Origin of the sequence: Ornithinibacillus jepli (assembly GCF_047228935.1) — a bacterium.
Classification (GTDB): domain Bacteria; phylum Bacillota; class Bacilli; order Bacillales; family Amphibacillaceae; genus Ornithinibacillus.
Map to the genome: position 1 here is coordinate 461,374 of NZ_JBFEGG010000002.1, position 57,671 is coordinate 519,044.

At 36.9% G+C, this 57,671-nt stretch carries 54 protein-coding genes (2 of these 54 only partly in view); 16 read left to right on the top strand and 38 right to left on the bottom strand.

What is annotated here, in order from left to right; translation table 11 throughout:
* Positions 1-333 carry the final stretch of a MerR family transcriptional regulator gene (locus AB1K81_RS10355; protein ID WP_412976583.1) on the top strand. 423 nt of this gene lie to the left of the window's left edge, so the window shows 333 of its 756 coding nt (coding positions 424-756); its start codon lies beyond the left edge, outside the window; it ends in the stop codon at positions 331-333.
* Between the two features lie 40 nt (positions 334-373).
* On the opposite strand, the gene AB1K81_RS10360 is transcribed toward AB1K81_RS10355, so the two are convergent.
* The gene (locus tag AB1K81_RS10360; RefSeq protein WP_412976584.1) at positions 374-1,132 is read right to left on the bottom strand and encodes a MerR family transcriptional regulator; all 759 of its coding nucleotides are present in this window, start codon (positions 1,130-1,132) and stop codon (positions 374-376) included.
* A 213-nt stretch (positions 1,133-1,345) separates the two neighbouring features.
* Between AB1K81_RS10360 and uvrA the strand changes: the two genes are divergently transcribed.
* Positions 1,346-3,769 carry an excinuclease ABC subunit UvrA gene (gene uvrA / locus AB1K81_RS10365; RefSeq protein WP_412976585.1) on the top strand — a complete coding sequence of 808 codons (2,424 nt, stop codon included), beginning with the start codon at positions 1,346-1,348 and terminating at the stop codon, positions 3,767-3,769.
* 200 nt (positions 3,770-3,969) lie between these two features.
* Here uvrA and AB1K81_RS10370 read toward each other — a convergent pair whose 3' ends face one another.
* Entirely contained in the window at positions 3,970-4,941 is a 972-nt protein-coding gene (locus AB1K81_RS10370) for a helix-turn-helix transcriptional regulator (RefSeq protein ID WP_412976586.1), read from the bottom strand.
* 136 nt (positions 4,942-5,077) lie between these two features.
* Here AB1K81_RS10370 and AB1K81_RS10375 point away from each other — a divergent pair, with 136 nt between their 5' ends.
* Entirely contained in the window at positions 5,078-5,497 is a 420-nt protein-coding gene (locus tag AB1K81_RS10375) for a DoxX family protein (RefSeq protein ID WP_412976587.1), read from the top strand.
* Positions 5,498-5,589: 92 nt separating this feature from the next.
* Here the strand turns inward: AB1K81_RS10375 and AB1K81_RS10380 are convergent, their stop codons facing one another.
* The 14 genes from AB1K81_RS10380 to AB1K81_RS10445 all read right to left on the bottom strand — a co-directional run bounded on the left by AB1K81_RS10380 (position 5,590) and on the right by AB1K81_RS10445 (position 17,780).
* Positions 5,590-6,207 carry a DUF1062 domain-containing protein gene (locus AB1K81_RS10380; protein WP_412976588.1) on the bottom strand — a complete coding sequence of 206 codons (618 nt, stop codon included), beginning with the start codon at positions 6,205-6,207 and terminating at the stop codon, positions 5,590-5,592.
* Between the two features lie 313 nt (positions 6,208-6,520).
* Positions 6,521-6,652, bottom strand: coding sequence for a hypothetical protein (locus AB1K81_RS10385; protein ID WP_412976589.1), 132 nt, complete (start codon positions 6,650-6,652; stop codon positions 6,521-6,523).
* Between the two features lie 121 nt (positions 6,653-6,773).
* On the bottom strand, positions 6,774-7,724 hold the full coding sequence (locus AB1K81_RS10390; RefSeq protein ID WP_412976854.1) for a Gfo/Idh/MocA family protein: 951 nt from the start codon (positions 7,722-7,724) through the stop codon (positions 6,774-6,776).
* 36 nt (positions 7,725-7,760) lie between these two features.
* Positions 7,761-9,197, bottom strand: a complete 1,437-nt coding sequence (locus AB1K81_RS10395; RefSeq protein WP_412976590.1) for a glycoside hydrolase family 1 protein — start codon at positions 9,195-9,197, stop codon at positions 7,761-7,763.
* Positions 9,198-9,283: 86 nt separating this feature from the next.
* Positions 9,284-10,195, bottom strand: coding sequence for an ROK family protein (locus AB1K81_RS10400; protein WP_412976591.1), 912 nt, complete (start codon positions 10,193-10,195; stop codon positions 9,284-9,286).
* Positions 10,196-10,272: 77 nt separating this feature from the next.
* Entirely contained in the window at positions 10,273-11,298 is a 1,026-nt protein-coding gene (locus AB1K81_RS10405; RefSeq protein WP_412976592.1) for a LacI family DNA-binding transcriptional regulator, read from the bottom strand.
* Between the two features lie 95 nt (positions 11,299-11,393).
* Positions 11,394-12,242 carry a carbohydrate ABC transporter permease gene (locus tag AB1K81_RS10410; RefSeq protein ID WP_412976593.1) on the bottom strand — a complete coding sequence of 283 codons (849 nt, stop codon included), beginning with the start codon at positions 12,240-12,242 and terminating at the stop codon, positions 11,394-11,396.
* Positions 12,239-13,183, bottom strand: coding sequence for a carbohydrate ABC transporter permease (locus tag AB1K81_RS10415; RefSeq protein WP_412976594.1), 945 nt, complete (start codon positions 13,181-13,183; stop codon positions 12,239-12,241). The genes AB1K81_RS10410 and AB1K81_RS10415 overlap by 4 nt, the downstream gene beginning before the upstream one ends.
* Positions 13,184-13,342: 159 nt before the next feature.
* On the bottom strand, positions 13,343-14,626 hold the full coding sequence (locus tag AB1K81_RS10420; protein ID WP_412976855.1) for an ABC transporter substrate-binding protein: 1,284 nt from the start codon (positions 14,624-14,626) through the stop codon (positions 13,343-13,345).
* A 527-nt stretch (positions 14,627-15,153) separates the two neighbouring features.
* The gene (locus tag AB1K81_RS10425; protein ID WP_412976595.1) at positions 15,154-15,381 is read right to left on the bottom strand and encodes a hypothetical protein; all 228 of its coding nucleotides are present in this window, start codon (positions 15,379-15,381) and stop codon (positions 15,154-15,156) included.
* 3 nt (positions 15,382-15,384) lie between these two features.
* Positions 15,385-15,642 (bottom strand): hypothetical protein, encoded by a 258-nt coding sequence (locus AB1K81_RS10430; RefSeq protein ID WP_412976596.1) that lies wholly within the window; start codon positions 15,640-15,642, stop codon positions 15,385-15,387.
* Between the two features lie 66 nt (positions 15,643-15,708).
* Positions 15,709-16,491 carry a hypothetical protein gene (locus tag AB1K81_RS10435; RefSeq protein ID WP_412976597.1) on the bottom strand — a complete coding sequence of 261 codons (783 nt, stop codon included), beginning with the start codon at positions 16,489-16,491 and terminating at the stop codon, positions 15,709-15,711.
* Positions 16,492-16,493: 2 nt separating this feature from the next.
* Positions 16,494-17,219 (bottom strand): hypothetical protein, encoded by a 726-nt coding sequence (locus AB1K81_RS10440; protein ID WP_412976598.1) that lies wholly within the window; start codon positions 17,217-17,219, stop codon positions 16,494-16,496.
* 57 nt (positions 17,220-17,276) lie between these two features.
* Complete coding sequence (locus tag AB1K81_RS10445; RefSeq protein ID WP_412976856.1) at positions 17,277-17,780, bottom strand: LURP-one-related/scramblase family protein; 504 nt, start codon at positions 17,778-17,780, stop codon at positions 17,277-17,279.
* A gap of 221 nt (positions 17,781-18,001) precedes the next feature.
* On the opposite strand from AB1K81_RS10445, the gene AB1K81_RS10450 reads away from it, so the two are divergent.
* Positions 18,002-18,745: a dihydropteridine reductase gene (locus AB1K81_RS10450; RefSeq protein ID WP_412976599.1), complete on the top strand. Its 744-nt coding sequence runs from the start codon at positions 18,002-18,004 to the stop codon at positions 18,743-18,745.
* A 187-nt stretch (positions 18,746-18,932) separates the two neighbouring features.
* On the opposite strand, the gene AB1K81_RS10455 is transcribed toward AB1K81_RS10450, so the two are convergent.
* Positions 18,933-20,867 (bottom strand): endonuclease MutS2, encoded by a 1,935-nt coding sequence (locus tag AB1K81_RS10455; RefSeq protein ID WP_412976600.1) that lies wholly within the window; start codon positions 20,865-20,867, stop codon positions 18,933-18,935.
* 604 nt (positions 20,868-21,471) lie between these two features.
* Between AB1K81_RS10455 and AB1K81_RS10460 the strand changes: the two genes are divergently transcribed.
* Positions 21,472-21,600, top strand: coding sequence for a hypothetical protein (locus tag AB1K81_RS10460; protein WP_412976601.1), 129 nt, complete (start codon positions 21,472-21,474; stop codon positions 21,598-21,600).
* A gap of 121 nt (positions 21,601-21,721) precedes the next feature.
* Positions 21,722-21,934 carry a hypothetical protein gene (locus AB1K81_RS10465; RefSeq protein WP_412976602.1) on the top strand — a complete coding sequence of 71 codons (213 nt, stop codon included), beginning with the start codon at positions 21,722-21,724 and terminating at the stop codon, positions 21,932-21,934.
* Between the two features lie 431 nt (positions 21,935-22,365).
* On the opposite strand, the gene AB1K81_RS10470 is transcribed toward AB1K81_RS10465, so the two are convergent.
* Positions 22,366-23,190, bottom strand: coding sequence for an SDR family oxidoreductase (locus AB1K81_RS10470; protein WP_412976603.1), 825 nt, complete (start codon positions 23,188-23,190; stop codon positions 22,366-22,368).
* A gap of 107 nt (positions 23,191-23,297) precedes the next feature.
* Between AB1K81_RS10470 and AB1K81_RS10475 the strand changes: the two genes are divergently transcribed.
* Positions 23,298-24,281 carry a DUF3231 family protein gene (locus AB1K81_RS10475; protein ID WP_412976604.1) on the top strand — a complete coding sequence of 328 codons (984 nt, stop codon included), beginning with the start codon at positions 23,298-23,300 and terminating at the stop codon, positions 24,279-24,281.
* A gap of 86 nt (positions 24,282-24,367) precedes the next feature.
* Here AB1K81_RS10475 and AB1K81_RS10480 read toward each other — a convergent pair whose 3' ends face one another.
* The 5 genes from AB1K81_RS10480 to AB1K81_RS10500 form a co-directional block, all read right to left on the bottom strand.
* Positions 24,368-24,670, bottom strand: coding sequence for a PTS sugar transporter subunit IIB (locus AB1K81_RS10480; protein WP_412976605.1), 303 nt, complete (start codon positions 24,668-24,670; stop codon positions 24,368-24,370).
* Positions 24,667-25,005 carry a PTS lactose/cellobiose transporter subunit IIA gene (locus AB1K81_RS10485; protein ID WP_412976606.1) on the bottom strand — a complete coding sequence of 113 codons (339 nt, stop codon included), beginning with the start codon at positions 25,003-25,005 and terminating at the stop codon, positions 24,667-24,669. The genes AB1K81_RS10480 and AB1K81_RS10485 overlap by 4 nt, the downstream gene beginning before the upstream one ends.
* A 93-nt stretch (positions 25,006-25,098) precedes the next feature.
* A complete protein-coding gene (chbG, locus tag AB1K81_RS10490; protein WP_412976607.1) occupies positions 25,099-25,848 on the bottom strand; it encodes a chitin disaccharide deacetylase in 750 nt (249 codons plus the stop codon).
* Between the two features lie 46 nt (positions 25,849-25,894).
* Entirely contained in the window at positions 25,895-27,196 is a 1,302-nt protein-coding gene (celB, locus tag AB1K81_RS10495) for a PTS cellobiose transporter subunit IIC (RefSeq protein ID WP_412976608.1), read from the bottom strand.
* 1 nt (position 27,197) lies between these two features.
* Positions 27,198-28,520 (bottom strand): 6-phospho-beta-glucosidase, encoded by a 1,323-nt coding sequence (locus AB1K81_RS10500; RefSeq protein ID WP_412976609.1) that lies wholly within the window; start codon positions 28,518-28,520, stop codon positions 27,198-27,200.
* Between the two features lie 256 nt (positions 28,521-28,776).
* On the opposite strand from AB1K81_RS10500, the gene AB1K81_RS10505 reads away from it, so the two are divergent.
* The gene (locus AB1K81_RS10505) at positions 28,777-29,505 is read left to right on the top strand and encodes a GntR family transcriptional regulator (protein ID WP_412976610.1); all 729 of its coding nucleotides are present in this window, start codon (positions 28,777-28,779) and stop codon (positions 29,503-29,505) included.
* Between the two features lie 158 nt (positions 29,506-29,663).
* The gene (locus AB1K81_RS10510; RefSeq protein WP_412976611.1) at positions 29,664-30,539 is read left to right on the top strand and encodes a hypothetical protein; all 876 of its coding nucleotides are present in this window, start codon (positions 29,664-29,666) and stop codon (positions 30,537-30,539) included.
* Positions 30,540-30,813: 274 nt separating this feature from the next.
* On the opposite strand, the gene AB1K81_RS10515 is transcribed toward AB1K81_RS10510, so the two are convergent.
* Positions 30,814-31,809 (bottom strand): DUF4179 domain-containing protein, encoded by a 996-nt coding sequence (locus tag AB1K81_RS10515; protein ID WP_412976612.1) that lies wholly within the window; start codon positions 31,807-31,809, stop codon positions 30,814-30,816.
* Positions 31,787-32,317, bottom strand: a complete 531-nt coding sequence (locus tag AB1K81_RS10520; protein WP_412976613.1) for a sigma-70 family RNA polymerase sigma factor — start codon at positions 32,315-32,317, stop codon at positions 31,787-31,789. The genes AB1K81_RS10515 and AB1K81_RS10520 overlap by 23 nt, the downstream gene beginning before the upstream one ends.
* 477 nt (positions 32,318-32,794) lie before the next feature.
* Between AB1K81_RS10520 and AB1K81_RS10525 the strand changes: the two genes are divergently transcribed.
* On the top strand, positions 32,795-34,060 hold the full coding sequence (locus tag AB1K81_RS10525; RefSeq protein ID WP_412976614.1) for a metal-dependent hydrolase family protein: 1,266 nt from the start codon (positions 32,795-32,797) through the stop codon (positions 34,058-34,060).
* A 126-nt stretch (positions 34,061-34,186) separates the two neighbouring features.
* Complete coding sequence (locus AB1K81_RS10530; protein WP_412976615.1) at positions 34,187-35,368, top strand: hypothetical protein; 1,182 nt, start codon at positions 34,187-34,189, stop codon at positions 35,366-35,368.
* A gap of 401 nt (positions 35,369-35,769) precedes the next feature.
* Here the strand turns inward: AB1K81_RS10530 and AB1K81_RS10535 are convergent, their stop codons facing one another.
* The 7 genes from AB1K81_RS10535 to AB1K81_RS10565 form a co-directional block, all read right to left on the bottom strand.
* Positions 35,770-36,426 (bottom strand): hypothetical protein, encoded by a 657-nt coding sequence (locus AB1K81_RS10535; RefSeq protein WP_412976616.1) that lies wholly within the window; start codon positions 36,424-36,426, stop codon positions 35,770-35,772.
* A 422-nt stretch (positions 36,427-36,848) separates the two neighbouring features.
* A complete protein-coding gene (locus tag AB1K81_RS10540) occupies positions 36,849-37,652 on the bottom strand; it encodes a hypothetical protein (RefSeq protein WP_412976617.1) in 804 nt (267 codons plus the stop codon).
* A 187-nt stretch (positions 37,653-37,839) separates the two neighbouring features.
* Positions 37,840-38,865, bottom strand: coding sequence for a restriction endonuclease (locus tag AB1K81_RS10545; protein WP_412976618.1), 1,026 nt, complete (start codon positions 38,863-38,865; stop codon positions 37,840-37,842).
* Positions 38,866-38,995: 130 nt separating this feature from the next.
* Entirely contained in the window at positions 38,996-40,072 is a 1,077-nt protein-coding gene (locus AB1K81_RS10550) for a DUF6236 family protein (RefSeq protein WP_412976619.1), read from the bottom strand.
* A gap of 408 nt (positions 40,073-40,480) precedes the next feature.
* Complete coding sequence (locus AB1K81_RS10555) at positions 40,481-40,918, bottom strand: restriction endonuclease (protein ID WP_412976620.1); 438 nt, start codon at positions 40,916-40,918, stop codon at positions 40,481-40,483.
* A gap of 113 nt (positions 40,919-41,031) precedes the next feature.
* The gene (locus AB1K81_RS10560) at positions 41,032-41,907 is read right to left on the bottom strand and encodes a DnaD domain-containing protein (protein WP_412976621.1); all 876 of its coding nucleotides are present in this window, start codon (positions 41,905-41,907) and stop codon (positions 41,032-41,034) included.
* A gap of 57 nt (positions 41,908-41,964) precedes the next feature.
* Positions 41,965-42,513, bottom strand: a complete 549-nt coding sequence (locus tag AB1K81_RS10565; protein WP_412976622.1) for an RNA polymerase sigma factor — start codon at positions 42,511-42,513, stop codon at positions 41,965-41,967.
* A 316-nt stretch (positions 42,514-42,829) separates the two neighbouring features.
* On the opposite strand from AB1K81_RS10565, the gene AB1K81_RS10570 reads away from it, so the two are divergent.
* The 4 genes from AB1K81_RS10570 (at position 42,830) to AB1K81_RS10585 (ending at position 47,177) form a co-directional block, all read left to right on the top strand.
* A complete protein-coding gene (locus AB1K81_RS10570; RefSeq protein ID WP_412976623.1) occupies positions 42,830-43,096 on the top strand; it encodes a helix-turn-helix domain-containing protein in 267 nt (88 codons plus the stop codon).
* Positions 43,097-43,126: 30 nt separating this feature from the next.
* Complete coding sequence (locus AB1K81_RS10575) at positions 43,127-43,594, top strand: competence protein ComK (RefSeq protein ID WP_412976624.1); 468 nt, start codon at positions 43,127-43,129, stop codon at positions 43,592-43,594.
* A 603-nt stretch (positions 43,595-44,197) separates the two neighbouring features.
* Entirely contained in the window at positions 44,198-45,592 is a 1,395-nt protein-coding gene (locus AB1K81_RS10580) for an SIR2 family protein (protein WP_412976625.1), read from the top strand.
* The gene (locus AB1K81_RS10585) at positions 45,585-47,177 is read left to right on the top strand and encodes an ATP-binding protein (protein ID WP_412976626.1); all 1,593 of its coding nucleotides are present in this window, start codon (positions 45,585-45,587) and stop codon (positions 47,175-47,177) included. Before AB1K81_RS10580 ends, AB1K81_RS10585 begins: the two co-directional genes overlap by 8 nt.
* Before the next feature lie 248 nt (positions 47,178-47,425).
* Here the strand turns inward: AB1K81_RS10585 and AB1K81_RS10590 are convergent, their stop codons facing one another.
* The 4 genes from AB1K81_RS10590 to AB1K81_RS10605 all read right to left on the bottom strand — a co-directional run bounded on the left by AB1K81_RS10590 (position 47,426) and on the right by AB1K81_RS10605 (position 54,718).
* Complete coding sequence (locus AB1K81_RS10590) at positions 47,426-47,845, bottom strand: hypothetical protein (RefSeq protein WP_412976627.1); 420 nt, start codon at positions 47,843-47,845, stop codon at positions 47,426-47,428.
* A gap of 365 nt (positions 47,846-48,210) precedes the next feature.
* On the bottom strand, positions 48,211-48,846 hold the full coding sequence (locus AB1K81_RS10595; protein ID WP_412976628.1) for a hypothetical protein: 636 nt from the start codon (positions 48,844-48,846) through the stop codon (positions 48,211-48,213).
* Positions 48,847-49,177: 331 nt separating this feature from the next.
* The gene (locus tag AB1K81_RS10600; protein WP_412976629.1) at positions 49,178-49,780 is read right to left on the bottom strand and encodes a helix-turn-helix domain-containing protein; all 603 of its coding nucleotides are present in this window, start codon (positions 49,778-49,780) and stop codon (positions 49,178-49,180) included.
* A gap of 216 nt (positions 49,781-49,996) precedes the next feature.
* Complete coding sequence (locus AB1K81_RS10605; protein WP_412976630.1) at positions 49,997-54,718, bottom strand: DEAD/DEAH box helicase; 4,722 nt, start codon at positions 54,716-54,718, stop codon at positions 49,997-49,999.
* A 562-nt stretch (positions 54,719-55,280) separates the two neighbouring features.
* On the opposite strand from AB1K81_RS10605, the gene AB1K81_RS10610 reads away from it, so the two are divergent.
* A complete protein-coding gene (locus AB1K81_RS10610; RefSeq protein ID WP_412976857.1) occupies positions 55,281-55,505 on the top strand; it encodes a restriction endonuclease in 225 nt (74 codons plus the stop codon).
* 103 nt (positions 55,506-55,608) lie between these two features.
* Here the strand turns inward: AB1K81_RS10610 and AB1K81_RS10615 are convergent, their stop codons facing one another.
* Both AB1K81_RS10615 and AB1K81_RS10620 read right to left on the bottom strand, forming a co-directional pair.
* Positions 55,609-57,048, bottom strand: coding sequence for an Eco57I restriction-modification methylase domain-containing protein (locus AB1K81_RS10615; RefSeq protein WP_412976631.1), 1,440 nt, complete (start codon positions 57,046-57,048; stop codon positions 55,609-55,611).
* A gap of 26 nt (positions 57,049-57,074) precedes the next feature.
* On the bottom strand, positions 57,075-57,671 hold the 3' portion of the coding sequence (locus tag AB1K81_RS10620; protein ID WP_412976632.1) for an HNH endonuclease. The gene runs 54 nt beyond the window's last position; the window shows 597 of its 651 coding nt (coding positions 55-651); its start codon lies off the right edge, out of view; it ends in the stop codon at positions 57,075-57,077.

Here is a 57,671-nt window from a genome sequence, read left to right on the forward strand (position 1 = left end):
AGTCAGGCAAAGGATCGGTTACATGGGCAAGTAGCTTCTGATCATGTATATGTAAAAACAGATGCCATCACGTCCACTAGCATTATCGGAGAAATTGGCTTCGAGGTTGACCGCAATGTTGCTTTGGAGGAAGACGATACGATCCGACTGGAACGCGTTCCTCCTACGTTATTTGCCGTATTAGAAAACTGCCTTGCGGATGATGCCTTTCTATGTTTCTCATATATTCAAGTCGTCATCCGCTACGGATTCGAACCAGCTGATTATAAGCTTGAACGATATGCCAATATCGACGAAGATCGGTATGATTTTTTAATACCGATTGTGAAATGAACGGTTCTCTTATCGGGGAGCCGTTGTTTTTCCGTAATACTTATTTCTTTTCATCACAATAATAAGCATACGACCCCGAAGGATTCTCCCTCCACACATCCTCCTCAGGCGATATAAGGTCTAATAGCGCATTTAATGCAGTGATAGCTTTCATCCGGGCAATCAATTTATGATCAATATATTCTAAGGACTGAATCGCAAGTTCCTTTGCCCGTTTAATATGTTGATGCTCTGTTTCCGATAACACCTCTCGTACGACATCTAATGACCAAGCTGCCCGAGACACGGTTCGGATAATAAGAATGCGCCTGACGTCTTGAGGAGAATACATTCGATAGCCACTCTCCTGATTGCGCATCGGAGTAATAAGCTCTTCATTTTCCCAATGACGAATGGCAGAGGTCGCCACACCTGCAATTTCTGCTACTTCTCCAATTGTATAATATTCTTTCTTCTTACGACTTCTCTCAAACCATTCCACTTCCTCCACATCTAACATCGCGACAACCTGCTCTGCTTGATGTCTTTCTTTCTGTAACTCTGTTTGCGCTTGATTTATTTTCCACAAAACGGGCATGAATTCCCCTTCTTGGATGAGTGGCATGATTTCACGAACGAACTGCATCCCAAAACCGATGTTCATCTTCACAATACATTGGAAATAGGCCGCATGTACCTTAGAGTATTCCCGGTAGCCATTTTTAGCTCGAGGAACTTCTGGAACAAGTCCCCACTCTTCATAATGCTTTAACGTACTAGTAGACACATGACAAAGCCTCGCTACTTCGATTCCCTTCATTCTTAACAACCTCCCTATCTCGTTATTATCCCTTAACTATCCTTCAAGTACAACATTCAAGTACATGATAACCTTTTTGACTCTCCCTCCCTTTAGAAACAATTCCTATTTCTATCAAGTAGGGGTATTGCATCAATGTTGTACGATGAAGGTGTGAGTGACAACAGGTAAATACCTTATATTTAAGATTAAAAAATAAAGGAGGCTATCCATATGCTAAACACCATACGTATTGAAGGCGCACAAGAAAACAACTTAAAAAACATCACCCTAGACATCCCACGAAATCAATTCGTAGTCATTACTGGACCATCTGGTTCTGGAAAATCGACGCTTGCGTTTGACATATTGGAACGAGAATGTAATCGACAATTTTTAGAATCCAGTGGTCTATCTACCGATGTATTTGAACGACCGAAAGTAGAGCGAATTAGCGGTCTTTCCCCATCTATTGCTATTAACCAACATGTAACGAACCGCAACCCGAGATCAACCGTTGGAACGGTAACCGATCTTTACACGTACTTACGAAAACTCTTTGAACAAAAAGGAAATCGTCCATGCTCCAATTGTGGGGAAACACTTCCTTTACTACCAGCTGGATCTGACGCAGAAGAAATCGTCTGTGAAAACTGTCAGACTACGCACGTTCGATTTACCCGCGCTGATTTTTCTTTCAACAAACCTTCTGGTGCCTGCCCTACTTGTTCCGGGTTAGGAGTTGCCAAGGAAATTAATATGGAACGACTCTTTAATCGTGAGAAATCCTTGAATAATGAGGGAGTAAGTATTTGGTCTGGTGGCTGGGGAGAATACAATATGAATGTCGTTCTTGCCGGAAGTGAACATTATGGCTTATCGATTACAGCGGACAAGCCGATCAAAGACTATACTGAAGCTGAGTTAGATTTCCTTTATTACGGAGCAGAAGATGAACGCTTCACGCGTCACTTCCCGGACGTAAAGCCTCCTAAAACCGTTGCAAAAGGAAAGTTTGCTGGCGTATTAGGTGCAATGTGGCGTTCCTATAAAGAAAGCGGGGAAAATGCACAGGTTGCTGATTTCTTTGAATCTAGAATTTGTCCAGAATGCCATGGCGAACGACTTCGAGAAGAAATTCGTTCCGTTCATGTAAATGAAAAACGCCTGCCAGAGCTATCCCATCTTCCTTTGAATGAACTGTTGAACTGGGTTACCAATACGATGGAGCTGTTCGCTCATGAGGAAGATGACATTTTAGCCACTGTTCTAAATGATTTACATGAACGACTCAATCGTATTTTACAAGTTGGCTTAGGTTATTTAACACTAGACCGTCAAGCCATCACCTTATCAGGAGGAGAGGCACAACGATTACGCCTTGCTTCTATCTTAGGATCTGGGCTCACTGGTGTACTATATATTTTAGATGAGCCGACCGCCGGGTTACATCCTCGTGATACAGATGGACTGATTGCCGTAATGAAAAGTTTACGAGACCTCGGAAATACGGTTCTCGTTATCGAGCACGATGAATCAGTCATGGTAGCAGCGGATCACTTAATCGATATCGGTCCAGGTGCTGGACGACTTGGTGGAGAGATTATCGGTGTTGGAACAGCTTCAGACCTGATTAACAACCCAGGCTCCATCACTGGCCGCACACTTGGAAAAGACATTACGTTAGCTTCCAAAGGACGGAAAGGAAATGGAAAAACTATCGCCATCCAACATGCCACAAAACATAATTTAAAGAACGTTTCTGTTGACCTGCCTCTTGAAACACTTACCGCAATAACCGGTGTTTCTGGATCAGGAAAGTCTACATTAATCTTTGATGTTTTAGCTAATCAAGATGGGTGTGAAGCTATTTCTGGCATGGAAGAAATCGACTCGATTATTAATATTGGACAAAGCCCACTTGCTCGTATGGCAAGGTCCAATGTGGCTACTTATATTGATATTTATACTGATTTACGTAAAGTCTTTGCTGATCAGGAGCATGCTAAAGTACTTGGTCTTACAGCCAAACATTTCTCATTCAATACACCAGGAGGTCGTTGTGATCGCTGTGAAGGAATGGGGAAAGTGGATGTCGATCTCCATTTCCTATCGAATACCCAAGTAACTTGTCCAGAATGTAAAGGCAAACGTTTTAAAGAGGAAGTGCTGGAGGTATCGGTAGAAGGGAATTCCATTTCGGACTTTTTAGAGATGAACGTAGAAGATGCACAAAGGCTACTAACTGGGAAGAAAGTACAAACGAGATTAAATCTTCTTGTTGATGTTGGACTAGGATACCTTACGTTAGGGCAGCAGCTTACTACCTTATCTGGTGGAGAAGGACAACGATTGAAACTAGCAAAAGAATTAAGTGGGTCTCAAAAAGGGCATACACTCTATTTACTCGATGAACCAACAAGTGGACTTCACACTTCGGATATTACGCACTTGCATGAATTGCTGAATCGCTTAGTAGACGCTGGAAATACCGTCATCATGGTCGAACACAACATTCCGATGATTTCCTCAAGCGACTATATCATTGATATGGGACCGAATGGTGGAGCAGAAGGTGGCGAAGTGATTGCTACAGGAACGCCTGTAGAATTGAAGAAGAATCCAGTATCGGTTACTGGGAAGTATATTGTGATTTAAAGATATGATAAAGCCTTCGAATGAAACGAAGGCTTTTTCTTTTATTACTGATTGTAAAAATCCCTTAGAACCGGAGCTAGTACATATGGAGATACGTATAGCGATCCGAATGTGGCAACTCCTTGGCAAGTGCATCTGCTACCCTATGCATGAACATCGGACTGTCGCCGCCATCAAGTAGAATTTCTATAAATTCAAAATTATTCTTTAGGTGGCCAATATATCGATAACCTTTCTTGTAAAACTCCTAAAACTTCCTCTGGCACTTCCCTGACCTTGATATCTCCACCTAAGAATAGGACCCAATTTGTCATTTCGGTTAATTCTTCTTCATTATTTATAGCGATAAAGGTTTTTAGAATAGCTGTTGTTTGGTAAGGATTCGTATAGGAAAGCGATACTTTTATAGGATGGTATTTTTTGTACTGCGCAATCGCCTTTGGACCAAGCTCCACAACAAGGTTGGCCACTTCCTCCTGTTTACTCAGTTTTTCTAAAATCTTTTTCCTACTAACTCTTTTTTTCGTAGGATATGGTTTTACATCAGTGAGATTGTCTACTGGAATTATCCTACGCTGTTCTTCATCTAGGTCAAAGCCTTCAATAAGCCAGACGCTTTTTTCACGATAAAGGTGCACCAGATAAATTGGATAAGTCTTCATGACATTCTCTTCTTTAATCGTAACCCATAAATAGCTATCCATCAGAAGGTTTTGAAAAAGTTTTTCTACCATAGGATGCGGAATATCGGACAGTTCGAGTAGATCGGGATTATTAGGATTGGTCCCTTCAAAAAGCAAAATCTGATTTAAAAAAACGAGGGTCTCCTGCTGGTTTTCTGAGATGAGACCAAGTAATTTTTCCGCTAACGACTGACGACTCTTTAAATAGGGAAGTTGTTGATTTCTTGTGGCCATAAAAGCAATAAAAAGAGCTTTGACCTCATTATCGGTAAAGCGAACCTCGGGCAGGACAGAGTTGTGCATGACAAAATAACCCCCATCCCTTCCTACCTCAGCGACAAGGGGCATTCCCATAGCTTCAATTTCTCTAATATCCCGAATAGCGGTCGATCGAGAGATGTTAAATTCTCGCATAATTTCCGAAATGGTAAATTGGGCTCGGTTGTTGATATACCGCATAATGACATTAATCCGCTCAACTTTCTTCATCGGGACCCCCTAAACAGTATCACTTTTTGACATGATTTAAGACTATTATATACGTATCAAATGAAAATACAAACCATTTGATAAATTCAAAAAACAGGGAGCTTCTTTCCGAAAAACTATCAGTAGGAGTGATAAAATGAGTAAAGTTATTGGTGCGGAAACCGCAAGTGGAAAAATTGAGGTAAAAGGAAAATTAATTGCATATTGGACTGTTACATTACTACTAGCAGCATCTATTACATTGAGTGGAATCGGGCAACTAATGCGATTAGGAGGAAACATTGAGTTAGTGCTAGATGTTGGTTTCCCGTTGTATATTACGACTATTCTTGGGACTTGGAAAATACTTGGTGTCATCGCTATTCTCATGCCACGCTTTCCTCGACTGAAAGAATGGGCTCACGCTGGTCTCTTCTTTTTAATGACTGGTGCGGCATTGGCTCATGCGTTTGCTAGCGATTATGGTGATTACGGGTTTCATGTTATTCTTCCTCTTGCATATGCTGCACTAAATATCGCCTCATGGGCGCTGCGTCCTGAGAGCCGCAAGTTATAAGGGAGATACATTTAGATTTCTGAGGTGACCTAAGTAGCCAAAAAGAGGCATTGGAATTATATCCAATGCCTTCATCCTCTATCCCCGTTAAATTACATGCTCTCAACATAGTCTCTAAAAGTTGAGGCAACATCTTCACACACTTTGCCTTTGACCGTTATTAGTAAATTATCAACCACTTTATCTTTCAGCGTAAGATAAGGATTTAGTAAAAACATTTCTTCCTTTGCCATTGTCCTTACTTTTGATCTAGAAACATTTAATATTTCTGCAAGTAGCTTATCTATTCTAAGACCAACATCATATTTACAACAAATTTTAATGCATACGTCTCCGCTAACCGAAACAGACATTTCCTTTCTTAACTCATACGTTATATCTTTATTCACATCATCACATAATTTACGTAATTTGCCTGTTTGAAAAGCATGATACCAAATAGTTTCTTGATCATTATTCATATACTTTTGATGTAGTATGGGATCAATTCGGTTAACATGTACTCTTGATAGAATAGGGTAATTCCAAATATTTTCACAATGGACGCATTTGTAAATGAGCCAGATATCTACGATTTTCTGATTGGCATTGACCCTGAATTTATCACTACAAAAATACTCTGTGCTCTTCTTACAGTTTTTACAATTTCGTATGACATTAGGTGTTTCCTTCGCAATAACCTCATATGTTACAACTTGATTTATACTCATAATCCGCTCCTCTTTTTTCCAGAGGAACGCTAATAATAGCTGAAGGGAGAAAATTTCCCATATAAAAAAGCAGAACACCATAAAGGTATCCCGCTCGGAATTTAAAACATCAGATTATCCCGCGTTCCTCGTAATGGCTAAAAATAGGCACACTTCTCCCGTCGTTAAACAATACTGTTTAAAAAGAAATGCACTATTTAATTGCTTAACCATTACAAGTAAGCTGGCAAATCGAATTCCACCTTCCACATTTCTCCTATTTAGAATTATACGATAATTCTATTCTTTGTCAATACCACCAAGCTTTATCCGTTTACTTTTTCTTTTTTAACTGTCTCAAATACCCCATTGACGAGGCAAAGGCGGCAGCTCTTTCTGGGATCCCTTTTCTTACTAGTGCTTCTGCAGTTTCTTCAATTTTGTTTCCAGCACCTTTTAACTCCATGTTAGAACCTCCCTTCTAGCCCATATTATTTGCCTGGTGAATAAATATATTTATAAGGGCTTCTGGTCGTGTATAACAAGAGCTATGTTTTTCAGCTGATATTTTTGTACTAACTGGCTAATTATTCGAAACGCTGGGACAAGGAACCTGTCCCCCTGTCCCACGCTAACAATTGTTCCACTAGCTGTTGGGATTTTAGTGCTTCTTCTCCATCTACTTGTGGCTGGGTATCATGTGTAATGCAATCGACGAAATGGTCCACTGCATCAACAAATCCTTTTTGTTTCAAAATGGTGTCCCACGATGGGGGGGTTTGGATGGTTAGTTTACCGTCTTGTTCTGTTTCCATCACATTCAAGTTCTCCACCCGAATGAGTGCCCCGTCTGTTAGGAGCTTTAATTCCTCTAAGTTGGTTCCTGCTTTCCGGTGCATGGAAAGGGTAAATGGATTACCTTGTTCCCCTTCCAAAACATGCTGGGCAAACGTAAGCTGCTTATCTGAGTTGATTTCCATCTTTTGATACACCAACTTACTTTCTCCTCCTTGGAACCATCGCATCAAGTCAACAAGATGAATATAATCATCAAGCATCGTAAACCGATAGTCACGAGGGCCAATGTCATCTGCACGATGTTTCTCTAAATATAAAGCGATAAGGTTCTGAGCCCGTTCTTTTGCAGCGACATACATCGGGGCAAAACGGCGATTAAACCCGACCATTAGCTTTCTACCATGCTTTTCACTTAACGCTACTAGCTCCGCCGCTTGTTCCACGGTCGCAGCTAGTGGCTTATCCACGTAGACGTCCTTTCCCTTTCGCAGAAGCTCGGATACGACTTCAAAATGGGATTCTGTTGAGCTATGGACAAATACCGCATCACTCGCTTCTATTAATGCGGGTATGCTAGAAAAGTCTTGGATACGGTATTGCCTGCATATCCGCTGTCTTTTCTCCGCATTCGGCGAAAAAGCGCCAACAAACTGCCAATTTGTTTCCTTCGTTAAAATAGGGAGATACGCTTTTTGTGCAATGGATCCAAGTCCAATCATCGCGATTCTTGGCTGGTTGATAACAAACACCTCACTTCATAAAGGCTTTTCTTTTCTTTATAAATTGTTTCCATTAGCCTCAATAACATCTTTATACCAATAAAAACTCTTCTTCTTAATACGGCGAAGGTCATGTTCCCCTTCTTCGTGTTGATTCACATAAACAAAGCCGTACCGTTTTTGGAAGCCATTTAACCAGCTTAGTAGGTCTGTGAATGACCAAGTACAATAACCTACAACATTTACCCCATCACTAATGGCCTCTTGTACCGCCTTCAAATGAACTTTAAGATAATCAATACGATAATCATCATTCACGACATCGCCTTCCTCAAGCTTATCGTATTCTCCTAAGCCATTTTCACTGATGAGAACTGGTAATTTGTATCGATTCGTCATGCGGCGAAGGGCAATACGAAGTCCGGTTGGGTCGATGTTCCAATCCCAATTTGTCCGCTCTAGGTTTTCATTTTTCACCGTTTTAAAAAGCCCAGGTACTCCACTATCCTCTGTAGAGCCTTTCTTTCCGGATGTATTCATTTTCCCTTCAGACACTCCGTCTAACGGATTCTTCTCAAAGGTAGTCGTTTGGTAATAATTTAATCCCATAAAATCTGGTTTACCTTCTTTTAGCAGTTCAAGGTCACCTTCTTCAATGGTTGGCGTCAAGCCTTTCGCTTCTAAATAATCCCAAGCGACTTGAGGGTACGATCCCCACGCATAGACATCCATCCACCAATGCGCATTTAACTCTTCCGCATTTTCTGCGGCAAGGATATCCTCTGGCTTAGCAGATGCTGCATACGAAGGAGAGTAGGCGAAGCTTGGACCAATCTTTCCGTCTGGTACATACTTACGGAATTCCTTAATGGCACTTGCATTTGCAAGATTAGCATGATGATTAACTTGATGGAAAAGCTTCTCGTCCTTTACACCAGGAGGATGAAGGGCGTTTCTGTATCCAAAGCCAACAAAGATATTTTGCTCATTCAAGCTCACCCAATGTTTCACCCGGTCACCAAAATGCTTATACAACGTAACCGCATAGTTGGTAAAATCCCGAATAATCTCCCGAGACTCCCAACCACCATATTCATCTTGGAGTGCTTGTGGTAAATCCCAATGATATATCGTTAAAATCGGTTCGATATTATGTTTCATTAATTCATCGATGACATTACTATAAAATTCGATACCTTTTGCATTTACTTCCCCTTTCCCTTTAGGAAAGATACGGGTCCATGCGACAGAGAAACGATATGCTTTTAAGCCCATCTCTGCCATCAATTGAATATCCTCTTTATAACGATGGTAATGATCAACCGCCGTATCACCAGTCGTACCTTTGAAGGTTTTACCAGGAATTCGGACAAATTGGTCCCAGTTAGAAGGCCCTTTTCCATCCTCATCCCACGCCCCTTCTATTTGGTAAGCTGCAGAAGCAGATCCCCACAAGAAATTACTAGGAAATGGTTTTAAATCTTTATGTATCATCTTATTCCCTCCTATGTATTTGTTTTGCATAAAAAACATGGAGGCCGGGACAACTTATAATACGAATAATGTCCCTGCCCCTAATATCAATGAATAGAAAGCTTGGATGCTCTTTGTAAGAAATGATACAGCGCTCCGATTAAATTCGAATCATTTCCAAATTGGCATGGATGCACCCGAATATCTAAACATTCCTCATTCGGTTTCATCACCTTAAGCTTCTCGTTAATTCTATCAATTAACCCATCACGTTTACTGATTGCTCCACCAATCAATATTTTCTCCGGGTCAATCACATATTGTAAATTATAAATCCCTACTGCCAACCGCTTAATAAATTTTTCAATCTCATCCTGTACTTCTAGGTCACCTTCATCCGCCATTTGAAACACTTTTAGTCCATCTAGTGTATTCGGGTCCATGTCTTTGCGCTTGGCAACTTGCATGACTAAGCCCCAAGTGGCCGCAAGCGAACTCCACGTTTCCCCGATTGGCTGATCCAGATAATCCTCGAGAATCATATAACCATATTCCCCACCAAATAGATTACTACCATGGCGAACCTCTTTATTTAAAACTAACGCGCCACCGATTCCAGTTCCAATCACAATACAAATATAATCATCAATCCCCTTAGCTGCCCCGATCCATCCTTCCGCTAAACCAGCACAATTCGCATCGTTTTCCAGTTCCACATCCAGCTTTGTTCGTTCTTGAATTAGTTTCTTTATATTAGGACCGTGAATATAAGGAAGAGCCGTTATTCCTTTAATATATCCAGTGTCCACATCTACCGCCCCTGGCATACTTAAGGCAATGCCACTTAGGACGTGCCTTTTTTGAAATTCCTTCACCACGGAATCAATCGCATTTATAAAGGCATCGATACTGTCTTTCGGTGTCGGTATAGAAGATTTTTCTAAAAAAGACCCGGCTTCATCCATAACGGAATATTTGATCGCGGAACCTCCAACATCAAAAACTGCATAATAGTTCACCAAAAAACCTCCTAACACCCCATACAAAATTCTAGTTGTTATATTTTCTTTTAAAAATCAGGGATAAACCGAGTGTATTACCAGAAGGTTTTGTCCGCTCCACAAGACTCCCTGACAATTAGTTCAGAGTCCGTAAACACTGGCTTTATTTTCGATTGCCCCTCAATTAAATCATTTAACATATAAGCTGATAATTTACCGATTTTTTCTTTATCCTGTTTTACGGTTGTCAGTCTAGGGTTACTATAACGGCAGGCTGGAATATCGTCACACCCAACTACACGAATATCAGATGGAACTTGTAATCCTGCTTCTCTAATCGCCCTTAACGCACCCAGTGCCATTAAGTCAGAAGCAGCGAAAACCGCTTCCGGTATATCGTTCAATTCCAGCATTCGCTTCATCGCAAGATACCCACTATCTTCCTGGAAATCACCGTATTGAATCCACTCATCCCTTAGTTCCAGGTCAAACTGATTCATCGCATCCTTGAATCCTTTTAACCGTAAATTAGAAATGACCGATTCCCGCATCCCTCCGATAAAGCCGATTTTTCGATGGGAATTCAAATAAAAATGCTCAACTACCTTTCGTGATAAGCTCACATTATCAGTCATGACATAGCTTGCATTCGGCCCTGTTAATTCGATATCAATCCCAATACAAGGGAAGCCACTTTCTGCGAGCTCTAAAGTTGCATCCTCTACTTTCTCCCCAGCAATAATTAAACAGCCATCAACATTAAAATGCTTGCATCTTGCTAAATAGCTTCCCTCATCTTGTAAGAAATGCTCATTAGAAAACATTAAGATATCATATCCTAAAAGCCCGATATTCTTCTTAAACGTTGAAATAACTTCATTGAAATATGGATGCGTCATATCCACATTGATCCGACCGGCATAGATGAGACCGATGAGATTCGATTTTTTCGTTGCTAGGGACCGAGCTGAAAAATTCGGTGCATAACCCTTTTCATTAATAACGGTCATGACTTTATTCTTCGTTTCCTCACTGATTCCCTTATAATTATTGATTACTTTTGAAACCGTAGCCTGTGATACCCCTGCCATTTGTGCAATGTCTTTTATCGTTAACCCCATCGTATAATCTCCTCTAATTCCTAAAAAATATATTTCCCTAATGCTAGATTACTAAGAGACATAGCATGACACAATAGCAAGACAGGAAAATTTGATTATTTTACCGATCCTTCTGTAATACTGGAAATAAATAATCGGTTAAATAGTAAGAAAATGACTAATAACGGAACCGTCGCCCAGAATACGCCAGACATAATCATTCCGAAATCAATATTATTCGTGTTACTTAATTGTGCTAATGCCACTTGGATTGTATACATGTCTGGGTCTCGTAAAATGGTAAACTGCCATAAAAATTCTCCCCATACCGCAGTAAAGACAATAATTCCCAGTGTTGCAAAGGCTGGTAAAATTATCGGCAGGACGATTCTCCAGTAAATTCGGAAGTTCGAACATCCATCTAATTTCGCCGCTTCGATTAACTCATCCGGTACTGCTCCTGAAATATATTGCCGCATCAGGAAGATCCCTAACGGATTTAAAAAGAACAAAATCATGACACCCTGTAATGTATCCAGAAGTCCCGCTTTCGAAATTAAAAAATATTGCGGAATTAACCCTAACTGCGGCGGGATAATCATCGTCACTAAAATCGCGACAAACAAGATGTTTTTCCCCGGAAATTTAAACTTCGCAAAAGCAAATCCTGCTAATGAACTGATGAATAGTACGACAAGTGTAACAACCGCACACAGGATAAAGGAATTCCACATCCCACCAAAGAAATCAATTTGACTTAGTACCTTTTTAAAGTTTTCAACTAGCATATCTCCAGGCGTAAGTGTTGGTGGAATCGAGTTGTAGGCAGCACTTGGTCGTGTCGCCATGACAAACATCCAGTAAAAAGGAAAAAGCGAAAGGATGGAAGCAATGAATAAAAATGAGTAAATCAATATCTTACCTAACGATAGTTTTTTGCGTGTTTTTTGTACATGACTACTCATTTGGATACACCTCTTTTCTTCCTTCCAAATCCTTGCGTTAATCGTAAATTAATGACAGCAAATATCGTAATAATTACGAGTAGTATAATCGCTGTTGCCGAAGCCGTTCCAAAGGATTGTAACCTGAAGGCATCTCGATATAAGTACATTACAATCGTCATTGCTTCATCTCTTGTGAATGCATCGGCCCCTAAGAATACAGTTGGTTCCGAGAATAACTGCATGGCACCAACGGTTGATGTAAATACTGTCAAGATGATAAAAGGCTTCATCATTGGGACCGTAATATACCATAGCTGTTGAAACTTATTCGCACCATCGACGGTCGCTGCTTCATACAACTCATTCGGTATACTTTGAATCCCTGCTAAATAAATAATGGTGTTATATCCTACCCATCGCCAAAACACCATAAGGGATATGGCAATCTTAGTTCCCCATTCCGAGGCAGCCCAAGCGATTGGGTCTAGTCCAAAGAGATGTGTTAACACATAATTGGCAAGGGATGATTCATGATTACTGAATAACACACTAAAGATAAGTGCTACCGCTACCATCGAAGTTAAATATGGCATAAATATGGTTACTCGGAAGAAGCCTTTAAACTTTAAAAATGCCAAATTTAATAAATAGGCTAGAATCAGTCCGACCACTAATTGTGGAGCAGTTCCCATTAGCCCCATTATAATCGTGTTGTAAACCGATTTCCAAAACAATGGATCGGTTAATACCAGCTCAAAATTAGCTAGCCCATTAAAGGTCATCGGGCTTAATCCATTCCATTTTTGGAAAGCTAAGTAAATACTAAAGAGCGCCGGATATAGGCCAATCAGTGCAAAAATAATGAAGAAGGGCGCAATATATAAATAACCCGAAATCATATCCTTCTTTTCTTCCGACCTATATTTTTTCCTTTTAAAAAGTTTACTGGCAGAATTCATGTTCACGCCTCTTTTCCATTTCAAAATAGTACAGTGCCTTTAGGCGTTATAACGATAGTCTTTATATGAAAGTTGGCCGGCTTATCCCCTCATCCTTTGTTAAACTAAAGGCTTGTCATGATAAACCGACCATTGTGTTTATGTTAAGAGTTTACTAGATTAGCGTTTCATTAAGTCCTCAGCACGTTTAACAGCTGCTTCCCATTCTTTTTCAGGGTCTGCTCCTTCGTTTTGAACATTTTTAAGCGCATTTAAGATTTCGTTATGGACAGGGAAATATTTTTCACCTTTGTATCCAATACCAGCGATATCTTGTGCAGCTTCTGCAAATACTGGAGCTGTTGCTTGATTACCGAAGAATTCATCTTCATTCGTCTTGAACTCATCCATATCATATACCGCATGAGCAGAAGGGAATAATCCATGGCTTTGGAACGATTTCAATTGATTTTCTGGTGATACTAGCCATTCAATAAAGTCATAAGCTGCTTGAGCATGTTCAGTTTCACTTGGGATTGCGATGTAGGAGCCACCCCAGTTAGCTGCAAACTCTGTCGGTAATGTCGCGACTCTCCATTTCCCAACAGCATCTGGTGCATTACCTTCCATCCAGCCTTTTAACCAGCCAGCACCTAATTCTGCAGCAAATTCACCCTTGTTTACTGCGTTAGCCCATTCCGGACTCCACATTTCATACTTACCAACAATACCTAAGTCATTTAGATGAACTGCATAGTCATATGCTTTTTTCACTTCAGAGTCATCTCCAAGATTCAACTCATTGTCAGGCGTTAGATAAGCAGTTTCTGCTGCATCTAAATATGCTCTAAACGCCATTTCGATACTATCCACAAACGGCATGCCAGTTGCTTCTTTTACTTTCAATCCAGCCTCTTCAAATGCTTTCGGTGAGTTAATTAGTGATGCTACCTCTTCTGGATCAGTTGGTAATCCAGCTTGCTCAAATAAATCGGTACGGTAGTATAATGCTTTCGGACCGATATCTGTCGGAAGACCAAATAAGAAGTCGCCATCTACATTTTCTCCACTTTTCCATTTCCAATCTAAGTACTGATCCTTCACATCATTCGCACCAAGGTCATATAAATTTTCGAAACGATCCTGTGCTACTTTAAAACGGTCGAACTGATCAATTTCAAGCATTGCGATATCAGGCGCACCACTTCCAGCTGATAAAGATGTAAAGAGTGCATCATGATGGTCCGCTGTTTCTGATGATTTTACTTTAATTTTTACATTTGGGTTTTGATTCTCGTATTCTTTCGCTAACTCTTCATAGCCAGTTGCACCAAATGTCCAGAAGTCTAGTGTAATTTCTTCGTCTGAATTACCACCAGCGTTTTCCTCGTCACCATCTCCACTACAAGCCACTAATGCAAGTGCCAGTAGACCTAAAAGTCCAAGAACCATAATACTTTTCATGCTTTTCAATGATATTACCCCCTAATAATTAGTTTAATAGTTTGTTAAACCCTCTTGGTTCATTCTAGAAATGAACATCTCCTAAAAATGATAGCTATCAATTCAAGGAAACCGGTTTCTTTAAATTTCAAAAAAATAAGTAAGTAACCGCTTACAAAGAATTATAGTGGTTATTATTTTAAAAATCAATATGTTTTTTTGGGTTTTTTAGAAAAAATAGTAAATTTTAGATGATTGCAAACTGAAAATCTAATCAATATAACGAAACCGATTTCGCAAAAGCTAATATTAATAGGCGTGAGGGAGTTGGTGAAAAAAGGGCGTGACCAGAGGTGTTCATATTAAATGGTTAGAAGAATATTCCGCGTAATTTATTGAACCAATATCGGTTTTATTAATTTTTCTCTAAAATTAATAACCAATTTTTCGAAAAGACAATATGAAAAACTAGGACACAAATGTCGGTGTCCTAGTTTTTCGGTTGATGCATTTTTACAGCTTCTATTAAGCCAATAGACTATTTTATATCAAAAGGAATAGATAAAGTCACCTAGATTATCGGGGCGATGTTCGTTAATTCTTACTTCGATAATTGGCCCAGTTGCAATAGTAACAACTTTATCTTCCATTTCAAAAACGATAGTCGTTAGAATTTCATCTGGTTCATCTTTATACCCATAGCCACTTACTCTCTTAATCGTTTTTTTCCCTAATGAGTATTGAGAACTGACAATTGAATGCTGATAAGGAGACATATCTCACTCTGATCGATACTTTAGTGGTTCAGGTGTATCCTGTTCAAGTATTATTAAATGATCATTGCTTTGTTCATCCTCAAACCAACTTATTCGCCAATACCAGAAATTTAATGTGGATGGGTCTATTATCTTAAGAACTAGATCAGTGGGATGAAGAACCATCTCCTTGCTTTCTTGAGATACATGGAGCTGATTGGCGTATATATCCCCTAATATACATCCTTGCACCTGTTTGAAATTAACCCATTTATTTTTCACCGTATTCCCACCTTTATTCCAAAGTAACTTGTGGTATAACAAATCTTACCCTTCCACAGATCACGACTATTCTCTATTACTAACAGGTACCTCCAAGTCGGTTTCGTCTAAGAATCTGATAAATCCGAGGTCGATTTCGACATCCGTATAATACCCATGACCATTAAACGACCTGTCTAGAGTGGGCTCTACACCATCTTGATAAGAAGGTAGCCAGCCAAATTGCATATACTGTTCCGGAAAGAAAGAGTTAAGGAACTTATCCGATTGGGAGGATTTATCCATTTGATTAAATGCATTCATTACCGAAACCCATTCATCTGGTAGCTTCATAGCCCCATAGGACTCGTCCAGTGATATACTTGTTCCCAATTGGAGTTCAGGATAATACGTATCTCTCTGGTCGTCTCCTCCATAATTCGTTATATGATAGTTTCGATCACGTAGAAGGTAATAGTCCATTCTAGTCATCTTATCCTCCGGGTGAATATTCCACACAACGTAATACGTCGAAGGATCACCCGGATCAATTTTCCAGACCCTCGGTTTACCCCGCGAAGAAATCATAGCAACTCGCCATTTATGTTTATCCCAAACCCAATAGCTTAACCCATAATCACCCTTATCGGAGGATATAAATGGCACCAATACATGTCTTTCATCCAACACAAGTGTATCTTGAATCTCACGTGCTGAGCTTTGATAATCAACTCTATTAAGCTCACTTATTAACTCCTCATTCGTCGGAAAGGAAGTAGGACTTGCTAGATAAAACCAATAAATTAATCCAATGACCAGCACGAAAGCTATACCGACACTAATTCTGACCCGTAATTTTTTCTTATTCATCTTCAATCCACCCCCTCGATGATGGATGCATGGAAGCGAAAATAAAGCTGATTTTCGGCTGTGGTAATTAATATACCTTTTCCATCATTTTCAACAAATATTACGGGATGAATAGCACTGCCCCACGCTGCAGAAGTTCCAACTAACTGATATGGAAAACGCTCATCGCTTTCATTGATCTCACTACTATTCAAATAGGTATCCTGGTACCATTTTTCACTGTCTATTCTTTCCTGTGTCATCGTTTGTAGTTGCTTCTCTAAATTCTCTTTATCCAATACTCCGTCCTCTACAGCTGACGGGTGAATCGGAACAAGGGATGAATTTTCTATTCTAGACATATACGTTACGGCCTCATCTTTCGGATACACGGCATGATGAATAGGTATAGCAAGAAGTGTTGACACGAGAAAGATAAAATTCGCCCAAAATCCTAACCATGCAAAACGGCGATAGGCTTGCCAGTTTCGATTCGTCCATTTAAAGAAAATATATAATGCCCAGACACCCAAAGGTAAGATAGATATTTTCACTAGCACAGTAGCTATTTGCCAGTTAATAGAAAACGAGAAAAGACCAATTATAATGATGACAGCTATCTTCCATATCTTTGGTTTGTCTGTTTGTTTCTGGTATATTCGGTATGCTAAATATGCAATAACACACCAAACTAAACAACTAGATAATATAATGATGATATTATCTGGTAAGTTAAACGCTATCTCCATCTCAATCCCCCTAAATCATATCCCCTTCCATAAAGGGAACTTACAATACCGTATAAATTAAGGCGTCGTTATCGATGATGCAGCTGCACTACTTTCATCATCCTTCACACAATCAATAGCAACGACAATCGCAATCATAATCGTCTCCATTGTTTCATCTAGCACCTGGACCTTGTAGCTATCGCCCCATGTGAACCATTCCTTTTTCACTTGCCCTACGACCTCACCATGCCGCACTACTTGAAAATCCATATCCCACCAATTTCCTCGAATTTCAATACCTGCTGCATCAATCGTATAGCGAGCTTTGAAGAAGGACAGCTCCTTCTTAATCGTTAACACTTCTTGCCCATCCACCTCAACAAAAAACTTCGGTAAAAAGCTAAACACCTTCTTCGTAACACGTCCAACTTCTTCACTTGCAGTATTCCTTATAGAGAACGTCTTAGGAACCTTCATGAAGCTGCCCTCCACGAAATATGCGTCGTTCTCCGCCTGATCCTTCACCGTAAATTTCTCACCTATACTGAATACTTTTTGCTTAATATAAAATTGTTTCATCATTGTAAACCTCCTGTATTTAACTTCCAGAAAATGTTTCTTCTTACATGGTAACATAATATTCTAATACTATTATTTACAAGTGGACATACGTTGATGGAGTTTCTAAGAAAATGATAATTTAAAAATTCTAACATAATGATTCAGTTTAATTGAGAATTATTATCAATTATAGTATAGTAGATAATAACGATCCATATAATGGAGTGAGGAGAATAATCATGCAAATATATTGGACAAAAATAAATAAGATAATCGATGAAACGCCTGAGGTTAAAACGTTCCTAATAGACCGTCCGGAAGACTTTACATGGGTAGAGGGCTCCCACACCCACTTCGCACTGGAAGGCTTCAATGCCGGAGATAAACCAAACCGTAGTCTGATTCGCCATATGTCCATCTCTACCTTACCGCATGAAAATACAATCGGCATCACTACACGAATCAAAGAACAATGCTCAGAGTTTAAGACGATTTTAAAAAATATTGAAATTGGAACTAAAGTAGCCATCTTTAAAACACATTCGAATGTACCACTTCGAAGAGAAGATAAAAATATTTACCTGCTATCCTCAGGTGTTGGACTGGCAACGTTCAGACCACTTGTACTGGATTATTTAGAACGAACTGACCATGTCAATCAAATCCATTCCTTGAACATTGATTCATCAAAGGATTACTTATTCCCTACGATTTTCCAATCAGCACCGGATAAGAACTTCACATCAATGTTCACAGATAACCGTAATGACTATTATGAAGAAGTGCAAAATCTTGCTGCAGACAAGGATGGACTATTCTATATTGTTGGTAGCGACGAATTTCTAGTGGATAACATGGAAGTATTGCGTGAGCAGGGGATTAAACCTGAACAAATTATGCTCGACAAACGTGAAAAAGGACGGCATGAGCTATTAGCCTCCGTTTATCCGGGACAAGATACTATTTTGATAGATACGAAATAACGGGTGAGTGCCAGCCACCTCCCTTATTTGTTTAATAAGTAAAAAGAGCCAACTCCACATACAGGATAGGAGTTGGCTCTTCTTTTGTGTTCGTTTTGTTTTAAGAAATTAGAATCCGCGTATGCTGGATCTGGATATTTGTAGAAACCTTCTCCACGTAGCAATACCCATTTTTAAGTTCCCTTCTTTACTCATCCTCTTTTTCCACATCAATCATCAATCCTTCTACATACTTCCGACTCATTAACCGACTTTTCTTTCGATACTCTTTAGACTTAAAGATTTGATCAAAATCGTAGCCCGCTGGATAAAGTGCACTAGCTTTTATATGAAGCTTCAGCAATTTATGATTGATTGTTTTTTTCTCACCTTTGATTTGCACCACGTAATTCCCCATCTTATCCGGTCCTTTATAGACGATTCCCATCTCCCCGTTAGGCGAAATCTTCACATTATCCCCTTGGTCAAACTGAGGTATCTCCGTTTGAATCTTTTCTTTCTTCACCGTTCTTACATAGCGGTTTACGACGATTTGCTTTTGATAGCTTTGCTTAAATTCCTCATTTTCTTCATAAGTGACGGATTTTTGCTGGTCTTTATACGTAAGATGAAAAGCCCGCTCCACCAGCTTTGGATGCATTCCAAGTTTTATAGCGATTGGGAATGCTTGGCTATTCCCAGCTTCCCCTACAATTAGTCTGTATGTTGGCTGAAGTGTATGCAAATCGAACTCCATCGAACCATTGATAAAGCCTTCCTTTTTCTGTGCTAAGCTTTTCAATTCACTGTAATGGGTAGTAGCAAGTAACGTTGCCCCCTTATCCACAAGCTGCTCCATGATGACTTGCGCTAGTGCCATCCCTTCATTCGGATCGGTACCTGAGCCAAGTTCATCCAATAGAACGAGCGTGTTATCATTGGTTTCCTCCAAGACATGGATAATATTCTTTAATCTTGAACTAAAAGTACTCAAGTTTTCATCGATACTTTGGCCGTCCCCCATATCTACAAAGATTTTTCCGAATAAATGAATCGAACTTCCTTCCTCTGCTGGAATCATTAGTCCAGTCTGAGCCATCATACATAACAGACCTACCGTTTTTAGCGTAACGGTCTTCCCTCCCGTATTCGGACCAGTAATGACAAGGGCTCGAGCCAATCGGTCTAGTTGAATAGACAGTGGCACCACATTTCCTTTTAACATGGGATGGCGAGCATTTTTTAAATGGATATCGTATGTTTCATTTAAGATGGGGAGGACACCATCAATCGATAGTCCGTGCTTCGCTTTAGCAAACAACACATCATAATGAAGCATCGTGTCCATGGCGATTTTGATTTCTTGTTCCTTTTCTAAAATCATATTGGTAAGGGTGTATAAAATTTGTTGTACTTCGTTTTCCTCTGTCATCCGAAGTAGTTCTACCTCCCCTTGTATTTCGGCAACTACTCTTGGCGCAATAAACACCGTCGCTCCAGATGAGGATACATCGACGACTTGACCGTCTATTTTATTTTTGAAGGCTGCTTTTACTTGAAGTACATAAGTCCCGTTCTTTTCCACGATATGCTTTTCCTGCAAGTAGTCTGTTATTCGTTTGGATTTTGCAGCTGCCTCCGCTTTTTCCTTTGCTTCTTTTTCCCGTTGGCTAATCAGTCTTCTAACCTTCGCAAGCTCTGGAGTTGCGTAATCATCAATCTGACCATATTTTAAACAACGGGTTAATTCATCCTCGATTTGTTGAAGATCTTCAATCGATCCTACGTAAGTGGAAATAGTTGGCGCAACATGTTCCTTATCCCGCATAAAACGCTTTAATTTTCTACAATGATCCAAAAAGGTTTGAATGTTTACTAACTGCTCTGCTCTTAAAGCAAGCCCCTTATGCCCTTGCTCCAAATAAATATCCACATCATCAAGGGAATGAATCGGCACACTGGCACTTATCTTCAAGACTTCGATTGCTTCTTTTATTTCCTCCTGCATTCTTTCCAATTGCTTTTTATGTTGAATCGGATGGCTTTCACTAATGTGTTGCTTCCCTTTTGTTGTTAACGCAAATCGTGAAACTTCTTCTAAAATCCGCTTATATTCAAGCTTTTCGATTGTATTATGATTCAATGCCTTTTCCTCTCTTTCAAATAAAAATAAAAAACCGCCTCAAGCCTATGCTTAAGACGGTTGCAAGAATCCCTTCACTAGTGTGATTTGTATAGATGTCCCAATAACGAAACATCTACATAAGAGAACCTTACCATCAACGGGTATTCCCCTGATGGTAAGCTGGACCAATTCTGGTGTTAGCGTCGTTTTCTTCCTGTTCTGAAGTGGTAAACGGACGGTTTCACCGCAATTAAAAAAGCTATGGCAAAAACAGCCATAGCTTAAAGTCCATACCTTTAACTTATCCGCTTAGTAGCCTGTTCTTAATTCACCTTGAAAAGGACAACACAAATAGACTAGCCAAATCGCTAGTTTTTTGAACCTTTTCAAGCTATCCAATTATGGATTAATTAAGAACCTGCACACTCATAAAACAATCTCCTTTTTTTAGTGAAGGGTTGTATTCTGTTACCTATTATACCACAGGTATAGGGGCGGTTCTAGTGGTCAGATTATAGAAATAGTAAAACTACTTTGGGATTGAAATTTTTTGAGCTTGTTGTTGGTATTGAACTGGTTTACGTCTGGAGGTTTGGCTGGGGGTTGCTGGGGTTGGGGCGATGTGACACGGGTTTGGGCTGATGTTGACTCGCGTTGGGCTAATGTCCCTCGGGTTCGGGCTGATGTTGACTCTGATTGGGGCGATGTGACCTCAGTTCGGGCTGATGTTACTCGGGTTGGGGCGATGTGACCTCGGTTCGGGCTGGTGTTAACTCGGGTTGGGACGATGTGACCTCAGTTTGGGCTGATGTTACTCGGGGTGGGGCGATGCGACCCCAGTTTGGGCTGATGTTAACTCGGGGTGGGGCGATGTGACCCCAGTTTGGGCTGATGTTAACTCAGGTTGGGGCGATGTGACCCCAGTTTGGGCTGATGTTAACTCGGGGTGGGGCGATGTGACCCGAGTTTGGGCTGATGTTAACTCAGGTTGGGGCGATGTGACCCCAGTTTGGGCTGATGTTAACTCGGGTTCGGGCGATGTAACCCAAGTTTGGGCTGATGTTACTCGGGTTCGGGCGATGTAACCCAAGTTTGGGCTGATGTTACTCGGGTTGGGACGATGTGACCTCAGTTTGGGCTGATGTTGACTCAGGTTGGGGCGATGTTACCTCAGTTTAGGCTGAGGTTGACTCTGATTGAGGCGATGTGAACCCAGTTCGGGCTAATGTCCCTCGTGTTCGGGCTGATGTTGCCTCGGTTTGGGACGATGTGACCCCAGTTCGGGCTGATGTCCCTCGGGTTCGGGCTGATGTTGCCTCGGTTTGGGCTGATGTCCTCCGAGTTCGGGCTGATGTTGCCACGTTTTGGGCTGATGTCCTCCGAGTTCGGGCTGATGTGACCCCAGTTTGGGCAGATGTCCTCCGAGTTCGCGCTGATGCCCCCCGGTTTAAGCCCGATGTCCCCCCACTCCGAACAAAAAAACAGCCCTACATCCCTGTAAGACTGCCTACTATTTTTAATTATCTTGTCCAGCTTGAATCTTCCTCATATTCGCAGTTGTTCCACCATCCACTAGGATATCGGTACCGGTAATATAAGAAGCTTGGTCACTTATGAGAAAATCAACAACGGTTGCAATTTCTTTTGGTTCCCCTTCACGTTGCAGTGGGGTGTTGTCTAATAGTACTTTCATTTCTTTTTGCTGAGAAGCTTCTTGTCTTCCCATCGGGGTGTTGATTGTGCCTGGAGATAGCGATACGATACGAGCACCTTTTTGTCCCCATGCCCATGCTTGATCTTCCACAATGAGAATAACGCCTAATTTCGATAGACTGTAAGCAGCTCCTGGATTGCCTTGCGCAAATTGTTCCATCGTCTCGATAACAACATTATCCGCTAATGGATTTTTTAAGACAGTTTTATATGGACCTTCTTTCGGTGCCATATGTCCACTCATCGAAGAAATACATACCGCAACGGTTCCAGCTTCGGCTAATGGAAGGAATTCATTTAACACAATCCCTGTACCGACTAGATTTACTTGAGTAATACGCTTAGAATCGGCCATTGTTGGGGATAATCCCGCTGTATGAACAAGGCCTTTTAATGTCCCTAGCGATTTTGCCTTCTCCGCTAACTTTCTCACATTTTCAGCATCTGTAATGTCTACCGTTTGATACTCTACGTCCGTAATTCCTTTTCCAGCAAGTTCTTCTTTTGTTTGTTCGAGACGTTCTTCATTCACATCTGCTAACAGCACTGTACCTTTTTTCCCTACTAGTTCAGCAATGGCTTTGCCCATTCCACCAGAACCGCCTGTAATGACATATACGTTTGACATCGTACTTACCTCCTATTAATCTAAAATCTAGTTCTATCGTATGGTATAATGTATACGATTACAAACGACATTTTACGTGTAAATGTCCACTTGGCGAGGGGTAGCTTATGCAGTTATTAGATAATCAGGAAGGTTCGGCTAGTAACTATATCGAAGTCGCACTACTGGAGCTTTTAAGATATATGTTATCTATCATCGAGGACGAAAAGATTAAAGCGCTTTTTGAAGAGGCAATACAAATATTTGGCAGCCAAAAACAGCAGATCGCAACCTTCATTGAAGGGGAAGGGTTCCCAGTTCCAATTGGATTTACGGAATCCGATCTTAATAAAGGTGCAAAAAGATTATTCTCGGACATTTTCTGTCTACACTATTTACACATTATGACATTACATGGTTTGTTAGCGCACACCACATCACTTAGTATTTCCGTAAGAAAGGATCTAAGGGATTTCTTTGATTCGTGTGACAATAGTGGCAAAAAAATGTACCATCAAACGTTAGAATTACTATTAGAAAAAGGTCATTTCCAAAGAGACCCATACTTTTATCCTGAAAAAAATCCTGAATTTATTTCAGGTCAGCAATTTTTAGATGGATTTTTTAGTGATCAACGCCCTTTGTCCGCCATGGAAATTATTAGCCTATCTTTTAACCTGAAGAAAAAGATAATGGAAAAAACGCTCTCCATTGCATTTAGCCAAGTCGCACAATCAAAAGAGGTACGAAAATTTTTACTGTCAGCTCAAAAAACATCCGATAATCAGATTCAATCATTTGGGAAGTTATTAAAACAAGATAATTTACCAGTTCCAATGTCTTGGGAATCAGAGGTAACAACATCTCAGGATTCACCCTTTTCAGATAAGCTAATGCTGTATCATATTGGATTCTTACTTCAAACAGGGCAAGCGTACCATGGAACTGGCCTTGCATCTGCAATGCGAACGGACCTTGTTGTAACGTATGAACAAACCATCTTGAAAAACCTAATGGTTACCAAAGAATGGTTTAATCTGATGACCAAAAACAGATGGTTAGAACAACCACCACTTGCTCCAGACAGAAAGAAAATAGCAAAAGATAAATAAAGACTACATAACAATGGATACATTGTCCTTCTTTTCTAAACAACTCCATCCAAAAAAGGAAGCCTCTCAGCTTCCTTTATGTTCACCTAGTTTTTCATAGCAATCGCTTGATCTAACACCTTATCTCCTTGAATCATACCGTAAGCCATTTGGTCGATAATATCTACCTTAATGCCCTTTGGCTCTACAAAACTTCTGATTTTCTTTTCAAGGTATCGAACTTGTGGACCGATTAATATCACATCGGTGTTTTCTAAATGATTCGTTAATTGGGACTCTCCAACTGCATCTATTTCTATCTCAAGATTTCGTTCTACTGCTGCGTCTCGCATCTTTTTAACGAGCATGGATGTAGACATCCCAGCGGAACAAACTAAGATGATTTTCATTGTTTTCCTCCCTCCAATAGTTGCATTCTTTCATACATGGTGATCATTTCATTTGCTAAATCTTTTACCGTTAACGCGGTCATTAAATGATCTTGGGCATGGACTAGGATGACCGTAACCTCATTTTTCTTTCCGTTCGCCTCGTTTTGCAATAGATCGGTTTGTACATGATGTGCTTCAATAAATGCTTGTTCTGCTTCTTCTATTTTCTTTCTTGCTTCTGAAAAGTTATAATCCTTCGCATAGGAAATCGCTTCCATTGCACTTGAACGAGCATTTCCTGCATGAAGAATGATAGTAAAGGATAATGTTTGGATATCTTCCATAGATTGCATGCTCATTCCCCCCAATCCTAACTAGCGTATATATTTTCAAATTAATAGAGTTATAGTCCGTTATAGAAATAGTCTAGCATGTTATTAGACAACTCATATCATTCTATAATTAATTAGCTGAATTCCTAATTCATGTAAGTAGTTTTTGATTCGATCCGATGTCAGGATTTCATACTCTTTCATTCGTATATCCACATAGGAACTTTTCGAAATCAGATCCGGATCAATATATGCTGGATGACAGTTAATCTCCACTTTCTCATTTTCACTTAACTCCGAGACGCTTCTTAATTGTCCCTCGAGCGTTTCGTAGCTTACCTGGTCCCCGTAAAACTCTCTCATCATGAAAGTAGTTCTTTTTACAGCGTTATATGTTATATCCGTTGTCGGTTCGTTGTTCGCCATTCTAAGTGGGACGCCATATTTATCCGCTAAAGAGATGGCAATCGGTAATGCTATATCATGCTCGTGAACATTATGGTGGCTATCCAGGTGAGTAGGACGCAAGCCAGTAGCTAAAAACCTTTCTATTTGGGCAGTCCATTCCCGTTCAATATCTTCCGGTTCTGCATGATCGAAAATAACATGTTGGCTGTAAAAGCTTCCGTTATTATCCGTTAAGGATGGAACGTTCCGGGATAGTGGTGTCCCACTTGTTAGCACTAGATGGACACCAACTCCTAGTTCCGGATTCTGCTTAGCTATTTCGACCGCATGATCCACGTGAGGTGAATTACACATCATCGTTGTGGAAGTAACGATTCCATTTTTAAATGCATCTACTATTCCATACGTAACAGCACGTGTATAGCCAAAGTCATCCGCATTTACAATTAACTTCATATGATTACCTCGATTCTGTATTGGTTGTCGAACGTAGCTCTTTAAATCACACTACCTCTTTTTTGCTTGTGCTAGCATTCTTGACATTGCTTAACATGGACCTGTCTAGTATCTTTAAGAATGGTAGATAAAGCAATGCACCTACAGCTAGGTTGAAAATTTGTAAAACTGACCCCGCAATGGATCCTCCTGTAGCTAAATATCCACCGATAATCGGCGGTGTTGTCCACGGCACCATCACGACTGTTTTCGGTACAAATCCAATCGATGTTGCGAAGTATGCTATCGTTACGTTAACAAGTGGTACCAAAATAAACGGAACAAATAAGATCGGGTTCAACACAATTGGCATCCCAAAAATGATAGGCTCGTTAATATTAAATAGTGCAGCTGGTGTACTCATCTTCCCTAAACTTCTTACTTGTTTCGCCTTAACCGTTATAAATAACGCAATAAGCAGTGAAATCCCTGTACCTGTACCACCCATCGCAACAAACACATCTAGGAATGGTTTCGTTATAATGTTTGGTACATCGTGTGCAGATACACCTTGTTCAAATAACTTTGTATTCTCTAATAGTCCCGGTAAATACACCGCTTCAATAACCGGTTCTAATATGTTCGAGCCATGTAACCCAAAGAACCATAAGAATGACTTCGTAAATTCAATACCTAACACAGCAGGTAATGTACCAGCAACATTTTGGAATGGTGCTTGAATCGCCTGATAAATTAAGTCTTGAAGACTTACACCAATCACGTCCATGAATAATACCTGTAATAAACCAAAGATAAAGAGTACAATCATAGCAGGAATAAGTGATGCAAATGATCTCGTAACAGCCTCCGGAACACCATCAGGCATTTTTATCGAGAGGTTCATCTGTGTTAATTTTCTGAAAATTTCTGTTGCTAAAATGGCTACTAAAAGAGAAACAAATAGACCTGATGCAGACATCCAATGAAGTGAAATACCACTGCCGTCTTCCGTCAATGGCGATAAAATAATCAAGGAAGCAACGGATACTAACGCCGCCGCTAACGCATCGACATTGTATGCTCTTGCTAGACTATAGCTGACCCCTATTGTTACTACTAATGATATGATAGCAAATGTACCATTCCATATATAACCCCCAAGATCCTTCCAACCTTCTCCAAATACGTTAACCATGAAGTTTTGAAACGGTTCAATTGGTAGATTATTAATCAGAACAGCTAATGACCCAATAATAATTAACGGTAATATAGCAGCAAACCCATCACGTATTGCCACTAAATGTCGCTGTGACCCTATTCTCCCTGCAACTGGAAGAAACTTATCCTCGAAAACTTGGAAAACTTTCATCTTACTTCCCCCTTATTTTGAATTGTGGTAAATACTGTTCATGTGCTTCTAATAACTCATCTAGAATTACTTTGCTACGCTTCTCATCTGTTATTAATGGATTCATGACCAATGCCAAGTATGCATCCTGATAATCTCCAGTCATTGCTGCACGAATGACAAGCTCTTCAAATGCCTTCATTTGCTGAATAATTCCCTTCACACTGAGTGGAAGAGATCCTATAGAAATTGGCTTCGGACCGTCTTTTGTGATCACACAGTTAATCTCGACAACGGCATCATCTGGCAAATCCGAAATCGCTCCATTATTAACTGTGTTTACAGTTTGAATATCTTGTTTATTATTATAGATCGAATCCATCAGGCTACATGCTACATCACTATAAAACGCACCCCCTCGTTTTTCTAACTCCTCTGGCTTATCCCGTAATTCAGGGTCTTTATACAGCTCAAAAAGTGATTCTTCAAGTTGTTGGACAACCTCAGCTCTTGTTCCATGTTCTTTATATGCTATAAGGTCCTTCTCGAGTACATCTTTCGTTTGAAAATAGTATTGATGATACGGGTTTGGTAGTAGTTTAGTAGATTCTATAAATGTTTTCGACCAGCCAAGGCTAACGATATTTGCTGGTGAATAATCGAGCCCATCACTACCAATTAACTTTTCCAACACTTCATCGGTTCGGTCGACTCCTTTAACGAATACTTTCTGACCAAATACAAAGTGATTCATTCCGACGAATTCAATGCTAACATCATCCGGTGCTACATTTAGTATTTCAGCAACAGAATGCCGCATATTATAAGGAATATTACATACACCGATAATTTTTTTATGAGGTGAATGTGTTAACAGTGCTTCTGTTACAATCCCAGCAGGATTTGTAAAGTTAATCATCCACGCATCTGGGCAAATGGTATGAATATCATTTGCAAGCTCCATCAGTACCGGTATCGTACGGAATGCTTTAAACACTCCACCAGCCCCATTCGTTTCCTGACCAATGAAACCATGACTTAGTGGAATTCTCTCATCCTTTGCACGAGCATCCAAACGACCTACACGAATTTGTGTCGATACAAAGTCGGCATTTTTAAGTGCTTCCTTACGATCCAATGTCCATGTTAAGTGAATTGGTTTCCTCGACTTTTCAATCATTCGTAATGCCAGATTCCCTATAATTTGTAACTTTTCCTCCCCCTCCTTAATATCAACAAGTACAATATCGGTTACTGGAAAGCTATCATACCGTTTAATAATCCCCTCGATGATTTCTGGTGTATAGCTGGATCCACCACCTATAATCACTAGTTTTAATGTCACGACAAGTTCACTCCTTAGGTCCTTGTTGAAAGCGCTTAAATTTTTTCGCATTTAGATTTAACAACGAAGTATATTTTCTTAATACAAAATGTATCATACATATATTTAATTGTCCATACAATTTTAGAACCAAATCTCAAATTGTACGTACCTTTGTAAAATAACATAAATTTGTAATACTATTTGTTGCGGATTGTTATTATTTGTATTATCTTGTACACTGAAACTATACAGTAAGGTTCAAGGAGTTACGACAATGGAAAAAAACCAATCATTACATGCTTATATAAAAGAGGAATTACTCAATCGAATTAAATCAAATGAGTATAAAAAGGGAGAGAAAATCCCTACGGAGCTTGAACTATGTAAGGATTTTAATGTAAGTAGGACTACAGTTCGAACTGCCCTAAATCAGCTTACACTAGAAGGATATTTGACTAGACAACAAGGGAAAGGCACTTTTGTAGCCGAGCAAAAATTAAAACAAACACTCTCTCATACTGTGAAGAGGTATAGTGATCAGGTGGCTGTCCAAGGCAAGCGGGCAGAAATAGAGCTTATCGCTATCAATGTCATTCCAGCTAATGAATTCCTAGTAAAATCATTAGATGTTACGTTACAGGATCCTATCCAACGGATTGAAAGGGTTCGGAAGGCTAATGGCGAACCAACACAATATGAAATAGCTTATATTCCATGGGATGTAGCACCTGGTATTACAAAAGAACACGCCGAGATATCTTTATATGGTTCCCTAAAGAATAGCTTTAACGTTCACATCGCGAAAACGACAGAGCATATCGAAATCGCATTTGCCGATGAACGTTCCAGTGCATACCTAAACTGCGACGAGGGCTTACCATGCTTCTATATCGAAACCACAGCCGAAAACGAATTAGGTCAGAAAATCGAATTTTCACGTTCTTATTTCCGCGGCGATAAAACGAATTTCATGATTGAGCGGAATTATCCGTTGGAGGGATAGATTTACATCTTGGCTGGATTTTAAAATAAAAGCCGTATCTATAACAGGTATAAGAACAGATTGTGAAGAAATATTCTTAACCTAACGGAGAAGTAATGTTTTATAAGAAGTTGGATTTTCCATGGTGTAAGATATCGTGAATTTGTATTAGTAGGGTGGTGATTAAAATAGAAAAATTAGTACTACAAAAATGTTTTGATTACTCCTCAAGTTTGAATTTTATAGGTGGTCAAATAGCAAAAGATGGAACACTCATATTAATTGAGAGTGATTTACAGGAATTAGATTTTTTCCAACGTCCTGTACAAAAAAATAATTGGACCATCCGAATTTTTAAAGACGATAGTATAGAAACCGTTGAATTAAAGAATGTTCCCCTTATACCGACGGAAGTGGACTTATTTTCGGATGGTACTTTGCTTATTGTACAAGGTCGTTGTTTAAAAGATGGTAATTATATAGAACGGAATGCTAGAAGGTATAACCCGAATGGGCAGTTAATTGAAGCCTTTACACTTGGAGATGGCATTGAACATGTACAAATTGATGAAACAGATACCATTTGGGTGAGTTATTTTGACGAGGGGATATTTGGTAATTTTGGATGGGAAAAGCCTATGGGTAGTGAAGGGCTAATTGCTTATAGGAAAAATGGTAGTAAGTTATGGGGTGCCGGTAGTTATGGAATTATTGATTGTTACGCCTTGAATGTTGTGAGTTCAAAGGAAGTATATTTTTATTACTATGATGACTTTTTTCTTGTTCGACTTAATGAAATGGAAGAGACTATTCGTTATCGAATAGAAGGCGACGATACAATAACTCAATTTATGTTTGACCATAAAGGTTTAATTGGTCAAGTAGATTTAAGTACAATAATGCGTTTTCGAATAAGAAATAGGACCATTACCCCAAAGGAAAAAATACAAATAATAGATGAAAGCGGTAAGCCTATAATTGGTCCTATGTTTATGCGAGGGAAGTTTCTATTTGCACATGGGAAAGACGGAATTTATAAAAAAGTGTTTGAATAAATGTACTTAAAGTAAAGGGTGCTATATTGAAAGAAGGTGATCATTCAGTTCGCCTTTTAGAATCTCACTGATGAGTTCGTTGTCGTTCATTCCTCTCCCTCCTGTTCCTCTCTTCTAATATAGACGTTGGTATAGATAAAAAAGATTCCCTTTTAATCAAAGTCATTCATTATTTTCATTTACTTAGTTATTGTCAGCGGGCAATCATTGCCCACTTCCATCTACAGGAATTAAAAAGGTGAGCATAGAATGAATCTATCGCTCACCTTTTGTATTAAGGAATATCTATTTCTATCGGCTCCACTGGAGAATACGTCTCATCATAGGAAGGTGATACCGTTAAGGTTGTGTTCCTAATTAGTTTTGGAAATACTAATCTACGAACAATCGTGGTTTGATCGCCATCTATGATTTCATCAATCTTTCCGTCACTTGTTCCTCCCTGTGGCAAATCTATATCAGCATTCACTCCAAGCATTCTAAATGAGTTATCCAGTTCACCCTTTGGATAGGTTACGCGATAGACAATTGCAGTAGATGCTTTCCCTAGAATGACAGAATCCACTTTGAATTCGACATTTCCTTCAGGGTTTGTACTTACTTTCTGATCAAATGTGACTATCTCAACAGGGTTTTGCTGTACGGGTACATTGAATTGCCAGTTTCCTTGTTTTTCCCCTATTTCTTCAAATGAAACTGGAATGGTACTGTGCTTCGGAAGATCCTTATATGGATAAACAATTTGAATATGCCCCTTATATCCATCTTCTGTCTTCTCTAAGGTGGTTAGCTCCTTCGTTTCATCTGCAAGCGGATCACCATGAAACAATTCATATAATGCATAATAATTTCCATCATGCGATTTTTTAATCTTACCTTCCACATCAAACGTAATACCAATTAAATAGCCGTCATAATAAGCACTTGTTAAGGTAACGTCTACATCTTTACTTGAATAGGTTTGATTCAGTTTCTGCACCAAATGTTGCTCTTCTAAATTCCTTCCAACCATATCGTTAAAACCCGCATACCATCCACCAATGACAGGTGCATCCGCCATCACCTTAGAAAAGGATGGAAATATAAAGCTAGAAGAAATAAGAAGTCCTGCTGCTACAGCTACTGAAACAAAAGCTCTTTTAATCGGCTTCCTTTTCTTAGGTGTCGATTCCTGTACAGCCTTATTCACACCGAGCTTTATCGATTGCAATACCTCTTCCTTTGGTACCTCAACTTCATTGACTTTGTTATTGAACGTTTCTTTGTCCATCAAAATAGCCCCCTCCTAAGAACTTTTTCAACTGTTTTTTCCCACGACTTAAATAGGTTTTTATCGTGTTTTCAGGTGTTTCTAGCATGTTCGCTATTTCCTTTAAACTCATATCATAATAGTAGAATAGAATAATGCTTGTCTGATAGTTAGCTGGCAATTTTCCGATTGCTTCAGACAGATCTAGTTTTTCCTCCGTTCTCGCTCCTGGGAACACTGCTATATTATGTTCTGAAGCTAGTTCATTTCTTCTTTTCCTTTGGACTTGATAAGCACAGTTTATAAGTATTTTCGTTAGCCAAGTGAGAAAATATTGCTCGTTTCTTAACTGACTGATGGAGGAAAATGCCTTATAGGCTGTTTCTTGCACGACATCCAAAGCATCCTCACGATTTCTAACATACAAAAATGCCGTTCTGTAAAGGCGATCACGATGCGTTATCAGCAATTGTTCAAACGAATCAGAATCACCTTGCATGGCTTTTCTAATTAAATTTATTTCATCCAACTCTCTTTCCTCCTTTTACTCATTAGAGCGGGATTGATAGGGAAAAGTTTCAATTTTTATATAGAGGAGCAAAACGTTCTTTTACCGATTCGTTGTATTGAGCTATTTTACTATATTTTCATAGGGACGGCTTTACCGATTGTTATAAAATTTCCACCAAAAACAATAGAAATCTAGAGGGGACCGTTCTCTAGGTACTTTCTCTCATTTTTCATTTTAGCAAAGGGCTAACTATTTCGATAACCGAAGGATTGGTTACGCTTTCTTGATATTCCTACGATTGTCTTATATGAAAGAATTTTTAGAAAATATCTAGTCAAAGGAAAACACATGTGTTAGAATCTCTAGAAATAAATTTTTCTAGTTTTAACTAGGGAATAAAAAATTAGAGGGTGATAGGCTTCGAAAAAGGGGTATGGATTTCGTTTCAAAGTAGGATGGTGAAAAACAAAAACTATTAAAGGAGCGTGACTGGTAATGACGTATACGCTAATCAAAAATGGTACATTAATCGATGGAAATGGTGGACAACCAATTGTGGATGCTGCAGTTTTATTGAAGGATAATGTCATTGTGGCAGCAGGGAAATTAACAGATATTCAAGTGCCGAGCGAAAACGTGACGGAGCTTGATGTAAATGGTGGATTTATTTTACCAGGCTTGATCGATACGCATGTGCATATGATGATGGAAGTAGGACCATTGGAAAAGCAAGTAACTACTCCTTTTTCCTACCGTTTTTACAAGGCTGCTCAATATATGAAACGAACACTAGATGCTGGGGTGACAACGGTACGTGATGCTGGGGGAACGGATGCAGGTGTCAAACAAGCAATTGAAGACGGGATTGTGCCTGGCCCACGAATGCAAATCAGTATCACCCCACTCACCATCACCGGTGGACACGGGGACAGCTGGATGCGCTCTGGTGTCGACTTAACGTTACACGGCTATCCTGGAAACCCAGACGGTCTATGTGATGGGGTGGAAGAAGTCACCAAAAAGGTTCGTGAAGTGCTACGTGCAGGAGCAGATGTCATCAAGGTGCATGCAACTGGCGGTGTACTAAGTCCGACCGACCACCCAGAGTATACCCAGTTCAGTCAGGAAGAGCTTGAAGTAATGGTTCGAGAAGCAACATACCGACGAGGCTTGAAAGTGATGGCCCATGCCCAAGGGAAGGAAGGGATTAAAAATGCCGTCCTTGCTGGAATCCACTCGATTGAGCATGGTATTTACATCGATGTAGAGATTGCGAATTTAATGGTGGAACATGGCACCTATCTTGTACCAACCTTACTTGCCCCTGTATCGGTACTCGAAAATGCCGAGTCCAGTGGCACGATGCCCGCATACGGTGTGCAAAAATGTCGCGAAGTGGTTGAATATCATAAAGAAAGCATTGCTCTTGCCCATAAAGCAGGTGTTAAAATCGCCATGGGTACCGATGCAGGCGTCATGGCACATGGTACCAATCTTCGAGAACTAGGTCTCATGTGTGACATCGGCATGACCCCAATGGAATCGCTTATCGCAACGACGAAGACCGCTGCAGAATGTATAGGCTGGGATGATAAAATCGGTACGGTCGAAGCTGGCAAACTAGCCGACATTGTCATTACGAGTACGGATCCTTTAGCTGACATTCGTTCATTAGAGAATAATGATAATATTGTCGTTGTTTTGAAGGATGGGGAAGTGGTGAAGAATAAGCTGAATAAGGTACCGGCGACTAATTATTAGAATTAAGTGGAGAGTAGCCAGTAAAATGGCTTCTCCCATTTTCTAAATATGCGCATGATGCGCTATGGCAAAGGGTGAACTGCACACTTCAAAGATTGAAAATTCAAATAAAATACATTTAAGGGGATGGCTGTCATGAATGAACCTGTCGTTGCGACGATGCTAATTTTGCTTTTGTTAGGTGTAGGTGAATTTTTCTCGATTAAGTCTAGAGCACGGATACCCATGCTGCTTGTCGTCATGGTAGGATACTTAGTCCTCCTGTGGACTGGTGTTTTCCCAAAGGATCTAGTCGGTTCTTCGGCATTAACCGCATTTGGCGGACTAATGGTCGCGCCGTTAATCGTACACATGGGGACCATGGTGCCTTTCAAGCTTCTCAAGGCACAGATTAGAGCAGTATTTATTGCGTTATGCGGGATTATCGTTGCAACTATTTTAGTCCTGCTCACTGTCCCACTTATCTTTGACTACCCTTCCGCCGTTGCAGGAATTGGACCATTAACGGGTGGAACGATTGCATTTATCTTAACAGCAGATCGACTACAGGAACTAGGATTAGTGAGCCTAGTTACCATCCCAGCATTAGTCATCGCCATTCAAGGTTTAATCGGAATGCCCTTAGCAACACACTATCTAAGACGTCATGCTTATCACATCAAAAGCAAGTTATCCTCTAGCGGAAATGCCGAAGCTGCAGCAGCAACTGATGTCGCGTCGATTATGGACACCAAGCGCAAAACATGGATACCGGATAAATACCAAACAAATATCATGCTATTATTACAGCTGTTTATCGGTGGATCCATCGCCGTCTACTTAGGTAATCTTACTGGAATAAGCTTCAGCTTATGGGCATTGATTGTCGGTGTCGTTGGTGCTTTATTAGGTTTTTACAATGACAAAATGATGGACCGTTCCAATTCGTTTGGGATTGCGATGGTTGGCCTGATCATTTACTCTTTAGGCGCAATGAATGACATTACTCCAAGCATGTTTGTTGGCTATATCCCCGTCATACTTACGATTATGATAATCGGGATTACAGGTATTATTATCGGTGGTATCCTTGCCTCCAAGCTAATGAAATGGGATTTGAACAAAGGCGTACCAGTGGCGCTGACAGCCCTATTCGGATTCCCTGGCGACTATATTCTTTGTGAGGAAGTTAGTCGAAGTGTAGCCGATAATGAGGAAGAACGAAAAGCGATATTTAATGAAATTCTAACTCCTATGTTGGTTGGGGGGTTTACTACGGTTACTACTGCTTCTATTGTGATTGCTAGTATTTTGGTGCAGACTATTTAGGACATGAAGGGGCGGTTCCGAGGGGGGAGCGTCCCCTTTGATTTTCTGAGAGGACCTTTATTTTCCCGCTTCACAAAATTGCATATACTTATCTGGTCTTCTTCTTAGTCCTTCTAACAAATAAATTGCATGGAAACTTAGTTGGTGAATAGAAAAAAGTTGAGTAATCTTTTGGATTATCCACTTTTGGTAATATGACCTATTATAAAAATTTATTCAGTGACACCTGTTTCTTATTAAGAAAAAAACATAGCAAACAATAGCACAGCTTGTTTATAATTAATTGTAGATAATATGTAAAGCCAATTATTCAGCATTAATTGCAGAAAACGACTTTACTTTATATGTATTTGCTTCACTATACTTAAGTAAGGAAGTTCACACTCTCATCCACTTAGAAGTTATAAAGCTCTAATTAAATTTATTATGGCTGTAGAGAATGGGATATACTTATTCAAAATATCTACGACCCTGTCAATATCCCATTTATTAACATTATTGCCCTTTAATTTATCCATAAAATCATCAATTATATTTTTGTCTTGTAAATCTATAAATTGATTTGTTCTATAAAAAGAATATATTTCCTTATAAATAATTTGTCTATTATCTTGATTAATGGTTATTGTACTATTATCTCTAGAAACAATATTACTATCTCCAATAATAGCATCTCCATATACAACGTAATTAAGATTCTCTTCTCTTTTTAAATCCACTTCTATAACATAATCTCTATAAAACCAGCTTGGGAATATATCCAACTTATTTTCCAGGTGATCTTGATTTTTAAAACTCGCTAAAACCTCATAAACTCTATTTTCGAAAGTTATTTCTTCCGAAAACCTCGCCTCAATAGCCAACTTTTTACTAGTTTGCCAAAAATAGTACGGAACCCTAACCTGGAAGGAACCATTATTAGAAAGGAAATAATAGTTTATTAACTTATTTTCATAGTTTATCCTTGAATCAATAAATTGTAAAAATTTCAAAAAGAGAATACACACAAGAAATAAAATTACTCCTATAACTACAATAAATATCAATAGATTTTCCAAAATAGTAACAACCTCCTATTTAATTATAAGAATATTTATATAACCCTCCTGAATTATATCGGTAAATGTACTTATAATTTCAAGTTACATAGAATCCTACTGTTGCTTCACGTTTAAATTAAATTCGTATTCTTGTTGCAATCATTTAACAAAGATATATAACATTAAAATTAGTAATACTATTCAACTATTTATGCTATGACTAACCCTAGTTATTTGAGGGAAAAAAACAGACAGCATCAATACTGTCTGTTTGTAATATATTCTTTATCATAAGGAACACGATTTGATAGTTTCGTAAATGTTCAGTTTAATTATACTTTATATCTTCCTAACTTTCTCTTTTCTTGCTGTTTTCCTGCCTAATCTTAAATATTTAATATTTCTATGTTGTTTTGCTTCTTAATTTAATATTGATGTTATTATTCAAGGTAAATTACCTTATTTAATATATCTTCTTTATGGACAAGTTTCTTCTCTGTACAGAGGAATTCCTCTTTTTTATTTCCAAGAAGAACATAATTCTTTTGAGTAGGATATAAAATATACCATCTTTTAGTATTATCTTCTTCATCTTCAACATATATAGTTTGTTTCTCCTTATACCAGTTAATAAAACTTATACCCGGCTTAAATAATACTGGTATTAATAAACTAAATAAAAAAGAAAAAATTATTATCGCTATAAGATAGTCCTCTTCTTTTTCCCTCATTCCCAAATATATCCCAGATTCAAAGATAGTATAACTTAGAGAAAGACCAATAGATATATAGGTTAATAGAACATAAAAAATAAAGAAGATCAACTTTTTTATAACACTTTGTTTTTGAATAAATAATACACATTTAACTATTGATTTCACTTTAAAAATCTTAATTAATTCCTTTGTTTCACTATAACCACTATTGAACGTTGTTAAAAAGAGTAGAAAAGAGAATAACATAAGATCTATAAACATTAAGATGTTTACCGCTGTAAAAGACACACTATCTAACCAATTAATTATAAAATCAACAAAAATAAAAATAAAAGCAGTGGCTAATAAAGAATAAAATATGTATTTTACACTTTTAACTAATAACCTTTTTTCTTTTGAAAACAATTTCACTTCTACTATATCTGCAGTCAAGTTCGATAATGGAGCAACCTTCCAAATGATAGTAACCAACCCGCCAATCATTCCGGGTATACCTATGTATTTTAAAACCTTAAATAACTCTTCCACTTATTAATTCCTTTCTATGTATATTCCTTATAAATTATTTTTGATAATGTTCGAAGAGATAATGATAATAATTCATTTACTGATAAATCGCTCTGTTGTAACTATCTTTCAAAAACAAAGACCGTGTGTCTAGCCACCTCCATTCTGTTACTTCATCTAAGCTACTTTATAATGGGGATTATCAACTTCATACCACTTCACTATCCAACATCCAAACTCTCTTAATAGGAATCTCCTTCTTTATATCATCACTCAGCTTCTCATAGTTTTCAAAAATTTGTTGAATAATAGTTTTGGAATCCCATAAACGAACCTTAAAGAATTGTTTAGGAATCTCCTTCGTAACAGACGATTTAAACCCACTCCATGAAACTAACAGGCCAAAGTCTGCACCAAAATTACTCATTGTACCTATTAGTTGATCTAAGGTCGGTCTATCAAGTGGCGTATCCGAAGTCTTCACTTGAACACAGATTTTTGGGTTGCCAAAACCTAATGTATCGGATGCTGCTAATATATCTACACCATAATCTGCTCCCTCTGGACTTCTGTAAGTTGTAAATCCTTTTGCTTTTAGAATTTCCTCAACCAAATTTTCCATCTTATGACCCTTAAATCGTTGTATGATCCTCTCGGAGATTTGGTCATAGATGTGTTCTTCTAAATCGATAGAAACTGTTTCTTCATTCTCTTCAACTAGTTCCTTTACATTTTTATTTTTTGGTAAATACCAATTATTATTGCGCATTTCATTTATACGTTCTTCCGCATTATTTCTATGTATTTTACAAACTGTCATAAAAGCGCCTAGTGAATATAATATATCTTGATCAAAACGATCCCTTGGAATATCTTTTTCTATCCACTTTACATTACGATAATGATAATAGGGACTTCCAAGTGATTCATCATACACATAATCACCAGCAACCTCCCCAATATGTATTGTTCGATTATACTTAGATGGTAAGACTACTAAATCACCTTTTTCCATTGCATGTGCAATTGGCCAAATTTGAGAAGCCCAGTTGATAGCAGTTTTTTCTTTATCTAAATCATAATGTTCGATTAATCGTCTATATAGAGTTTCTTTCGACTCAATTTCTTTTAAGTCTATGTTTAGGTCATCCCAAGTAAGATAGACTCTTTCATCCTCTAGAAACTTGTTTTCAAATTCGCCTTGTTTTCCTGCACGAAACAGCCAAACTGTCATAGTTACTCCCCATCCTTTCTAATACTAACCAACTATATATTACCTCTATACACAACTGAAATTTACCAATAAATATATCTTTCTATAAGAATATTATTAAATTAATCTATCACCCGAAATTTATTCTTGTTTATATAAAATCTTTAACAATTTTACCTTTATGAGCATGGTATAGATAGAGAAAACCTTTGTCAGATAGCTTTTCCTTCGTAGCTCTATTAAGAGACATATAATTAATAGAGAAATCAACAGTTCCTGCGATACCCACTCCTGCTAAAGAGACAGTTGGTGGTAAATTTACAAATCTGTCTCCTGCAAAGGCAGTTAATGTAGCCATTAAAGTTGGTGATTTTACATCTAATAGTGACTTTATGGAAGATAGAAAAAAATTAATTCGCGCTCCTTTTAACATCCGTATAGCTTCTCTTGTTTCTTTTTCTATTTTTTCTTTAAAAAGCATTAACTGCTCCTTAATCTGTTCAATGGACTCAGAATTACTTATTTCTACCTCGAATTGATTAACTTGTTTTCTAAAAGAGAGTAGCTCCTCCCTATATCTTCTTTTAAATCTAATTATTGTTTCAATTGGAACATCACTCATGGGTGTAGGTAATATATTTAAAGACAGATTAACTATTGGCGTTCTATTGAGTAATGGTCTTTTGGTAGCATATTTAATAGGGTACATAAGATTAATAGGATCGTATTGGTCAGTACCAATTACCGTATAATTTGCATCAGCTAAAGCTGTATACTTTGCAAGTGTAGCCATATAAATATTGGCTAATTGGTTATCAAAACTTTTCCAATCACCTATTGAGGAAAAAACATCCATTTGTTCCAGTATTGTATTTAATCTATTTGATATTTTTTCATTATGTACAAAGCTATCTAAGCTATTGGATCTTAATATCTTTCTCGATGCAATTTCGTTTCTCTCAATAAATCTTTTATAACCTTTTAACTTGTTTATAACCTCTCTTTCAAAATCTCCATAAACCTCACTAAGCATTAATTGGTCTGGATAAATTGCTCTAAATTCACCTTCATCTCTTAATTGGGAAATTAAGGAACTATTTGCAAACAAGTCATTCTCAATACTTCTTGGTACGATAGAACTTACTTCGTCCCAGTATAACAATGACTTTCTAAGCCAGTCATTATTAGGTATCTCGATATTAGGATAATACAAAATTGTTCTTCTCATTACTTTCACCTCTAATTCGTATTAATTGGAATTGAAAAATTACATATCATACTGAACATTATTGAAGTTTCCATAATTCACCAATATCCATTCCGTTATCAACCGAATATCTAATATCACGTTTTGTTATTTCAGTATTCCAGTTCATGCTCCCCAACCACCTCCTAACGTGATTATTATATAGGTTTTGTTAGATATTTAATTCCAACTATTAACTCGGCTTTAAAAATGCACATTTTTCTTAATATTTTACCATAAAATGACATAATATTACTTCTGATTTATTAGATCTAAATTAGGTTATACCGTGAAAATTTTTATTTTCATGTACTCTATCAAGTAAAACTGTTAATCATTCATTAAATTAGAGTTGAATATGCAATAAAACCCCCCTGTTTTTTTCCTCCTCTATCCCTCCGGCACGTACATTTTCCTCAAAGGAATTAGCTCTTTTACATCAACTGGCATCTCCTCATACCACTCCACAACCAAACGTACTAATTCATCCAGGTCAACAACCCGAACAGAAGCTTGACTTGCAACGTGTAGCGCATTCGGTGTAAATCCACAAGTCGATATAAAGAGACTCCTAGCCTCCAATGGATGGGCACCGGTTAACTGTTGGACTTCCCTCGAAGATACCTTCTTTTTCCAATGCTTTACTTGTGCCTTGATTAATGGTATTTCCATGCCAAAGATATCGTTGTAAGCTAGCACATCTACTCCACCATCTGGACCCCTGCCCTTTTCTTCCGTATGAAAACCCATTGCAGCTAGTAATCCTGCTACTAGTTTTTGCATTTCCCATGGGTCTAGTTTGGCAATAGTATCTTTGATTACATCCAAGACGACATCCTCTTCTCTAAATATGTATTTTAATAACGCTCTCCGATCTTTTATTAAAGTCAACCAATATTGTCTAATTAGAAAGTCTCCTCTCCTTGATAGTTGGATAATTACTACACTACTCTTGATGCCAAATACTCCTTCAACAACTCCGCCGTCTCAACGTCTTCCTCTTCCTTCAAGTCATCTTGCTGCTCTTTGCGCTTCTGCTTCCTCTCCATAAACCAATCCGGTACAACCTCGCCGCTACGTGTGCTGGTATGTTTCTTACCATTTCCAGTAAACCTACCATTCCTACTCTCCCGCTCCCTAAGCGTTTCCACTGTTCGAATCCCTTGCTTCACCCAAGACTTCAATATCCCTTTCGCATAACCAAAGTTAAACTTCCCCCGTTCTAATGAACGCTTCATTGCCTCGATTACAAAATCATCGCCAAAATCGTTGATCCAAGACAAAAGTTCCTCAGCTAAAAATGGACTGACTGCACCAAAGTTCTCTTGGTAAAAGCGAATCGCGTCTGATGTGTGTTTTATTTTGTTTTGTTTAATTTCTTTTTGTTTATTTGTTGGGGCAGTATGCTGGTTCGCTTGCTCCTCCACCTTCTGGTTCATCTGCAAGTCCGTTTGTTGGTTCTTAGTGTGGTCCAACTCCTGCTTTACATCTTTCTCCCCATAATCCACCATGCTTTTTAAAACAATACTATTTTGTTTATATAATCGCTTCATTCTATAAATAGGTGGCACATTACTACCGATTGAACGGCATTCTATCAATCCTCGTTCTTCCAGTTCCTTTCTAGCCCGTTTGAAGGAACTGTCGGTCAGTCCACTCTTCCATTTCAAAACTGTACCTGCCACGGTAAACTCCTCAGCCCAAGCTGCCTTATTATTGATGTGTAGCAATGTATGCCATAAGATTGCCGCAGATGAGGATAACGGCTCTCTCTCCATCAGATCATAAAACGCATTAATCTCTTTAATATAATTCATCTATGTATCTTCCTTTCTATTAACTGGATGGGGACACTCCCCATCCAAATCTATTTTTTAAACATCTTCTTTACAATTAAGTATCCCCGATGCCCGCAGCTTCTTCTTAGCCTCTCTCGCCCAACTTTTGACGGCATCAATACTAACTCCTTCTAGCTGAGCAATTTCCTTTTGCGAGAGTCCTTGAATAATATAGTAGTCCACCCACTTCCATTGATTAGGAGTGAGCAACTTCTTCACTTCATCCCACACCTCGGTATCTGCCACCTCAATATCTTTAGGTGTCACAAGTGGACCATTACTAATCGTAGAATAATTCCCGTCCTGCTGCTGAATACTCTCATTCTGAAGACAAGCTTCATTGATTTTCTGCTCCCTTGCCTTTTTCCGGATCATATCAATCATCCGGTTCCGAATCACGAAGTTGAAATAAGTAGATAGTGGTCCTTTGTCAGGTTGATAGTTTTTATATGCTAGCCACAACGCGAAGAGCCCTTCTACATAAAACTCGTTGTATGGATCTCTAATTCGTAGCTTATGAATGTGATAATGTATTCGATTTTCATTCTGTTTAAATATTTCTTCAAACGTGAATTTCTTATCCATCTAACACTCCCCTTCACGCAATAATTGTGCCGGCACCACTAGAATAACTAGAGTGTAAGAAGTTGTCACATCGCCTAACTTCAACGAATTTCACTACAAATTTGAACTTTCTCCTAGGAAACTTCAATTTTTAAGAAAAAAAGTCCCTAAAAACTTATTTTGGGAAGGGGGTTTAGAAGTTAGGAAGTATTTTAATTTTTTTGTGGAAAATAAAAAATCAGTTCTTAAATTACATATTTTGTAAAAATCCATACGTTCGTTTGTGGTCGAATCGCTTATCTCCTACGAAAATGGGTACAAAAAAGGACGTGCCTAGGTGGAAAAAGAGCAGCTACAGTTAATATCTCAGGTTTTCGGGAATGAACTTAGGAAAATTCGTGATATTGAAAGGGATGTTACACAAGAGCAGTTTGCTCAAGATACTGGTATTGGTCCTGAACATATTAGTGAGATTGAGAGAGGAAAGAGATTGCCTCGTATTGATACCTTGTTAAAGTTACGTAATGCAGGAGTAAATATCAATCTTATATTCGATCGGATTATTCAAGAATTGGATGCAAATGGTATCGATTTAACAGAGTAAACTAATCTCTTATGAAGGAAGTTCTATCATATGAGTAGTTTAATGCCACATTATAAAATAAATGAACAAACAATGGCTCTAATACCTAGTGACTTTACCGACTATCAGACTATCGCAATCGAAACTGATAAAAATTTACACATAAAGAAAACCCCTTTCGAAATTATAGAAAGGGGTTGTTTGGATAACTTTAGTTCTTTTGAAGGTAGAAGAAATTCTATTACCCATCTAACGGGTTTTAAGAGAAAAACACCGATACCAATAAGTGTTTATCGAAATATTTACGCCTTTCCCACTCATGCTTTGAAGGATAGGAAATGTTGTTGGATTTTTTATCATCATGTTGAAGTTATTGTGGAAGTTACTCTTGAGCAATCTGTGATTTTGTTTAAGAATGGGACTCAAGTTGTGATTGATGTACCTAGGTTCGAGTTGATAAAGCAATTGGAAAGGACAAGTCTGATTTTATCCATTTCTAGGGGGGGCCTTCGGAGCTAATTCACTGAAAAAGTCGTAACGTTCCATTATTTCTTTATAGGTACCTTTATCTTTGACCGCATAGGTGGTATATGGGCTATAGCACTTCTGGTGGATAACGGTATTTAAGTCGTCTAAGAAAACTTGGTCTTTCATTTTGTATAGTCTATTACAGTTTGGGCAGTGTAGGCGGTCGAAGTCGTGGTTCATTTTATCACTTCCAATTGAACTAGTTTTTCTTATTAATTCAACATATTCTTTGTTTTTCCTGCTTAGAATATTTAGAAAATCTGAAGCTTTATTAATAGCTTGAAGAGCTCATAATGATAGAGAGTATTAAGTCGGTTAAATCATAAAAATTTATGAAAGCTATATCTATGATACTGTTCCCCGTATCAATCTAAAGGCAATAATTCTAAGAGAAGGACACCTCTCATTATAGTTTTGAGATTTTCCTTTATTAATCTTCATAATCTGATTTTTAAGATCATCATGCCTAATTTCAACAAAAGAATATATGAGTCTACCTGGGAAGTAATTCTATTTATTAGACAAATGAAGGAATTCGTCTTAGTGTTGTCGAATAATATCATATATTGAAAAATATGTGAATGGGGTTCTAAAATGCACGAATATATTTATAATCAAATGACTCATAACATTAATTTCGAAAATAGTGAATTACAGAAGTTTTTCTGTAAAGATGATCCAGCTCTAATTACTTCCGAGGAATCAGAAGATTTTCATCTATATCTTACCGATATTCTACAAGAGACGTTCCATAGAGAATTTTTTTCAAGCAGACAAATAGATAAAAGTGACCATGTTATTTCTGATATTAAAGATCAGTTAAAGAAGAAAACACAAACAATTAGAAATAATATTCTAAATAAGTATCTTCAAAGTGAAAACCTACATATTTTGATGAGTAATGGTTGTTCTCTATATGCAGGGTCTAAGGCAATTAATACAAATCAAAAGCTAGAACACACTACTTTATTAGAGAATCACAAATTTGATGAACACGTTAATAACAAGGAAGCATTGGAAAATGTATTACTTAATCTAGCTAAGAAAAGGCCAGAACAGGCATTAGATGGATTATATGAAATGCTTTCCTATTATCAAAATATACTTCAAGATGACTCCATCAAGAATCAGTTAGAGGAACTAGTTGAAAGTTTTAAAGAAATTTTTATCAAGAATTTTGTGCTAACAATTGATTATGAAGTAAATCATCTTCATAAAACTTTTTTAAAAAAGTTAGTTTCAAGAGGGGCAAAGAGTAATAAAGTAAATATTTTTACTCTAAACTATGACTTGTTAATAGAAAAAACAGCGGAAGAACTTGGAATACATGTTAACAATGGTTTTTCTGGATTTCATTACCGTTCTTTTAATCCCGCTTCATTTCATCTTGATACACATATTCAATATTCAGACGGAGGGAAAACTTATACTAAAGGGATAAATTTATTTAAATTACATGGATCACTTTCTTGGTTTTTTGATAATTACAAACCTCCTTACGGTATTTCAGAAAAACAATTAGATTTTAAAATGTTATCTACTGAAGGTGAAGGAACATTAATTCCAGATTGTATTATTTATCCCGTTCAATCTAAGAAAACATACTCACTAGATTTACCTTATAGTGAAATGTTCCGCCAGTTTATTGAATTTTGTAATAAGCCAAATTCCACTTTATTAGTTATGGGCTATAGTTTTCTTGATGAACACGTTAACGATATAATTACCAATGCGTTGTCTAATCCTGACTTTAATCTAATAATTTTCTCTTATTCAAATAAATCTGACGGAAATATTTCTCCATTTCTTCAAAGTTTAATAGAAAGGAGCTTTGAAGATTCCAGAATTACTATATTTTTCGGGAACTTACTAGGAGATTTTCAATATATTACCGGTTATCTAGTACCATATCCTAACTTTGATAATAATGAGAAAGTAATTCTCGATACATTAACAAAATTAAAAGGTGAGATGAATAGCAATGTTTGACGGGGATGTACGAATAGGGAAAATAATAAAAATCGAGGGATTAGCAATACATATTGAAGTAACAGATGAAAATGTGGCTAATAAGCTAGTTCTAAAGTACGGAATTAATGATTATGTAGCATCAATCAATAAGTTGATTTACAGTATTTTACCAAATGGAAAGAGAATAATTGGAAGGATTTCCAAAATATTTGATAAAAACACCTTTATCCCTGATGATATTTTTTTAAAGAGTAATAATTCTTTTGTAATCGAAGCAACTTTGTTGGGAGTTTATGATGACTATTTAATGAAATTCGATTCAGGTATCAATAGCTTTCCCATTATTGGTAGTGAAGTTCTTTCAATTAGCCAAAAAATATATCAATCTATTGTTAGTATAAATGCCCCTTACAATCTACCAATTGGTACCAGTTATGATGATAACCAACTTGAAATCTCGGCAAATCCAGATATATTGTTCGGAAAACATATGGGAATATTCGGAAATACAGGTACTGGAAAAAGTTCTACTGTTGCCTCTCTTTTTCAGGGTTTAAAAAGAAGACTACAAGATAAAACTGGTAATCCAGTAAATATTAAACCTAAAATTATCATCTTTGATTCGAATGATGAATATGAGCAAGCCTTTGAAAGAACTGAATACTCAGTAAAGAAAATAAAAAAAGAGGAATTATACTTACCACATTATCATTTAAGTTTTACTGAGTATTTCCGATTTTTGGGAGCGAGCCTTGGTGTTCAAGCACCCATTCTAAAAAATTGTATAATTTCACTTAAAGAAAGAACTGACACTGAGAACAAAAAATTCTTTCAATTTAGTGACCTTCAAGAAGAAATTAACAGATGGCTATGGAATAATGCTAGAAAAAAAGATAAAGATGGGAATTTTACTGGAGAATTTGATAATTTCAAAGCTAGCCAGTGGTTCAATTGGTGTTCAACAATGATGAATAGAATCCAAACTATTACTGATGATCCTAGAATTTATCATATTATAGAGAGCAGAGATGGAGAAAAAAATACAATTGAGGAGATTATAGAATCTGATTTTGAAATCTTTATAATTGAAGCGGACTTTGAAAAAGATGAATTAGATATTGTAATGTTTCTGTTTTCCAAATTGGTCTATGAATGGGCTATAGAGAATAGAAAAACAAGCAATGTTGACAGTTTAGTAATGCTCTTTGAAGAAGCTCACCGCTATATTAATGAACAAGAACAGGAAGAATTCAAATTGGGAACATATTATATTGAACGACTTGCACGAGAAGGAAGAAAGTTTGGAATTAGCTTAATAGTTTCCAGTCAAAGACCCTCTGAGCTTACAAAATCAATAGTCTCACAATGCAACTCATTCATTGTTCACAGAATAACTAACAAGTTAGACTTAGAGTTTGTTAACAGAAACTTGTCCAGTAATAATCAAGACTTAATAAAATTTGTGCCGGGATTAGAGAAACAATATGCAATTGTTTTCGGTGAAGCATTTGGTTATACAGATATAGTAAAAATAGCTGATGCGTCGCCTGTTCCTAAAAGTGAGGATCCAAAAGTGATTGGATCTTGGAAAATTGCAGAATAATCGTCTCTTATAAGTCAGAATTTCATAACCTATTTAGAAATAGCATACGTCTTTTTTTATTAGTAATTACGTAGATTCTGTAGACTACTTTATTTCGCATATGTTATTTAATTATGCAATCATTCCATAATAAAAGGCAACCATACATTTAATTATATGATGGACTTCTTATTAAAGATACAAGTAAAAGGATGAGGAAAAAACACTCTCCTTTTACTTAACTTTCTATTATGAATAACTCTTCTTCTTTAAAAAAAGTATGACCACAAATCTATAAAGGGACTAAATAAGTTAATTATCTTTTCCTGATATTGCTCACTTAACTGATAAAACAATGACATACCAGCAAATGTAGTTGCTGCTACTGATAAAACAACTGTAATTACCGAAAGCCAAAATGACCTTTTTCTAAGCGAGTTGTTTGTTTTAATTTCCAGCAATTGAACAGTTTCATCTATCATCTTGGCAAAGTGTTGAGAATAATCAAACGTATTATCAATAATATATTTAGTATTATCGACAACCATCTCAGTTGCACTCCTATCAATATATCTAGGATTTATTGGTTCAAATTCAGCTAACCTCTTAATTTTTGATTTTACTCTATCAAAGTAATTTTCACCTATTTCATTTTTAAACCTTTTGAGAATTTGTAGATTCCTTTCCAATTCATACCTTATATTTATTAATTTTTGATACTTTGGTTTTCCTTTTTTATTGATGAAAAAGTTTTATTTTGCTGTATTGCAATTTTCTTGCTGGTATCTACCGAATACTCTCTCATCACCATAATTGGAAGTAGCAAATCCGCAAACTCTTTTAACATATAAACAATTTGGAATTCTAGTGAATGATACATTGGCTCCCGTTTAATTGTTGAATTGCAAGTTACCTTCAATGAATTATCAATCAAATAAGGTTCCCTTCCTTCGGTATATAACTGCCAGTAACCGTCCTTAGATATGTCGCTGAAAGGACTATCCATTCCAATTGAATTCCAGAATGAACTTCTTTTCTCATTCTTAGCTTTTTTTTAAACACATGAAGTTTGATTCAACTTGTAGACTTCAATACCTGGAGGAATCAGTTTGTTTTTTGTAAAATACAAGGTGAAGTAATTACTGATTTCTTTCATTGTTCTCCATTTCAGCTCTAGGACTAAATCTTCTAACATTTGATTTTTTACAATATCATATGATAGACCTTTCCCTCCCCAAAACTTTAATAAGTTTTTAAATCTAAGATCAAATGAATGCCCCTCTTTTATATCGCTCTCAATTAACTTCTTATATTTGTTATTAAACTTATCAGATGGGGTTATCACAAACTGTAAAATAATTGAGGATGAAGATAAGTGTGTACCTTGAATATGTATATTTTTTACAAAATCAGAAATAATACCCTTATTATTAAAATCTATAATACCAAAGTCACTCCAACGTCCACCTTGAATACTCTTTTTAACTTCATTACAAAATTCATCTACTCGATCTGTTTGTCCTTGCTGAAAACCGAAAGTGTAATTTTTCAAAAGTTTTTTTAGGCCTTTATTTAACCTATCTACGTTCTCAATTGGTATATATTCAGCTACATATATAGAAAGTAAATCTAAGTCAATATCTTTAGGTATTTCAGATGTACTGATCTTTTCTCTTTCCCAACCTTCCACTGTAATTCTTGCTGATTCTAATACTTTAGGAAGATATTTTGATTTTACTTTCCAATTCTCATCTATAGGTATCTTTTTAATATAAGGTAAAGTTAGTTTAGTAAATTTTTAGTTTATCTTTTCTTTAAAACTTAATCTATTACGACTGAATGGGTTCTTTAACTCTAGCATCTGTTCTCCCCCAAGATATTCTTTTAGTATAATTGTAACATAAATATACTATAAATTAACTTTATTACAAAAAATCGTTTCCTAAATATATAGAAAACGATGATTATACTATGCTGCATTATAATTTTAAATTCTATTGATCAATAGAGTACCTTTATAGTTATACTAACTCTTTTTCCAAATCGTCGTCCTTAAAGTCATACTCCTCTAACTCTTTCTTTGTAAAAAGTGATTCCTTACCTTCCGTAAACTCCCGGAGAACTACCTCTACTTTTATTATATCGTATATTCCTTGTTCAATCGCTTCCATTATAACACCATCCATATAGGCTTCCTTAAATCTTTTACCAACTTTCCTTAACAAAATCTCAGTTTCCAGTAAACTTAACCTCATTGCTAATACTATACGGAACAGCATGTTTATTGGGATTTCCCTTGATCCATTTATATATCTATTTAATGTGGATTCATTGATTAAACTACGTTTAGATAAGGTAGATTGTGTTATATCTTTTTCAAACATTAACTTGTTTACATATTGATGAAAATTCTCATGTTGATCATTTGTATTTCTTTTAATGGCCTCTTCAAATCTCATAAAACTGATTCTTGAAAAAGTATGTCCAAAGCCAGTCTGTATTTCTTCTTTTGTTTCATGAATTCGTTTATATTCTGTTCTAATTCTTTCTAGCTTTCTACTTATTTCATCAGTATCAAATAGCAAAAGAACATTTATTAGAACCTCATTTAGTTCTTTATTCATGCCTATTCCTCCGTAATTCCTTGGGGTTCATTAAGGTGATTACAATTAAGACAAAACTATATTAATAGTTATTGTATAATGTATTTCGTCTGATTTTTCTTTATAGAATCATGTTTTTCTAAGGGTAAAGTATGGTAAATGGTTCATTCATTAAAAGGGGCCGATATTGTAAAATTTCGACCTCCTCAGCTTAAACAGGTTAGGTACTACACTAGATTAATCAATAATTTCAAAAGTTGGCAAACTGTTTACTAAGTCCACTGTTAGTACAGATACATTTATTATACGTAGTAGCAAGTCAAAAATGTAACGTTCATCATCAGAGTATAAATTAGGATCATCAACTATTCCCGACTTTTTATCAGCTTTCACCTGATATTGGTCAATAATCCATTCAATTGCAGGACGACCATTTACCACATACTCATAAGCCTTATTAGGAATATTAGAAATGGTAATATCATTATTGAACACTATTTTGTCCAATACACCCTTCTTAGGGTGTTTCATCTTTTTAACTTTATACGAAGGATTTGTTTTTCCTTCAATTATAACTTCAGAATAAGGTTCAACTTTTTCGTAATTCAAGTGTAAGTCCGCTAGTTTTCGCCCTATCTCTACATACTGCTCTTTATTTTTTAAAAGTGGTATTCTAGGAAGTTGCTTTGATAAATCATTGCTAAAGAGCTCTTTATATTGAGAGGAATGAAGTACAGCATAAATATAATAAAACATATCTTCACGGCTCATTCCAAAAGACTCTGACACGTATTCTGACATATTTCCAAAATTATCACTAACAAACAATGATTCATTATCGTTTATTTGATTAACAAATACTTTTCCTGTATCCATGTTATGGAAGTTCGGAATATAGTTTCCAATTATAGCAGAGAATTCTCTCTTCGAACCCAATCCAAGAGTATGAATATACTTAAAACTTTCTGGATCAACGCTGAAGTTATGAAATCTACCTGGCATTTCAATTATATCACTTTCATAATACAACCATTTTTTACAAAAAGGTCTATATTGACTTAACACAACATTATCTTTATTAACTTTTATAACTTGAGATTTCTCGAACTTCCTCTTTAATGCCCTACTCCAATTAACGAATGAACCTTCTGTATTGATTAACGTTACATTTCCAGTTTCCCCTATTTTTTTTAAGCGTTCAATTTCTGAATTATAATTCTCGACCATGCGATTAACATTTTCTATGACTTTTTCTTTTGAGAATCCGTATACCCAATAATCCCTACTTGTAGTAATTCCAATCATCATTTCATTAAATACTCTCTTATCGGAGTCAGAAAATAAAGGAGCAAAAGTTTGATACCTTTCATCTCTTTGGTTTAACCAATCATTATTATCATCAGGAGTAATTTTATTCCAACTAATTCCTTTAACTGATTTAAGCTCGGCAATGGTAGATAACTTTTGGTCTTTATTTAGGTAATCACCAATGTCATAGTAGTCAATTTCATGATTTTCTGACCCATCTTTTACTAGAATTGTTATCGCAACTGAGGATCTACTTCCTTCTCCAAAGACATTTCCTGCTTCCTTCCTTCTCTGTTCACCGGACGTTCTAGCATCACCTCTAAGGTTAAAAACATATATGTAATTAAACTCCTCATGCCAACATTTTCGTAATCCATCTGTAGCTTGGCTGTCTATAAATGAGCCATTTGTAACAAAGCCAATTACACCTTTTTCTCCAATTCTATCTGAAGCCCATCTAAAAGCTCTTATAAAACTATCATAAAGGGTTTTTTTCATTTTGGCTTTTGTGAACTTAGCATAAGTATTGGAGATTCTACCATCTAAATTTGGATATTCGTTATTTGCATTATTATCATTTTCACTTGATTGTCCTGCAGAATATGGCGGGTTCCCAATTATAGCAAAAATTGGTTCACTACGTTGTCTCTCTAGTCGCTCATTGTTCTCACCAAACAATTCATCTTCAAATGAATCCTCTTTCTCTGTACTTTCAAATGTATCTGTTAAAACAATTCCTTCAAAAGGCTTGTAGTCTTCATTTAGAATTGAATGGAATGTTTCTTCTATATTAATAGCAGCGATATAGTAACTCAATAACACAATTTCATTGGCATGAAGTTCTTTTGTATACTTCCTTAATAAGTCTTCTTTGGAAATCAATCCACTCTGCAACAATCGTACTATAAACGTTCCTGTACCTGTGAAAGGATCAAGTACATGAACCCCTTTGTCGCTAATCGACTTATCAAAATGTTTCTTTAACACTTCTTCTACAGAATTAATGATAAAGTCTACGACTTCAACAGGCGTAAACACAATTCCCAATCTTTCCGTTGTTTCTTTAAATCCAACTCTAAAGAACTTATCATACAATTGAATAATAATGTCCTGTTTTGCTTTAAGATTATCAATTCCTTCAGCTCTTATACGTACACTTTCATAGAACTCCTCCAGACGCTCTTGTTCCTTCATAAGTCCTTGTTTATCCATGACATCCAATACAGCGTCCATAGCTTGAGAAACAGGGTTGTCTTTCGCAAAACTATAGGATTCAAATAATGCTTCAAAAACTGGTTTTGTAATTAAGTGCTGGGCCAGCATTTCAATTGACTGTTGTTCTGAAATAGAACCGTTTATATTATGACGCAGTCCTGAAATAAACTTTTGAAATGCCTTATACGCTCCACTATTAGTATTCTCGAGCATAACTCGAATACGCATCATATGCTGTTGAGCAATTTCAGCGACGTCTTTTGACCAATCTTCCCAATAGCGTACATTCCCTACTTTCTTTACGATCTTGCCATAAATAGCTCGTTCAATGTCTGAAAAACCTTCTTCATCAAGACTGAGAGCTAACTGCTCAGTTTCTTCTGTTATTGTAAATCCGCCTTCACTTTCATCAGGTGCTGAACCTACACCAATAACTTGTAACTGGTCTGGCTTCCTTTTATTCAATTCCAATTTATTAATCGTAGCATCAAAGCGTTCATCTATAGAACGTAGTGCGTTTAGAACATCCCAAACTACCTGGTATTTTTCATTTTTATCTAATACACTATTAGCGTCTATACCTGCTGGAATACCAATTGGAAGAATAACATATCCATAGTCTTTTCCTGGTGCTTTTCGCATAACACGCCCTACTGCCTGTGCAATATCAATCCGTGATTTACGAGGTTTTAGGAACATAACTGCATCCAAATCAGGGACATCTACACCTTCCGTAAGAAAACGTGCATTGGAAAGGATACGACATGTATTAGCTGGAACTTCAGATTTCAACCAAGAGATTTTTTCATTCTTCTGTAAGGCATTCATTGATCCATCTGCATGATCTATTTCTACACGCACTGGCTCTCTTTGGTCTCCTGAAGTATTAATGTACATGTCCACCACTTCGGTAAACATTTCCTTAATCAGTTTTGACTCACGTATTGTTCCAGTAAAAGCAATTGCACGTTTCATAGGATTAGTAGAGATAACATTGGAATTACTTTTTCGTTTAATTAAACCATTCCAACAACCGATGATTTTCGTTACATCATCAAACTCTAGTTCTGTATCACGTTTATTAGCCAACATGTTTTGAAAACTTCGAGCAATCATTTCTTCATCAACAGCTAGAACCATTACCTTATAGTCTGTTAAAATACCCTTATTTACTGCATCTCCAAATCCTATACGGTAAAATTCCTCACCATATATACTTTCGTCGTTCATATCTGCAATTACAACAGACATTTCATCTGCCTTTTGCTTAGCATCTTCCCCATAAATACGTGGCGTTGCTGTTTGATACAAACGTTTTTTAGCTTTTATGTTATTGTCACTATGTATTTTAACAAAAGCACTAGCTTCTTTTCCTGATTCAGTTGCACCAGTTGTACGATGTGCTTCATCACACACAACTAAATCAAACTCATAAAAGCCATTTTTCTGAGCTTCGATAATGACATCAATAGACTGATATGTTGAAAATACTACCATGAATTTACTTTGACTATCAGCTGAATCTATAACCTTCTGACGTTCCAGTAACTTTTGGTAATCAGTCGTTGCTGGATAACCTAAGTCTGCTGCAGCAATATCCTCAATTTCACTTTCACCTTTAGCTTTCTTCGTTACTTTTCTGTCCGAACATACAGCAAAAGTATCCATATCGTGGCGAAACTTAGAATCAGCAGTCCAACCTCTTAAAGATTGCGAAAGTAACTGAATACTTGGGACAAGATATAGTACCCTGAAAGGATCCTCCTTCTTTTCTGCCATTTTCTCGGCAATAACCATAGAAGTATAGGTTTTACCTGTACCAGGTGCCATTATCAACTTCCCACGATCAGCTGTTTTAAATCCGTTTAACACCGCTTCAATAGCAGGAAGCTGATGAGGACGTGGTTCCTTTGGTGATTTCAATGCAACTTTCTCAGGCTTCTCAAATGAGAATTGCGACCAATCAATTTCGCTCTCACGCAGTTGTGATAATCCAATACGGGCAATGTTTTTATCACGGTTTAATAAAGCGTCATCTGCATTATCACTCCATTTATCTGTTGAAGTTACAATAATCCCTTCAGCATAATAACTCTTTCCTACTTCATTTAAAAAAGAATCTATATGAGATTTTTGGATTGATGTGTTTTTTGAGTAATACTTACATTGAATTGCAAATAGCTCACCGGTTTCCCTATTACGAGCAACTAAATCTACACCAGTGTCCCTCTTCGGAATACCATACTTTTCAGGAACATCCGCTAACATCCATACTTCATCAAATAAACGTGCATACATAGGTTCCTTTTTTAAATATGCTGCAACCAGTAATTCAAAAAGTGTCCCACGATCACGTTGTGACATGTCATCTCGTTCTAAATTAAAGATTATCTTATCGAATGAATGGCTGACTTGATAACTTACTGTTTCTTCCATACGTCTTAATCCCTCCAAATCATCAAAACGCTAGTTCTAAATACTCTTGACTGTTTTGTGATTGATTCTCCTTTTATATTTAATTTTATTCTTCATTTGGTAGAAACTCAAGAGAATATCGGATTACCCCATTTTCTCCAAGTTTATACAGTAAACCTAGAAGGTTTAGGTGTCTTTTAGTGTAGTCTCAAACTATATCACTCTTCTAAATACAAAAAAGACTACTAGATAGTATTTACTTCTTAACTAGTCAGTAGTTTCTTCTTCAACAAATATCATCAATATTAATCTTCCACTGTACCTTTCACAATTAAAGAAAACTATGGCTATGGGATTGCACTATAGGTTTAATTTTCCCTATTCTAAAAACGACAATCAAGAAATTGTATTCGAGAAATCATCAGATATCTTTCTAAAGCAACTCAATTCGAAGATTTTGTTGTATCTATTATGAAGAGTCAATATGGAGGAAAAGCTTTTACTACCTTGAAAACAGGAGACTATGGAGTAGACTTCGAGCATGAAAGAGAAGATGGACTCTATTTAGGCCAAGTTAAGGCATATAAAGAACAATCTTGACTATACTCCTATCGCCTTGATTCACTCAAATATGGTGAAGCGAGGGACTACAGGAGGTTATGTTGTTACAACATCCGATTTTAATCCTGCAGCTAAGAAATATGCTAAGGATCTGAATATTGAGCTGATTGATGGAATAAAGCTAGTGACATATTGGCTTGAAGCAATGGAAAATAAAGTGTATGAGCCAAATGAGGAGTTTGCATGATAAGCATAGGGACGAGTCTATTATACGTCCCTATGTCATTAATAATCTAAAATAAAAAAAGTATCGTAGAGTTAGAAATAGTTAAATTTGACTCTCTATTACTTTATTTTAGGCTCTCTAATGGAAAATCTAAGATATCATTTACAGAAAATCTAAGCGACTTACCATTAGCATTAATCCCCCTTAAAGATAAATAAGAATAAAAATCCTTAGAAGTTAAAATGTTCACAGCTTCATCTAAGCTTTTTTCAGCTAAAGGAATAATATAAAATCCAGAATATGGAATTATATCTTTGTCTAATTGATAGACTTTAACTTCATTAGTAATAACTGAAGATATCATTAATTTCTCTTGATTCAGATATTGAAGGGCCTGGCTTCTACCATATTCAAACCATTTTGCAGATTTATCTGATTTTCTATCATTCAATTTCTTATAAGCATTTGCAAGATATGCATAGACCCCTGGGAAGTTTGACTTAAACTCCTCCTCACTATATCTTTCTAAGTTACCGTTTAAATAGATATAGGGGAAAATTATATATTCTTCCCTATTAAGGGAATAGCTTCTAGGACTAGCAGCACTTCGAAGTACTCCTTTTTCTAAATAAAACCCTTCTATCTCAATATAATGATTGGACTCACTCAGGATGTTTCTTTTGTCAATAATGAATACTTCATTTAACAAGGTTGCTACACTATTAGATACCTTAAAATAATCCCCGAACTTTTTTGAATTTGTATTTTCATTTATACTTACACCAGCTGAAAAATACCATTTATCTTGTAACAATGTTTTATCTATAATTATTTCTTTTTTGTTATCAACATCATAATATATTAATATATTTTCTGGATTATTATTTATCAAACATAAAATTGCAGGTGAAGTAAGGATGTCTTTCCCAAACACGAAGCTCTCTTTATAATCATAAATTCTCTCAAGTCTATCTTTCATAAGGTTTCTAATATCTTTACCAAATACATTCTTAAATAAGCTATTGGGAACTATGTAAGACATCCTACCATTTATGTTAAGTTCTTTTATACTTTTTTCTATAAATGCGTAACAATAGTCAAATTTTCCATAAAAACACGTAGAGAAATTATTTCTAATAAATTTTCTAACTTCTGTTTCCAATTCCTGATACATGATATAAGGTGGGTTTCCTACAACAAAATCTACTTTTTGTTGTAAATCATATTTTAAATAGTCTACGTTATAAATCTTCCATTTTACATCTTTTATTCCATACTTCCTAACTTCTCGATTTAAATTATTTATACAAATATCAATAATATTTCTATCTATTTCAAAACCCAATATATATTCTTCCAAATCATTCTTTATCTTCTGAATTGAATGATGGAGTGAAATTGATGCCTCAATATATCTAATTACAATTTCTATTAAAATATTCCCTTCTCCACATGAATTCTCTAATATATATTTTCCTAGAATTTCTTCTCCCTCATAGCCTATTGCGTCTAACATTTTCTTCACATATGGTGTAGGCGTGAATATTTGACATTTACTATTCACAATAATTCACCAACGCAAGAGAAAGTTTAATAGTTTTTTCTTCTTTTACTTTCAATTTTAAGAATGAGTCTATGAATTTCATTAATAATTGGCGCCCCTTCATACCTGTCACAAAAGTCTTTCATTTCCATCAATAAATAATCTAGTCTTCTCAACTGATTATCTAATTTTAGTTTTGTATAAAAATCTTTGACAGTATCCCTATTATAATCGCTGCTAACCTCTATTGACAAATCTTTGTTTCTATAAAATATGAATGGCAATTTATTATTATCAGGATGTAAATTTTCTAGTTCTTCTGAATCACATAAGAAATCCTTTTTTCCTCTATTACACATCTTACAACTATTAACTAGGTTATCTATTCCATGAATATCCTTCTTATCATACTCTAATTTTAAATCCAACACCGTTTTTGGTATAAAGTGATCAACTTCAAAATTTGAAGAATTTATTACTTGTGTACTAATTCCACAATATACACATTTATCATGATATAAGTTTCTAAATTTTATGTTAAAACCTTCTCCATTTTTATTTACATAGCTATAGATGTTCCATGCCCTAGGATGTATTGATTTAAAATCATCCATAAAGTCTAATTTCTTTTTACCTAAAGTGTA

Coding starts and splice junctions, on each gene's coding strand:
- AB1K81_RS10360 (WP_412976584.1), bottom strand. CDS start 1,132: ATGAAGGGAATCGAAGTAGCGAGGCTTTGTCATGTGTCTACTAGTACG.
- uvrA (WP_412976585.1), top strand. CDS start 1,346: ATGCTAAACACCATACGTATTGAAGGCGCACAAGAAAACAACTTAAAA.
- AB1K81_RS10370 (WP_412976586.1), bottom strand. CDS start 4,941: ATGAAGAAAGTTGAGCGGATTAATGTCATTATGCGGTATATCAACAAC.
- AB1K81_RS10375 (WP_412976587.1), top strand. CDS start 5,078: ATGAGTAAAGTTATTGGTGCGGAAACCGCAAGTGGAAAAATTGAGGTA.
- AB1K81_RS10380 (WP_412976588.1), bottom strand. CDS start 6,207: ATGAGTATAAATCAAGTTGTAACATATGAGGTTATTGCGAAGGAAACA.
- AB1K81_RS10385 (WP_412976589.1), bottom strand. CDS start 6,652: ATGGAGTTAAAAGGTGCTGGAAACAAAATTGAAGAAACTGCAGAAGCA.
- AB1K81_RS10395 (WP_412976590.1), bottom strand. CDS start 9,197: ATGATACATAAAGATTTAAAACCATTTCCTAGTAATTTCTTGTGGGGA.
- AB1K81_RS10405 (WP_412976592.1), bottom strand. CDS start 11,298: ATGGGGTTAACGATAAAAGACATTGCACAAATGGCAGGGGTATCACAG.
- AB1K81_RS10410 (WP_412976593.1), bottom strand. CDS start 12,242: ATGAGTAGTCATGTACAAAAAACACGCAAAAAACTATCGTTAGGTAAG.
- AB1K81_RS10415 (WP_412976594.1), bottom strand. CDS start 13,183: ATGAATTCTGCCAGTAAACTTTTTAAAAGGAAAAAATATAGGTCGGAA.
- AB1K81_RS10420 (WP_412976855.1), bottom strand. CDS start 14,626: ATGAAAAGTATTATGGTTCTTGGACTTTTAGGTCTACTGGCACTTGCA.
- AB1K81_RS10425 (WP_412976595.1), bottom strand. CDS start 15,381: ATGTCTCCTTATCAGCATTCAATTGTCAGTTCTCAATACTCATTAGGG.
- AB1K81_RS10435 (WP_412976597.1), bottom strand. CDS start 16,491: ATGAATAAGAAAAAATTACGGGTCAGAATTAGTGTCGGTATAGCTTTC.
- AB1K81_RS10440 (WP_412976598.1), bottom strand. CDS start 17,219: ATGGAGATAGCGTTTAACTTACCAGATAATATCATCATTATATTATCT.
- AB1K81_RS10445 (WP_412976856.1), bottom strand. CDS start 17,780: ATGAAACAATTTTATATTAAGCAAAAAGTATTCAGTATAGGTGAGAAA.
- AB1K81_RS10450 (WP_412976599.1), top strand. CDS start 18,002: ATGCAAATATATTGGACAAAAATAAATAAGATAATCGATGAAACGCCT.
- AB1K81_RS10470 (WP_412976603.1), bottom strand. CDS start 23,190: ATGTCAAACGTATATGTCATTACAGGCGGTTCTGGTGGAATGGGCAAA.
- AB1K81_RS10475 (WP_412976604.1), top strand. CDS start 23,298: ATGCAGTTATTAGATAATCAGGAAGGTTCGGCTAGTAACTATATCGAA.
- AB1K81_RS10480 (WP_412976605.1), bottom strand. CDS start 24,670: ATGAAAATCATCTTAGTTTGTTCCGCTGGGATGTCTACATCCATGCTC.
- AB1K81_RS10485 (WP_412976606.1), bottom strand. CDS start 25,005: ATGCAATCTATGGAAGATATCCAAACATTATCCTTTACTATCATTCTT.
- chbG (WP_412976607.1), bottom strand. CDS start 25,848: ATGAAGTTAATTGTAAATGCGGATGACTTTGGCTATACACGTGCTGTT.
- celB (WP_412976608.1), bottom strand. CDS start 27,196: ATGAAAGTTTTCCAAGTTTTCGAGGATAAGTTTCTTCCAGTTGCAGGG.
- AB1K81_RS10505 (WP_412976610.1), top strand. CDS start 28,777: ATGGAAAAAAACCAATCATTACATGCTTATATAAAAGAGGAATTACTC.
- AB1K81_RS10515 (WP_412976612.1), bottom strand. CDS start 31,809: ATGGACAAAGAAACGTTCAATAACAAAGTCAATGAAGTTGAGGTACCA.
- AB1K81_RS10525 (WP_412976614.1), top strand. CDS start 32,795: ATGACGTATACGCTAATCAAAAATGGTACATTAATCGATGGAAATGGT.
- AB1K81_RS10530 (WP_412976615.1), top strand. CDS start 34,187: ATGGCTGTCATGAATGAACCTGTCGTTGCGACGATGCTAATTTTGCTT.
- AB1K81_RS10545 (WP_412976618.1), bottom strand. CDS start 38,865: ATGACAGTTTGGCTGTTTCGTGCAGGAAAACAAGGCGAATTTGAAAAC.
- AB1K81_RS10550 (WP_412976619.1), bottom strand. CDS start 40,072: ATGAGAAGAACAATTTTGTATTATCCTAATATCGAGATACCTAATAAT.
- AB1K81_RS10560 (WP_412976621.1), bottom strand. CDS start 41,907: ATGAATTATATTAAAGAGATTAATGCGTTTTATGATCTGATGGAGAGA.
- AB1K81_RS10565 (WP_412976622.1), bottom strand. CDS start 42,513: ATGGATAAGAAATTCACGTTTGAAGAAATATTTAAACAGAATGAAAAT.
- AB1K81_RS10575 (WP_412976624.1), top strand. CDS start 43,127: ATGAGTAGTTTAATGCCACATTATAAAATAAATGAACAAACAATGGCT.
- AB1K81_RS10580 (WP_412976625.1), top strand. CDS start 44,198: ATGCACGAATATATTTATAATCAAATGACTCATAACATTAATTTCGAA.
- AB1K81_RS10585 (WP_412976626.1), top strand. CDS start 45,585: ATGTTTGACGGGGATGTACGAATAGGGAAAATAATAAAAATCGAGGGA.
- AB1K81_RS10600 (WP_412976629.1), bottom strand. CDS start 49,780: ATGAATAAAGAACTAAATGAGGTTCTAATAAATGTTCTTTTGCTATTT.
- AB1K81_RS10605 (WP_412976630.1), bottom strand. CDS start 54,718: ATGGAAGAAACAGTAAGTTATCAAGTCAGCCATTCATTCGATAAGATA.